The 55,212-nt window shown below is 65.4% G+C and carries 55 protein-coding genes and 1 tRNA gene (1 of these 56 running past the window's edge); 26 read left to right on the top strand and 30 right to left on the bottom strand.

Going from position 1 to position 55,212, the window contains the following annotated elements; genetic code table 11:
• The first annotated feature begins 14 nt into the window (after positions 1 to 14).
• A complete protein-coding gene (locus AAA989_RS12475) occupies positions 15 to 1,301 on the top strand; it encodes a glycosyltransferase family 39 protein (RefSeq protein ID WP_338244038.1) in 1,287 nt (428 codons plus the stop codon).
• Between the two features lie 22 nt (positions 1,302 to 1,323).
• Here the strand turns inward: AAA989_RS12475 and AAA989_RS12470 are convergent, their stop codons facing one another.
• The 4 genes from AAA989_RS12470 to recO form a co-directional block, all read right to left on the bottom strand.
• Positions 1,324 to 1,557: a hypothetical protein gene (locus AAA989_RS12470; RefSeq protein ID WP_338244036.1), complete on the bottom strand. Its 234-nt coding sequence runs from the start codon at positions 1,555 to 1,557 to the stop codon at positions 1,324 to 1,326.
• A 251-nt stretch (positions 1,558 to 1,808) separates the two neighbouring features.
• Positions 1,809 to 2,969, bottom strand: coding sequence for a glycosyltransferase family 2 protein (locus tag AAA989_RS12465; protein WP_338244034.1), 1,161 nt, complete (start codon positions 2,967 to 2,969; stop codon positions 1,809 to 1,811).
• Positions 2,970 to 3,043: 74 nt separating this feature from the next.
• Entirely contained in the window at positions 3,044 to 4,102 is a 1,059-nt protein-coding gene (leuB, locus tag AAA989_RS12460; RefSeq protein WP_338244032.1) for a 3-isopropylmalate dehydrogenase, read from the bottom strand.
• 1 nt (position 4,103) lies between these two features.
• Positions 4,104 to 4,703 (bottom strand): DNA repair protein RecO, encoded by a 600-nt coding sequence (gene recO / locus AAA989_RS12455; RefSeq protein WP_338244030.1) that lies wholly within the window; start codon positions 4,701 to 4,703, stop codon positions 4,104 to 4,106.
• Between the two features lie 109 nt (positions 4,704 to 4,812).
• Between recO and AAA989_RS12450 the strand changes: the two genes are divergently transcribed.
• The gene (locus AAA989_RS12450) at positions 4,813 to 5,232 is read left to right on the top strand and encodes a hypothetical protein (RefSeq protein ID WP_338244028.1); all 420 of its coding nucleotides are present in this window, start codon (positions 4,813 to 4,815) and stop codon (positions 5,230 to 5,232) included.
• 43 nt (positions 5,233 to 5,275) lie between these two features.
• On the opposite strand, the gene AAA989_RS12445 is transcribed toward AAA989_RS12450, so the two are convergent.
• From AAA989_RS12445 to AAA989_RS12435, 3 genes are read right to left on the bottom strand one after another with little or no spacing between them, the layout of a single operon-like run.
• The gene (locus AAA989_RS12445) at positions 5,276 to 5,530 is read right to left on the bottom strand and encodes an accessory factor UbiK family protein (protein ID WP_338244025.1); all 255 of its coding nucleotides are present in this window, start codon (positions 5,528 to 5,530) and stop codon (positions 5,276 to 5,278) included.
• A 48-nt stretch (positions 5,531 to 5,578) separates the two neighbouring features.
• Positions 5,579 to 6,133 (bottom strand): TspO/MBR family protein, encoded by a 555-nt coding sequence (locus AAA989_RS12440; protein ID WP_338244023.1) that lies wholly within the window; start codon positions 6,131 to 6,133, stop codon positions 5,579 to 5,581.
• 49 nt (positions 6,134 to 6,182) lie between these two features.
• Complete coding sequence (locus AAA989_RS12435) at positions 6,183 to 6,947, bottom strand: TlyA family RNA methyltransferase (RefSeq protein WP_338244021.1); 765 nt, start codon at positions 6,945 to 6,947, stop codon at positions 6,183 to 6,185.
• Between the two features lie 51 nt (positions 6,948 to 6,998).
• Here AAA989_RS12435 and AAA989_RS12430 point away from each other — a divergent pair, with 51 nt between their 5' ends.
• The 3 genes from AAA989_RS12430 (at position 6,999) to AAA989_RS12420 (ending at position 9,610) form a co-directional block, all read left to right on the top strand.
• Positions 6,999 to 7,520 (top strand): hypothetical protein, encoded by a 522-nt coding sequence (locus AAA989_RS12430; RefSeq protein ID WP_338244019.1) that lies wholly within the window; start codon positions 6,999 to 7,001, stop codon positions 7,518 to 7,520.
• Positions 7,511 to 8,107, top strand: a complete 597-nt coding sequence (locus tag AAA989_RS12425) for a hypothetical protein (protein WP_338244017.1) — start codon at positions 7,511 to 7,513, stop codon at positions 8,105 to 8,107. Before AAA989_RS12430 ends, AAA989_RS12425 begins: the two co-directional genes overlap by 10 nt.
• 405 nt (positions 8,108 to 8,512) lie before the next feature.
• Positions 8,513 to 9,610: a branched-chain amino acid aminotransferase gene (locus AAA989_RS12420; RefSeq protein ID WP_338244015.1), complete on the top strand. Its 1,098-nt coding sequence runs from the start codon at positions 8,513 to 8,515 to the stop codon at positions 9,608 to 9,610.
• A gap of 17 nt (positions 9,611 to 9,627) precedes the next feature.
• Here the strand turns inward: AAA989_RS12420 and AAA989_RS12415 are convergent, their stop codons facing one another.
• Together AAA989_RS12415 and AAA989_RS12410 are read right to left on the bottom strand one after the other, a co-directional pair.
• Entirely contained in the window at positions 9,628 to 10,635 is a 1,008-nt protein-coding gene (locus AAA989_RS12415) for an NADP-dependent oxidoreductase (protein WP_338244013.1), read from the bottom strand.
• Between the two features lie 95 nt (positions 10,636 to 10,730).
• Positions 10,731 to 12,392: a DUF8614 domain-containing protein gene (locus tag AAA989_RS12410; RefSeq protein WP_338244011.1), complete on the bottom strand. Its 1,662-nt coding sequence runs from the start codon at positions 12,390 to 12,392 to the stop codon at positions 10,731 to 10,733.
• A gap of 103 nt (positions 12,393 to 12,495) precedes the next feature.
• Between AAA989_RS12410 and AAA989_RS12405 the strand changes: the two genes are divergently transcribed.
• On the top strand, positions 12,496 to 12,948 hold the full coding sequence (locus tag AAA989_RS12405) for an MEKHLA domain-containing protein (protein WP_338244009.1): 453 nt from the start codon (positions 12,496 to 12,498) through the stop codon (positions 12,946 to 12,948).
• 104 nt (positions 12,949 to 13,052) lie between these two features.
• Positions 13,053 to 13,562: a hypothetical protein gene (locus tag AAA989_RS12400; RefSeq protein ID WP_338244008.1), complete on the top strand. Its 510-nt coding sequence runs from the start codon at positions 13,053 to 13,055 to the stop codon at positions 13,560 to 13,562.
• Here AAA989_RS12400 and AAA989_RS12395 read toward each other — a convergent pair.
• The 3 genes from AAA989_RS12395 to AAA989_RS12385 form a co-directional block, all read right to left on the bottom strand.
• A complete protein-coding gene (locus AAA989_RS12395) occupies positions 13,559 to 14,014 on the bottom strand; it encodes a carboxypeptidase regulatory-like domain-containing protein (RefSeq protein ID WP_338244006.1) in 456 nt (151 codons plus the stop codon). The genes AAA989_RS12400 and AAA989_RS12395 overlap by 4 nt on opposite strands.
• A gap of 78 nt (positions 14,015 to 14,092) precedes the next feature.
• Positions 14,093 to 15,109: a DNA topoisomerase IB gene (locus tag AAA989_RS12390; protein ID WP_338244005.1), complete on the bottom strand. Its 1,017-nt coding sequence runs from the start codon at positions 15,107 to 15,109 to the stop codon at positions 14,093 to 14,095.
• 59 nt (positions 15,110 to 15,168) lie between these two features.
• Positions 15,169 to 16,548, bottom strand: a complete 1,380-nt coding sequence (locus AAA989_RS12385; RefSeq protein ID WP_338244003.1) for an MFS transporter — start codon at positions 16,546 to 16,548, stop codon at positions 15,169 to 15,171.
• A 132-nt stretch (positions 16,549 to 16,680) separates the two neighbouring features.
• On the opposite strand from AAA989_RS12385, the gene AAA989_RS12380 reads away from it, so the two are divergent.
• The 4 genes from AAA989_RS12380 to AAA989_RS12365 all read left to right on the top strand — a co-directional run bounded on the left by AAA989_RS12380 (position 16,681) and on the right by AAA989_RS12365 (position 19,168).
• Positions 16,681 to 17,571, top strand: a complete 891-nt coding sequence (locus tag AAA989_RS12380) for a CHAD domain-containing protein (RefSeq protein ID WP_338244001.1) — start codon at positions 16,681 to 16,683, stop codon at positions 17,569 to 17,571.
• Positions 17,571 to 18,032 (top strand): CYTH domain-containing protein, encoded by a 462-nt coding sequence (locus tag AAA989_RS12375; RefSeq protein WP_338244000.1) that lies wholly within the window; start codon positions 17,571 to 17,573, stop codon positions 18,030 to 18,032. Before AAA989_RS12380 ends, AAA989_RS12375 begins: the two co-directional genes overlap by 1 nt.
• 84 nt (positions 18,033 to 18,116) lie before the next feature.
• Complete coding sequence (yghU, locus tag AAA989_RS12370; RefSeq protein WP_338243999.1) at positions 18,117 to 18,983, top strand: glutathione-dependent disulfide-bond oxidoreductase; 867 nt, start codon at positions 18,117 to 18,119, stop codon at positions 18,981 to 18,983.
• Between the two features lie 110 nt (positions 18,984 to 19,093).
• Positions 19,094 to 19,168 (top strand) — tRNA-Gln (locus AAA989_RS12365).
• Between the two features lie 47 nt (positions 19,169 to 19,215).
• On the opposite strand, the gene AAA989_RS12360 is transcribed toward AAA989_RS12365, so the two are convergent.
• The 8 genes from AAA989_RS12360 to AAA989_RS12325 form a co-directional block, all read right to left on the bottom strand.
• On the bottom strand, positions 19,216 to 19,710 hold the full coding sequence (locus tag AAA989_RS12360; RefSeq protein ID WP_338243997.1) for a nuclear transport factor 2 family protein: 495 nt from the start codon (positions 19,708 to 19,710) through the stop codon (positions 19,216 to 19,218).
• Between the two features lie 35 nt (positions 19,711 to 19,745).
• Complete coding sequence (locus AAA989_RS12355; RefSeq protein ID WP_338243995.1) at positions 19,746 to 21,887, bottom strand: PQQ-dependent dehydrogenase, methanol/ethanol family; 2,142 nt, start codon at positions 21,885 to 21,887, stop codon at positions 19,746 to 19,748.
• Between the two features lie 22 nt (positions 21,888 to 21,909).
• Positions 21,910 to 22,704 carry a nuclear transport factor 2 family protein gene (locus AAA989_RS12350; RefSeq protein WP_338243993.1) on the bottom strand — a complete coding sequence of 265 codons (795 nt, stop codon included), beginning with the start codon at positions 22,702 to 22,704 and terminating at the stop codon, positions 21,910 to 21,912.
• 3 nt (positions 22,705 to 22,707) lie between these two features.
• A complete protein-coding gene (locus AAA989_RS12345; protein WP_338243991.1) occupies positions 22,708 to 23,496 on the bottom strand; it encodes a nuclear transport factor 2 family protein in 789 nt (262 codons plus the stop codon).
• Positions 23,493 to 24,263, bottom strand: coding sequence for a nuclear transport factor 2 family protein (locus tag AAA989_RS12340; RefSeq protein ID WP_338243989.1), 771 nt, complete (start codon positions 24,261 to 24,263; stop codon positions 23,493 to 23,495). Before AAA989_RS12340 ends, AAA989_RS12345 begins: the two co-directional genes overlap by 4 nt.
• Positions 24,260 to 24,964, bottom strand: coding sequence for a nuclear transport factor 2 family protein (locus AAA989_RS12335; protein WP_338243987.1), 705 nt, complete (start codon positions 24,962 to 24,964; stop codon positions 24,260 to 24,262). The genes AAA989_RS12340 and AAA989_RS12335 overlap by 4 nt, the downstream gene beginning before the upstream one ends.
• Entirely contained in the window at positions 24,961 to 25,947 is a 987-nt protein-coding gene (locus tag AAA989_RS12330; RefSeq protein WP_338243985.1) for an SMP-30/gluconolactonase/LRE family protein, read from the bottom strand. The genes AAA989_RS12335 and AAA989_RS12330 overlap by 4 nt, the downstream gene beginning before the upstream one ends.
• Positions 25,948 to 26,092: 145 nt before the next feature.
• Positions 26,093 to 26,953: a helix-turn-helix domain-containing protein gene (locus AAA989_RS12325; RefSeq protein WP_338243984.1), complete on the bottom strand. Its 861-nt coding sequence runs from the start codon at positions 26,951 to 26,953 to the stop codon at positions 26,093 to 26,095.
• A 210-nt stretch (positions 26,954 to 27,163) separates the two neighbouring features.
• Here AAA989_RS12325 and AAA989_RS12320 point away from each other — a divergent pair, with 210 nt between their 5' ends.
• Complete coding sequence (locus tag AAA989_RS12320; protein ID WP_338243982.1) at positions 27,164 to 29,362, top strand: PQQ-dependent dehydrogenase, methanol/ethanol family; 2,199 nt, start codon at positions 27,164 to 27,166, stop codon at positions 29,360 to 29,362.
• Positions 29,363 to 29,364: 2 nt separating this feature from the next.
• Positions 29,365 to 31,170, top strand: coding sequence for a DUF8021 domain-containing protein (locus tag AAA989_RS12315; RefSeq protein WP_338243980.1), 1,806 nt, complete (start codon positions 29,365 to 29,367; stop codon positions 31,168 to 31,170).
• A 21-nt stretch (positions 31,171 to 31,191) separates the two neighbouring features.
• Here AAA989_RS12315 and AAA989_RS12310 read toward each other — a convergent pair whose 3' ends face one another.
• A complete protein-coding gene (locus AAA989_RS12310) occupies positions 31,192 to 31,776 on the bottom strand; it encodes a nuclear transport factor 2 family protein (protein WP_338243978.1) in 585 nt (194 codons plus the stop codon).
• A gap of 181 nt (positions 31,777 to 31,957) precedes the next feature.
• Here AAA989_RS12310 and AAA989_RS12305 point away from each other — a divergent pair, with 181 nt between their 5' ends.
• Both AAA989_RS12305 and AAA989_RS12300 read left to right on the top strand, forming a co-directional pair.
• Positions 31,958 to 32,926, top strand: a complete 969-nt coding sequence (locus AAA989_RS12305) for a DUF8021 domain-containing protein (protein WP_338243976.1) — start codon at positions 31,958 to 31,960, stop codon at positions 32,924 to 32,926.
• Positions 32,923 to 33,849, top strand: a complete 927-nt coding sequence (locus AAA989_RS12300; protein ID WP_338243974.1) for a DUF8021 domain-containing protein — start codon at positions 32,923 to 32,925, stop codon at positions 33,847 to 33,849. The genes AAA989_RS12305 and AAA989_RS12300 overlap by 4 nt, the downstream gene beginning before the upstream one ends.
• Before the next feature lie 192 nt (positions 33,850 to 34,041).
• Here AAA989_RS12300 and AAA989_RS12295 read toward each other — a convergent pair whose 3' ends face one another.
• Positions 34,042 to 36,576 carry a TonB-dependent receptor gene (locus tag AAA989_RS12295; protein WP_338243972.1) on the bottom strand — a complete coding sequence of 845 codons (2,535 nt, stop codon included), beginning with the start codon at positions 36,574 to 36,576 and terminating at the stop codon, positions 34,042 to 34,044.
• Positions 36,577 to 36,949: 373 nt separating this feature from the next.
• On the opposite strand from AAA989_RS12295, the gene AAA989_RS12290 reads away from it, so the two are divergent.
• A complete protein-coding gene (locus tag AAA989_RS12290; protein ID WP_338243970.1) occupies positions 36,950 to 37,495 on the top strand; it encodes a nuclear transport factor 2 family protein in 546 nt (181 codons plus the stop codon).
• Positions 37,492 to 38,043, top strand: coding sequence for a nuclear transport factor 2 family protein (locus AAA989_RS12285; protein ID WP_338243968.1), 552 nt, complete (start codon positions 37,492 to 37,494; stop codon positions 38,041 to 38,043). Before AAA989_RS12290 ends, AAA989_RS12285 begins: the two co-directional genes overlap by 4 nt.
• Before the next feature lie 37 nt (positions 38,044 to 38,080).
• On the opposite strand, the gene AAA989_RS12280 is transcribed toward AAA989_RS12285, so the two are convergent.
• Positions 38,081 to 39,316 carry a lipopolysaccharide biosynthesis protein gene (locus tag AAA989_RS12280; RefSeq protein ID WP_338243966.1) on the bottom strand — a complete coding sequence of 412 codons (1,236 nt, stop codon included), beginning with the start codon at positions 39,314 to 39,316 and terminating at the stop codon, positions 38,081 to 38,083.
• 88 nt (positions 39,317 to 39,404) lie between these two features.
• Between AAA989_RS12280 and AAA989_RS12275 the strand changes: the two genes are divergently transcribed.
• Positions 39,405 to 39,806 (top strand): VOC family protein, encoded by a 402-nt coding sequence (locus AAA989_RS12275; protein WP_338243964.1) that lies wholly within the window; start codon positions 39,405 to 39,407, stop codon positions 39,804 to 39,806.
• Between the two features lie 3 nt (positions 39,807 to 39,809).
• Here the strand turns inward: AAA989_RS12275 and AAA989_RS12270 are convergent, their stop codons facing one another.
• From AAA989_RS12270 to AAA989_RS12240, 7 genes are all read right to left on the bottom strand, one after another.
• On the bottom strand, positions 39,810 to 41,177 hold the full coding sequence (locus AAA989_RS12270) for an MFS transporter (protein WP_338243962.1): 1,368 nt from the start codon (positions 41,175 to 41,177) through the stop codon (positions 39,810 to 39,812).
• Between the two features lie 44 nt (positions 41,178 to 41,221).
• Positions 41,222 to 41,896, bottom strand: a complete 675-nt coding sequence (locus AAA989_RS12265) for a retropepsin-like aspartic protease family protein (RefSeq protein ID WP_338243960.1) — start codon at positions 41,894 to 41,896, stop codon at positions 41,222 to 41,224.
• A 39-nt stretch (positions 41,897 to 41,935) separates the two neighbouring features.
• Positions 41,936 to 42,898, bottom strand: coding sequence for a DUF5996 family protein (locus AAA989_RS12260; protein WP_338243958.1), 963 nt, complete (start codon positions 42,896 to 42,898; stop codon positions 41,936 to 41,938).
• On the bottom strand, positions 42,895 to 43,881 hold the full coding sequence (gene egtD, locus AAA989_RS12255) for an L-histidine N(alpha)-methyltransferase (protein ID WP_338243956.1): 987 nt from the start codon (positions 43,879 to 43,881) through the stop codon (positions 42,895 to 42,897). The genes AAA989_RS12260 and egtD overlap by 4 nt, the downstream gene beginning before the upstream one ends.
• Positions 43,881 to 45,143, bottom strand: coding sequence for an ergothioneine biosynthesis protein EgtB (gene egtB / locus AAA989_RS12250; protein WP_338243954.1), 1,263 nt, complete (start codon positions 45,141 to 45,143; stop codon positions 43,881 to 43,883). The genes egtD and egtB overlap by 1 nt, the downstream gene beginning before the upstream one ends.
• Positions 45,144 to 45,245: 102 nt before the next feature.
• Positions 45,246 to 46,625, bottom strand: coding sequence for a class II 3-deoxy-7-phosphoheptulonate synthase (locus AAA989_RS12245; RefSeq protein ID WP_338243952.1), 1,380 nt, complete (start codon positions 46,623 to 46,625; stop codon positions 45,246 to 45,248).
• Positions 46,626 to 46,754: 129 nt separating this feature from the next.
• Positions 46,755 to 49,694: a M16 family metallopeptidase gene (locus AAA989_RS12240; protein ID WP_338243950.1), complete on the bottom strand. Its 2,940-nt coding sequence runs from the start codon at positions 49,692 to 49,694 to the stop codon at positions 46,755 to 46,757.
• Between the two features lie 117 nt (positions 49,695 to 49,811).
• Between AAA989_RS12240 and AAA989_RS12235 the strand changes: the two genes are divergently transcribed.
• The 8 genes from AAA989_RS12235 to miaB form a co-directional block, all read left to right on the top strand.
• Complete coding sequence (locus AAA989_RS12235) at positions 49,812 to 50,393, top strand: NifU family protein (RefSeq protein WP_338243948.1); 582 nt, start codon at positions 49,812 to 49,814, stop codon at positions 50,391 to 50,393.
• Positions 50,394 to 50,467: 74 nt separating this feature from the next.
• Complete coding sequence (locus AAA989_RS12230) at positions 50,468 to 51,061, top strand: malonic semialdehyde reductase (protein ID WP_338243947.1); 594 nt, start codon at positions 50,468 to 50,470, stop codon at positions 51,059 to 51,061.
• A 26-nt stretch (positions 51,062 to 51,087) separates the two neighbouring features.
• Positions 51,088 to 51,708 carry a tRNA (adenosine(37)-N6)-threonylcarbamoyltransferase complex dimerization subunit type 1 TsaB gene (gene tsaB, locus AAA989_RS12225; protein ID WP_338243946.1) on the top strand — a complete coding sequence of 207 codons (621 nt, stop codon included), beginning with the start codon at positions 51,088 to 51,090 and terminating at the stop codon, positions 51,706 to 51,708.
• Entirely contained in the window at positions 51,705 to 52,160 is a 456-nt protein-coding gene (locus AAA989_RS12220; RefSeq protein WP_338243945.1) for a GNAT family N-acetyltransferase, read from the top strand. Before tsaB ends, AAA989_RS12220 begins: the two co-directional genes overlap by 4 nt.
• Positions 52,161 to 52,325: 165 nt before the next feature.
• Complete coding sequence (locus tag AAA989_RS12215) at positions 52,326 to 52,766, top strand: Ros/MucR family transcriptional regulator (RefSeq protein WP_338243943.1); 441 nt, start codon at positions 52,326 to 52,328, stop codon at positions 52,764 to 52,766.
• Between the two features lie 97 nt (positions 52,767 to 52,863).
• The gene (locus AAA989_RS12210; RefSeq protein WP_338243942.1) at positions 52,864 to 53,292 is read left to right on the top strand and encodes a Fur family transcriptional regulator; all 429 of its coding nucleotides are present in this window, start codon (positions 52,864 to 52,866) and stop codon (positions 53,290 to 53,292) included.
• Between the two features lie 8 nt (positions 53,293 to 53,300).
• Positions 53,301 to 54,056, top strand: coding sequence for a lysophospholipid acyltransferase family protein (locus AAA989_RS12205; protein ID WP_338243940.1), 756 nt, complete (start codon positions 53,301 to 53,303; stop codon positions 54,054 to 54,056).
• Between the two features lie 74 nt (positions 54,057 to 54,130).
• Positions 54,131 to 55,212 carry the 5' portion of a tRNA (N6-isopentenyl adenosine(37)-C2)-methylthiotransferase MiaB gene (miaB, locus tag AAA989_RS12200; protein WP_338243938.1) on the top strand. 265 nt of this gene lie beyond the right edge of the window, so the window shows 1,082 of its 1,347 coding nt (coding positions 1-1,082); the start codon lies at positions 54,131 to 54,133; its stop codon lies beyond the right edge, outside the window.

Below are 55,212 nucleotides of genomic sequence, written 5' to 3'. Positions count from 1 at the left end.
AAAGCGCCACGGCAATGAACGCAGTGCTAGATCACCCCCGCGATCCCTTCGCCTGGAACTGCGCGATCGCCCTCGCCTTCATGCTCGCCTGCCTGGTGCGGCTATCCATTCCCGGCATCCCCTATTTCGACGAGGTGCACTACCTGCCCGCCGCGCGCGCGGTGCTGGAACTGGACTGGGCGACCAATATCGAACACCCGCCGCTGGCCAAGCAGATCATGGCGCTGGGCCTGGCGCTGTTCGGAGACCGGCCTTTCGGCTGGCGGATCATGAGCGTGGTGTTCGGCACCCTCACCCTGTTCGCCGCCATGCGCGCCATGTGGTTCGCCAGCCAGACCCGCGCCGCCAGCCTGCTGACCGGGCTGTTCGTCGCGACGGGCTTCGTCCTGTTCGTGCATTCGCGCATCGCCATGCTGGACGTGTTCATGGCCGCCTTCCTGATGCTGGCGGCGTGGATGTTCGCCGCGACCCTGCGCGAGAACGAGACCGCGCGCTGGCGGCTGGCCATCGCCGGGGTGGCGCTGGGCTGCGCCATGGCATCGAAGTGGAACGCCATACCGCTGGCGGTGCTGCCGGGCCTCGTCTTCCTGGCCGCGCGCTGGGCTGCCGGGCGGCGGCGGCTGGTCCTTTCCGCGCGCGGGTGGCCGGTGGGCGGAATGACCCTCTGGGAAGCGGGCATCTGGCTGGGGCTGGTGCCGCTGCTGGTCTATGCCGCCACCTTCTGGCCATTCCTGTTCTGGAGCGTTTCCATCGGCAATCCCGACGGGCTGGTGGATATCCACCGGCAGATGCTGGCCATGCAGACGCAGGTGCCCGAACCGCATCCCTACCAGAGCCAATGGTGGGACTGGATCATGAACCGCCGCGCGATCTGGTATCTCTACGAACCCGTCGACGGCGCGCAGCGCGGCGTCATGCTGATCGGCAACCCTGTAACCATGTGGTTCGGGCTGATCGCACTGGGCTGGTGCGGGTGGAGCGCCTGGACCGACCGCAAGGAAGTGCTGCACTGGGATCGCATCGCGCTGGTGGTGTTCTACGTTGCCAGCCTGGGCCTGTGGATCGTGGCGCCCAAGGCGGTGCAGTTCTACTTCCACTATTTCCTCGCCAGCCTGGCGCTGTGCGCGGCGCTGGCGCTGGGGGTGGAGCGGCTGTGGCAGCGCGGCGAGCGGCTGGTGCCGCTGGCGCTCACCCTGGGTGCGCTGGGGTTCTTCCTATACTGGTTCCCGATCCTGTCGGCAGCCCCGCTGGACGACCCGCAGGACTTCCTGAAATGGGCCTGGACGCAAGGGTGGCGCTAGACGCCGGAATCGAGCCCCGGCGTTAACCCTGCCTGCGACGGTCTTCCAGGTCGAAAACCTCGATCGTGCCACCTTCGGAATGATCGATAGTCACCGGTTCCCGATCGTCGAGCCTGTCGAGATCGGCGAAGGCCAGTTCGATGAACTCGCGCTTCTCCAGGATCAGGCGGGCGACACCTTCGGTAAGGCCGCCTTCCTCGCCCACACGGCCAAGCGCTGCAGCGATATCGCCAATCACGGCGCTGGTCGGGCTCATGTGCAGATTGCCCCGATTATCCAGATAAGCTTGGATCGACTTTGCCACTTCCCTGTTCCTCATTGCTGCGATGCAAAATGTATCGCCAGACCAAGAATAGGGCAAGCAGACTCAAGTATTGTAGTTAACAGAAACGTCTGACCCATTACTGGGCACTATCGCACATAACTTATTGTCCAGGTGAAGTAATATACGATCTGTTAACCGTTAGATTCGGTGATCAACCTTCGCCGAATCGCCGCGTCCTCTGGTCAGCGGAAACGGCCCCAGACGAACTTGCTCGACAGGGCATAATTCCACACCGATGCCAGCACGATTCCCGCCAGTGCGGCCACCCACCAGGCGACGCCGTTCGCCTGCAGCAATGTCGCCGCCGCGACGTTGGCGAATGCGCCCACGGCGCAGGTGGCGCAGAACCGCGCCCAGCCCAGGAACAGCTCCCGCGCGCCCACCAGCTTCGTATCGCGATAGGTCAGCAGGTTGTTGAGCCAGAAGTTGAACGTCATCGCCGAAAGCGTGGCAATCGTCTGTCCCAGCGCGAAGCCGCTGCCGAACGCGAGGTAGACGACGGCGAGCACCGCCATGTGCACAAACACGCCCAGCCCCCCGACGGTGCCGAACAGCGCAAAGCGCGTGGGAACGATGCGCCCGAGGTAGCGATCGTAGAGACCGGCAATGAAATCCAGCGCCACGCCGTGGTCTAGCTTGCTCTCGCCGCTCAGGCGCTTTCCGAATTTCAGGGGAAATTCCTTCACCCGCAGCGGCGGGCGGGCGGTGGAGAGGATATCCAGCATGATCTTGAAGCCGATGCCCGAAAGATCGGGCGCCTGCTTGCGCACCTGCTCGGTCCGCAGGAGGAAATAGCCGCTCATGGCGTCGCTCAGGTTCGAGCCGGTCAGCTTGCGGGCCAGCGCGTTGGCAAGGCGGCTGCCCTTCTCCCGCCGTGGACCCGAAAGGCCCTGTGCATCGCCGCCCTCGGCAAAGCGGCTGGCATAGGCGAGGTCGTACTCGCCCGATCGCACCGCCTCCAGCATGGCGTTCAGCAACGAAGGATCGTGCTGGTGGTCGGCATCCATGACGGCGACGAACGGGGCGGCGGTGGCGCACATGCCCTCGATCGCGGCGCTGGCAAGGCCGCGGCGGCCGATCCGCTGGATCACGCGGATGCGCGGATCGGTCCGGGCGATACGGCGGGCCTCCTCTGCCGTGCCGTCGTGCGAATTGTCGTCGACGAACACCGCTTCCCAGCCGGACGGGCCGAGGGCCTCCTCCAGCCGTCGCACCATCGGCGCGATATTGCCCTGCTCGTTCAGCGTGGGCAGGACGACGGCGAGTTCCAGCGGACGCGATTCCTGCGCCCGCGCAAGCGCGGCGGCGGTTTCGATCTGCTGCTGCTGGAATTGCTCGGTCATCCGGTTGGGCCCACTCCCGTTAACGGCTCATCTTAACCACAAGGGAGAAGCGGCAACAGCCCCGCCCCGCGATGCTACAGCCGCGCCAGCACCGCGTCGCCGATTTCCGCGGTTCCCGCCTGGCCGCCGAGGTCCGCGCCCAGCACGCCGTCCTCCAGCGCCCTGCCCACGGCCGCCTCGATCCGCGCGGCATCGTCTTCCCGGCCCAGCGAGTGGCGCAGCAGCATGGCGAGGCTGAGGATCATCGCCATCGGGTTGGCCTTGCCCTGCCCGGCGATGTCGGGGGCGGAGCCGTGGATCGGCTCGTACATGCCGAAGGTGCCGAAGTCGGTCTGCCGTTCGCCCAGCGCGGCGCTGGCCAGCAGGCCGATGGAGCCGACGCACATGCTTGCCTGATCGGACAGGATATCTCCGAACAGGTTGCCGGTGACGATCACGTCGAACTGGCCGGGATCCTTCACCAGCTGCATGGCGGCATTGTCGACGTACATGTGGGACAGCTCGACATCGGGATAGTCGGCGGCGGTCTCCACCACCACGTCGCGCCACAGCTGGCTGGTTTCCAGCACGTTGGCCTTGTCCACGCTGCACAGCCTGCCCTTGCGGCCCTGCGCGGCGCGGAAGGCGACGTGGGCAATGCGGCGCACCTCGTCCTCCGCATAGGACATGAAATCGTAGCCCTGCCGCCGCCCGTCATCCAGCTTGCGCATGGCCTTCTCGCCGAAATAGACATCGCCGTTCAGCTCGCGGACGATCAGCACGTCGATCTTGCGCGCGATCTCCGGGCGCAGGGCGGACATGTTCTCCAGCCCTGCGAACATCGTGGCGGGCCGCAGGTTGGCGAACAGGCCCAGCTGCGAGCGAAGGCCAAGGATCGCCTGCTCGGGCCGCAGGTGACGTTCCAGGTTGTCGCATTCGGGATCGCCCACCGCGCCGAACAGCACGCCGTCCACCGCGCGCGCCATCTGCAGCGTCTCTTCCGGCAGGGGATGGCCGTGGCGGCGATAGGCGGCGCCGCCCACGTCGCCTTCGAACACCACCAGGCCGGGCAGGTTCAGCGCATCCAGCACGCGCCGCGCCTGCTCCATGATCTCGGGGCCGATCCCGTCTCCGGGGAAAAGGGCAATCTTCATGTCAGGCAATCCGTCCCAGCAAGTCTCGCAACCTAGTGCGCGCCGCCATAACGTCTGCGCGCCTGTCGGCAAGCAGGTAGTGGTCCAGCGCCGGACCCAGCGCATCCATCGCTTCCAGCACCTGCGCCAGGTCGCCCTGCGGCCGCGCGCCGGCCCCGCCATAGCCCAGTTCGCGCAGCAGCAACGTTTCGTAGCCCACCAGAGCGCTCGCCCAGCCCCGCGCGCTGGGAGCATGGCAGATGGCGGAAAGCGTGCCTTCCAGCGCCTCGAACAGCGAGGGATAGGGTTGGCGCTCGGGCAAGGCGCTGGCTGTCAGCGCGGTGACCCAGCCGATGGCGGCGGCAGGCAGCGGCTCCGCCAGCCACGGACCGCGGCTTTCGGTGAGTTCGATCTTCGCGAAGGGCAACTGGCTTTCGGACCGCGCCGACAGCTGCAGGTCCACCAGGTTGCCGGGGATGACCACCGGGCGCAGCTGCCGCCCGCGTCCACCCGCAACGTAGCCCGCCACGATGCCGAATTCCTCTGTCAGAAAGCGCGCGACCACGGCGGTTTCCCCGTGCTGTCGAGCGGAGATCAGGATGGCGGGCGCGCGAACATGCATGGCGGGGCCCGGTGTGCTTTGTTGTCGCCGCGCGTGCAACGGGCGATCTTCGCAGGTGCGCGCGATTGTGGTATCTGCAACGCCACATCCGATGGGGAAGGAGATGAGAATGGGAATGCTGCCGAAACTGGCAATCGCAACGGCCGTGGCGACTTTCGGCCTCGCCCAGCCCGCCGTGGCGCAGGACGGAGAGGATCTCTCCAGCCGCCAGGTGTCGCTCTATTCGGAAATGTGGGCGCTGGCTGGCGTGTGCAACCAGTTGGTCGGCTACGATGTGCGGCAGGACGACCTGGCCGATTTCCTCAACGACTCGCTCGCGTCCGCCGTGGACGAGGACCAGATAGCCATCGCGCAAACGAGGGACGAACGCCTCGCGGCGATCCGTGCCGAAGTGGAGCGCCTGGAATCGCTGCCGCGCGGCAGCCGCCGCCAGCGCGAGGTCGACGAGAACGCCGAGAACCTGATGTCGCGCTGCACGCGGCTGGCCAACGACGATACCGCCGGCGAGTTCTTCGTCCGCATCAGTTGAGGCGCGATAACCCCGCGCTCAGGGGTGTGGTTGAGGCGGGGCCCTAGCCCCTGTCGGACAGCTTGGCTTCCAGCGCCGCGATCTTGGCTTCCAGCACGTCCACCTTCTCGCGCGCCAGCGAGGCCATGTCCTTCACCGCGTCGAATTCCTCGCGGCTGACGAAGTCGAGCCCGCCCATCGCCTCCTTCAGTTTCTCGCGCGCGCCGTCGCGGGCTTCGCGGCTCATGCCGGCAAAGGTGCCCGCCGCGCTGTTGGCGAGTTTGACGAAATCGGCGATCATCGGGTTCTTGCTCTGCATGGCTATTACTTGGGACAGACCACGCATGTTCGCAAGGCGATTGTATTCCTAAAGCTCGATCCGCTGCGCAGCGCCCGAATTATGCACTCCGCTGGCGTCCGGGTTCAGTTGCAGGAACTGCCAGTTCAGCACGGCGGCGAACAGCGTCCAGGCGAGATAGGGCAGCAACAGCAGCCCGGCCCACTTGCGAACCTTGAAGAACAGCATGACCGTGACGATCAGCGCCACGTTCAGCGCGATGATGACGTAGAGACCCAGCGCGATCTCGTGCCAGGCGAAGAACACCGGCGACCACGACAGGTTGATGGCAAACTGCACCACGAAAGCCAGAACCGCCCACATTCGCAGCCGGGAGCCCCAGGCGGCACAGACCATCGCCAGCGCGAGGCCCATGAGGAAATACAGCACCGTCCAGACGATGCCGAAGGTGGCGGGCGGGGGAAACAGCGCCGGCTTTTCCAGCATCTGGAACCACGGGCTGTTCGCGCTGCTGCCGCCAAGCTGGCCGGAAAGGAACCCCAGCAGCATTACCGAAGGCACGATCACCAGCGCCCAGCGTATCAGGCTGGCGCGCAACTGCGCGGGAGAGGCAAGGCGGTTCATCGGTAAAGGTGGCTCCGGTGATTCGGTATTTGCGCAGTCTTGTCCGCCCTCAGGTATCACGCAAGGCGGAGACGAGATATTCCACATTGCCCTCGGTGCCCGTGATGGGACTTTCCACGATCCCGTCGATCTGCCAGCCACCCGCTTCCAGCCAGGCGCGCACTTCGTCGCGGACGCGCGCGTGGAGCGCCGGGTCGCGCACGATGCCGCCCTTGCCCACCTCGCCCTTCGCCACTTCGAACTGCGGCTTGATCAGCGCCACCAGCCGGCAGCGCGGCGCGGCCAGCGACAGCGGCACCTCCAGCACCTTGGCAAGGCCGATGAAGCTGGCATCGCACACCACCCAGTCGCAGGGCCGGTCGATGATGTCGGGCGTGAGCGCGCGGGCGTTGGTCTGCTCCAGCACGGTCACGCGATCGTCCTGCCGCAGGGACCACGCCAGCTGGTTGGTGCCCACGTCCACGGCAAAGACGTGCTCCGCCCCGTGATGCAGCAGCACCTGGGTAAATCCGCCGGTGGAAGAGCCGATGTCCATGGCGACCGCGCCCGAAGGATCGAGACCGAAATGGTCGATGGCATGGGCAAGTTTCACCCCGCCGCGCCCCACCCAGGGATGGTCGCGCCCGCGCACCTCTATCGCCCAGTCTTCAGCGACTTGCTGGCCGGACTTGTTGACGCGTGACAGCTTGCCCTGTGGCCCGGCAAAGACCAGCCCCGCCATCACCAGCGCCTGCGCCCGGTTGCGCGATTCCGCTTCGCCGCGCTCTACCAGCAATTGGTCGATCCGTTTGCGTGATGGCTTGCGATCCGTCATCAGCGCAGCGATAGAACCGCCAATGCCCCAGCGTCCAGAAGGAACCGCCTGATGAAGCTACGCCATGTCCTTACCCTTTCGCTGGCCACCGTGCTGGTGGCCGCCTGCAACAACAGCGACGATGCGGACGGGGCCGACGAAGTTGCCGCCGCGCCCGAGCCGGTGCTGACCCAGGCGCCGCAGCCCACGGCCGCGCCCGATGGAACGGCGCTGGTGGCCGGTCGCTGGAACGTCAACGAATCCGCGCAGGGCGGCAGCGCCACTTTCGGCGAAGACGGCGCAGCGCCCGCGCTCTCGATCAACTGCGACACCCTGAGCGGCGCGGTTACGCTCGACATCGCCAGCGCCTCGCAGACTCCCGAGACCTGGCGCCTCGATGCAGGCGGGGAAGCCGCGCGGATCGACATGGCACCGGTGGAAGGCGGGCTCTCCGCCGAGATCGAGCCGGCCCTGGCGATCTTTCACGCCTTCTCCACGCCCGATCAGGTGGCCGTGCTGACCTCGCCCACGGGCGAGCGGATGCAATTCCCGACACATCCGGGCGTTTCGCGCGTATTGGATGCATGCAGTTGACGAAAACCCGTTCTCTCGCAGGAATGACGGCGCTGGCCGGCGCGCTGGCCCTTACCGCCTGTATTCCTCCCTCGCCCGAGCCGACGCCGGCTCCCTCGCCCGCTCCCACTCCGACGCCCACGCCAACGGCGGCGCAGCCCGAGGCCGCACCGCCGCAGGTGGTGACGCCCAGCTTCGACAACTGGATGGACGCCCCGCAGACGCCGGGCGACTGGGTCTACTCGGCCGATCCGGGTGAAACGTTCGCGGTCTTTACCGCTGATCTCACGCCGGGAGGCGTGAAACTGATGATCCGTTGCGATCTGCAGACCCGCCGGGTGGGAATCGGGCGCGCAGGCGGAGCCACGGGACAGGTGGAAATGCTGGTGCGAACCGAAACCCAGGATCGTCGCCTGACAGCGCGTCAGCTGGACGTCTCGACGCCTGTTGTGCCGCTGATCTTTGCCGAAGTCGCCGCCAGCGATCCACTGCTCGATGCAATGGCCTTTTCCAAGGGCCGCTTCGCGGTGGACGTGGCGGGGGAAGACCCGGTGTACGCGCCCGCCTGGCCCGAGATCACGCGGGTGATCGAGGATTGCCGGGGGTAGGAAAAAGGAAGGTCGCGGAGCCTGCCGGAACAGGCGAACTATTCTGACTGTGAAAAAGAATAATACAAGTCTTGCGTTCGGCAACTCGCTGATTCAAACATGCACTCAAGGCCGGCGGTACACGCGGTCTTGGCCCCCGGTGAAACGGCAGGGTCCTTGGCTCAAAGCGCGAAAGGAGGTGATCCGATGTCTCATGGTTCAGCAGGGAGGTCGGTGATGACCCATGCGGAGCATATTCGGTAATTTCCAGTTCGCCGAGTAAGGCTTCGTGGGCGGTCTAACTGACCGCTGACCATGCGAAGGGCAGTTGCGCCAAGGCGTAGCTGCCCTTCTCATTTTGTGAGGCCCTCTTGCCTCTCCAGCGGCTCCCCACTAATCGCCTTCGCGCAAGGAGAGAGCAGCTTTATGGCCGACGCGCCCGCCCTTAATTTCGAGACGATCCCCCACCCCGCCCCGGTGCCCGGTGCCACGCGCGACCAGGCGATTGCCGATCCGGGGTTCGGCACGGTGTTCACGGATCACATGATTTCCATCGACTGGGACGAAGGTGCCGGATGGCACTCGGCGCGGCTGTGCGCCCGCCAGCCGATCGCGCTCGATCCCGCGGCATCGGTGCTCCACTACGCGCAGGAAATTTTCGAAGGGCTGAAGGCCTACAAGCTGAAGGACGGCGAGATGGCGCTGTTCCGCCCGGAGCAGAACGCGCGCCGCTTCAACAATTCGGCCCGCCGCCTGGCCATGCCGGAAATGCCCGAAGAAACCTTCATCAAGGCGGTGGAAACCGTGGTGCAGGCGGACCGCGAGTGGTTCCCCCCGGTAGAGGGCGGCTCGCTCTACATCCGTCCTTTCATGTTCGCCAACGAGCATTTCCTGGGCGTGCGGCCGGCGAAGAAGTACAAGTTCCTCGTCATCCTCAGCCCCGCCGGAAACTACTTCAAGTCCGGCGCGCCCGCCGTCTCGATCTGGGTGTCGAGCGACTATTCGCGCGCCGCGCCCGGCGGCACCGGCGATGCCAAGTGCGGCGGCAACTACGCCGCCAGCCTGGTGCCGCAGGCCGAGGCCATCGCCAAGGGGCACGACCAGGTGGTTTTCCTCGACGCGGTGGAGCGCAAGTGGATCGAGGAACTGGGCGGCATGAACCTGTTCTTCGTGTTCGACGACGGCACCATGATCACGCCGCCGCTGGGCGGCACGATCCTGCCCGGCATCACCCGTGACAGCCTGCTGACGCTGGCGCGCGAGGAAGGGCTGGAAGTGCGCGAGGAACGCTATTCGCTCGACCAGTGGCGCGACGATGCCAATTCCGGCCGCCTGGTGGAGACGATGGCCTGCGGTACAGCCGCGGTCGTCACGCCGGTGGGGAAGGTCGCCAGCCGCGACGGCGAATTCACCATCGGATCGGGTGGCCCCGGCCAGTTGACCACGAAGCTGCGCGAGAAGCTGGTGGGCATCCAGCGCGGCACGGTGGAGGATCGCCACGGCTGGGTGCGCCGCATCGGCTGATCCCGCGCCGCGCCGGGTCAGTCGTCCATCGTGACGACGATCTTGCCCTTCGCGTGCCCCTTCTCCAGCTCCGCCATCGCCTCGCCGATCTGCGCGAAGGGGTAGCGGCTGTCGATCTGCGGAGTCAGTTTGCCGAGCTGGGTCATCTGCGCCAGGTAGGCCAGCTCGCTGCCGCTGGGGTGCATGAGCAGGAAGCGGTAGTCGACGCCCGCCTTCTTCGCCTGCGCGCGAATTTTCACGCTGGCCACCCACAGCATTGCCGCGAGGCCGTAGCGACCGTCGAGATCGCGCGTGGCCATCCGGGGTTCCGGGGTCCCGGCGATCGAGACGACGCGGCCGCCCTTCTTGACGATCCCGAAGGTGCGCGAAAGGGTGTCGCCGCCGATCAGGTCGAAGGCTCCGTCCACCGGCTCGATCACGTCCTCGAACTTCTGGTTCTCGTAATCGATCACCTCGTCCGCGCCCATTCGCTCGACAAGCTCGCGGCCGCGTTCGGAGGCCGTCGTCACGACATGCGCCCCTAGCGCCTTGGCAATCTGGATGGCGAAAGTGCCCACTCCGCCGGCGCCGCCGGTGATCAGCACGCGGTAGCCCGAGCCAACGCCAAGTTCGTCGCGCAAGGCCTGCAGGGCGGTAAGCCCCGCCAGCGGGATGGCCGCGGCCTCGGCGAATTCCAGCTTGTCCGGGATGGAGGTGAGGTATTCCTCCTCCACCACGGCGTATTCGGCAAAGGCGCCGAGCTTTTCCTTGCCGACGCGGGCAAACACGCGGGAGCCGACGGCAAAACGCGTCGCCGCCTTGCCGCGCGCCTCCACCACGCCCGCGAGTTCGTTTCCCATGGTCGTGGGCAGCTTCAGCCGCAGGATCGGTTTCAGCGCGCCCTGGCGGATCTTGTAGTCGACCGGGTTGAGACCCGCCGCCTTCATGCGCACCAGCACCTGGCCGGGGCCGGGTTGCGGCCGCTCGACCTCGCGCATTTCCGTCTTCTCGGCATCGCCGTATCCGGTGAGGGTGTAGGCTTTCATGGGGAATGCTCCGCTGGATGTGATCCGGTGGTGGGCGGAAATGTCCGCCCATCACGAAACCAACTGCTGCGAAACAGCCTACGTTCCCAAACGGGTCAGACGCTGTCCGGATAGATCGGACGGATGTCCACGGGGATATCGCCCATACCGGCAATCGCGGCCTCGGCATGCTCGTCGAGGTGCGCGTACCGCTCGAAGAAGTCGATGGTGCCCTGATAGTCGCCGGTTGCCTGCAACATCAGTTCGGTGCGCAGCAGTTCGGTGATGCCACTCACCAGCTTGTCCTCGTCGATCACGTAGTGGCCCGCCTCCTCGTCGAAGGCGTAGGCTCCGTATTCAAGCAGGTAGCCGTACTGCGCCGCCGCGCCCTTGCCGTGCGCTTCCTCGATGCCGAAACGCATGGAACGGAACAGGCCCGCGACATAGGTCGCCAGCAGTTCGCTGCGTTCCTCGGCCGGCAGCTCGCCCCGCTCCATCATGTAGAGCAGGTTGTAGATGCCCATGACGTCGGCCTTGCTCTCCTCGAGCGCCGAATACTGCTCGCGCAGCTGTTCGTTCACAGTGGTCTGCGCGCCGCCGACCGTGATCGTGCCCGGACCCAGCGAGTGGCTGAGTTCGTGGAATAGCGTGAACAGCTGCATGTAGCGGCGGCTGACCAGCGCGGCCTGTTCCTCGGCCAGCACCACATCGGCGATGGGATCGAGGATGCGATCGAACTTCGCGCCCAGCACGTTCGAGAGGATCACCTTCTTCGCGCCCTTGGCTTCGCGCACGCGCTCGTCGTTGGGCAGGTTGAAGGCGATGGTCTGCACGCCCGGCACGTTGTCGCCGCCGCCGTGAACCTGGTCCGCGACGGCAATGGGGCTTTCGAAGCCGCGCGCGAAGTTGTGATATTGCGGGTCGATGGGAAGGTTGCCCTCCATGTCGCGCAGGTAGCCGACATAGCGATCCAGCGCGGCGCTTTCCTCCGGGTTCTTCAGCGTGACGAAGCTCTCGAACGCCGTCTTCGTGCCATAGAGGCGGTCAGTGTAGACCTCGTAGGGGCCGATGGCGATCTCGATGGGCGTGTCCCGAAGGTCCATCCAGGCCATTTCGCTTTCGAAATAGTCATCGGATTCAAAGCTGTCGGCGCGCAGGTTGAGGAAGCGCTTGAGGCTTTCGTTGGTGGTGATCTCAGCCGCCTCGCGCAGCAGCGCGGCTGCGGGTTCGAGGAACTCGGCATATTCCTCGCTGTAGGGCACGGCGATGAAGCCATCGCCCTCGCGCTTCACGACCGTGTAGGGGCTCATCAGCGCCTCGCGCTGGTCGGGATTGGCCTCCAGGTAGGCGTCGAACTCCTCGCGCGTCAGGTCTGCCGGGTAGAAGCCCGCGCCTTCCGGCATCGGCTCGGTGCCGTAGAAGGGGTGCAGTTCGTCCACCGCGTCCCACGGGCCGAAGTTGCGATCGAACATGTCGAGCACTTCCGCATCGCCGCTCGCCGCGATCTCTTCGCGCAGGGCGGGCAGGTTGCCGCCGCGCTGGCGCAGGTAAATCTCGTCCATGTAGCCGCTGGCTTCGATCAGCAGGTTCACGACCTGCCGCTCCTCGGCGGTGAGATAGGACGTGTCGGGAGACATGGTGACATCGGCAAGGCTCGCGCGGCTGGCCGCCATGTCGTAGCCGCCGACTTCGCCCGTCTGCTCCGTGGCAGGGGTGCAGGCCGCCAGCAGGGCCAGCGGCGCGGTTGCGAGAGAAAGGGCGATAAGTGCGCGGCGCATCGGGTGAGTCCTTCGAACTGGTTACAGGAGCAAGCACCTAGCCCAGCGTCACGAGAGAGTCACGCGGCTGGCGAAGCCTTCCCCGGCGCGCTATCGCCGCGGCATGACGACAGGCCGGCAGCACGTGGAAACGAGCGCGGGAAAGCGGCTGCAAATGCTGATGGCAAGCTATCGCAGCCTGACCGGGGAATCCTTGGCCGCCGACGCCGGGGCGCTCTGGGTCGCACCATTCGCGGTGCTGGCACACGATACCTCTTCGCCGCCGGTCTTCATCTACGCCAACGCCCGGGCGCTGGCGCTGTTCGGACGGAACGCTGAGGAGATGATCGCCCTGCCCTCCCACCTGTCCGCAGAGCCGGATGCGCGTGAGGACCGCGCCGCCATGTTCGCAAGGCTGGAGGCGCAAGATATCGTGACCGGCTATTCCGGCGTGCGCATCGCGGCGAACGGCTCACGCTTCCGCATCGTGGACGCGGCGATCTGGAACGTCCGCGACGAGTCTGGCAGGCTGCTGGGCCAGGCGGCGCGGATCGACCGGGTGGAGGACAAAGAATGAGCTTTCTAACAGGGCTTGTGCTAGCACAGGCAGCCAGTGCGACCCCTCTCTATGAACCTGTCTCTTCCGACGAGGCCAGAAGGCGTCTAGGCGACTGCGGAATCGTGGAGTTCGAACTCGTTCACGAAGAAGAGATACAAACGGATGTCGTGACTATCGGGGACGAGGATCTGTCCGAAGTTCAACTCGCCTGCCTCGCATATGCCTTCGACATAACAGGCTATTTCCTCGCCCTGCCTGAAAACCGGCGTGCCTCGTATTTCGAGATCGAGCAGGCCATTTCAAGACCGCGTCACAGAAGGGCGGGACTTGCCTGGTTCGCCGAACAGGGCATGGGGGAGCAAATCGCAGATATCGACTTCGACTCGCTTGACGACGCCGAGGCCGCCAATGCGATCGAAGGACTTTGCGGTCCACTGGCCGAAGGCGCATTCACCAGCGATTACGGCCCGCTCACGTTATCTCCGGACTGGATGAGCACGCAGTCCAACTTCGACAAGGCATGGATGGCAGCGTTTACGTGCGTCCTGAACGGCCTCCGAGTCAGCGGCCGCGAGTTCGGATTCATAGGCAACGAAAAAGAAGCGCCGGACCAACAGTCCGCTCTTCCCTAGCCCGCGAAGTCGGGGAGCGCCCTCGGCTCGAGCCGCTCGGCCTGCGCGGTCATTTCGCGGGCTTCTTCCCAGGCCTGCGCCATCAGCACGTCGGCCAGCATGGCTTCGACCGGGTTGATGCCACTGCGCGCATGATCCAGCGCCACGCGCGAATAGAGGAAGACGTTGCGCGTTGCCTCGCCAGTCTCGGGAACCTGGGCGCTGACATGCTGGCGCGCATCGTCGGCCAGTTCCACGGCGATCCGGTGCTCGCCCGCGTCCAGCCCCGTGAAGCTGTAGCGTCCGTTCTCGTCGGTGGTGACGGAAAGGCCGAGTTCGGGAATGGTCACCGCCACACCGGCCACCGGCTGGGCGGCGGAATCGCGCACGGTGCCGGAGAGGTCGCCGGCAAGGGCAAGCGAGGGGGAGGAAAGCAGGGCCAGCGCGGCGGCGAGGAAAACGGTGCGGGTCATTCCCCGCCCCAACACGACTAATATGACGGCTTCGAGACTCCGTGTGACGGTTCGAGGAAAAAGTGCCGCCAGCCGTGCCTAGGCCGCTGCCAGCAGTTCCCCCGCGCCCGGCGACTGCTCCAGCAGGTCGAGCAGGCCGCGTTCCCAGCGATTGAGATACTGCGTGCGGCGCGGCAGTCGCATGCCTTCACGCCATTCCTCCTGCCGATCGACCAGATCGATCACGGCGGGGTGGACATAGCTCTTGCGGGTGACGGCGGGCGTATTGCCGAGATGATCGGCCACTCGTTCCAGAACCGCCTTGATGGTCAGTTTCTCGCGCGCCTCTGCCAGCAGCCGGAACGCCATGACGCTGGCGTGCCAGGTACGGAAATTCTTGGCCGTGAAAGGCTCGCCCATCGTTTCTGCAAGGTAGGCGTTCACGTCGGCGGAATTGACGTCGTGCGCCTCGTCGTCCTCGTCCAGCCAGCGGAACAGGTGCTGGCCGGGCAGGTCCTGCATGCGCTTCACGCAGCGCGCCAGCGAACCGTCGGACAGTTCCACCTCGCGCAGCTTGCCGCCCTTGCCCTTGAAGCGCAGGCGCAGCGTGCGGCCCGTCACTTCGGCATGGCGGCGGCGCAGGGTCGTGGCCCCGAAACTGCGGTTTTCCTTGGCGTAGCCGGCATTGCCCACGCGGATCGCGCCAAGGTCCAGCAGCCGGATCACGCTGGCGACGGCGCGCTCCTTGTGCACGCGGGGCGCGCGCATGTCCTCCGCCACGCGCTTGCGCACCAGCGGCAGCAGCTTGCCGAATGCGCGGCAGCCGTCGAACTTCTCGCTCTCGCGCCAGCTGCGAAATTCGGGGTGGTAGCGATATTGCTTGCGGCCGCGCGCATCGTAGCCGGTGGCCAGGATATGTCCGTTCGAGGCCGGGCAGAACCAGGCATCGACATAGGCGGGCGGCAGGGCGATGGCATTCAGCCGCTTTCTTTCCGCCGGGTCGCGGATCAGCACGCCATCGGGATCGTAGTAGGCCCAGCCCTTCCCCGCTCCCTTGCGCGTTATGCCGGGCAGGCTGTCGTCGACATAGATCAGTTTCGAAGGGCGTGTGGCCATGGCCCGCGGATAACGGGCTGATATGGCAGGCGGTTCCTCGCCTCGGTCGAATCCACTTGCTAGCTGATACTGGGCCTCGGTCCCGGCGCCTCCGGCACCTGCTCCACGATTTCCGGGGGCACCTTGGAGCGGCGCGGAAACTTCACCAGCAGCATCACCAGCAGGCCTACGCCGTGCAGCGCGAATACGACCATGAACAGCACCGGAAGCCCGCCAAGCCTGTCGGAAAGACTGAACACATACGCCCCGATGGATATGCCGAAATTGGAGCATGCCATGTAAAGCGTGAACTGCGTTGCCGCGACGCGCTTGTCGCAAAGCCGCATCGAGATCGGCAGGGCGGCCACGGTGATGAGAATGTCGAGCGCATACCAACCGTAGACGAAGAGGATGAACGTGTTGGCGTCGCCCCACAGGGGCTGTGCCGCCAGCATGGACGCGCTGAATGCCATGTAGAGCCCAAAAAAGGCTATTGTGGTGCGCTTGGCCCCGAACCTGTCGCCCAGCCAGCCGCCCAGCGTCAGCCCGATGATACCCGCCACCAACTGGGCCGTGCCGGCCGTGGCGGTGATCTGCGCCTCGTTCCAGCCGACTTCGTTCGCGCCCATCATCGGCGTGATGGCGCCGAAGATGCCGTAGTGAAAGCCGCGCACCAGCAGCACCGGCAGCCACAACAGGCTGGCCGGCAGCAGGACCGAACGGAACGTGTTCTTCAGGATCGGCCACCAGGCGCCCAGGTGAATCTCGCGGTTGCGCACGTGCGCCTCCCCGGGGCTCCACGGCAGGCGGCGTTCGCCGGACCGTTCGCGCAACACCAGCACGTAGACCGTGATCAGCCCGATGAAGGCCGCCGCCAGCAGATAGGCCGCCGAAGGGCCGTAGATGGCAATGGCGAGGCCGGTGATGCCCGTTGCGGCGGCAATGCCGATGTACTGCCCCCCGAACATCATGCCGCTGGCACGGGCGCGCTCGTCCTCTTCCATGATGTCCACCGCGAGGCCATCAACCGCCACGTCCTGGAACGTGGTCGCCATGTTGACGACGAAACCTGCCAGGCCAAGCAGCAGCACGTCTTCCACGCCGGGCTGCACCATGGCGCAAACCACCAGCAAGGCGATCATCACCGTTTGCGCCCCGACGATCCAGGCACGCCTGCGGCCCATGGCCAGGAAAGTGTAGCGATCCATGATGAAGCCGTTCACCAGCTTCAGCGTCCACGGCAGCGCCGTAAGGGCGAGGACGGAGCCGACATCGGCGGCGCTTGCCCCGTTGGCGGCCATCCAGGCCGGTATGGCGGTCCAGAACAGGCCGATCGGCACGCCCTGCGCCACATAAAGGATGAACAGCGTGAACAGCCGCAGGCGGCTGGACTCGGCCAGTATGAGTTTGCCGTCAGGCCAAGTACTCGCGATAGGACGCCCCCCGGTTGCGCGACCCACTGCGCGACCCGTTGCACGACCCTGCGAAGGTTATGCCTCCGTTTGCTCCCGCGTGCAAATCCGACGCGGAACATGCGTGCCGCCCCGCCCGTTCCTAGGATGCGCAACCGCAGTTTCAGCAAGGGAAATGCCATGGCCTTCTGCATCAGGCCCGACGACGGCTCGGTCGCCGCCGCGATCCGCCGGGTGACCGACGAACAGATCGGCAAGGCGCTGCATTCCATCGACATCGACCCCTACGAGGAGGCGGTCCACGAAGTGCGCAAGCGGTGCAAGAAGGTCCGCGGCCTGGTGCGCTTCGTGCGGCCGGCCTTCGACGGGTACAAGCAGGCAAACGCCCATTTCCGCGACACCGCGCGGGTCGTGGATGCCTATCGCGATGCGAAGGTGATGCAGGATACCTACGATGCGCTGATGGATGCATACGGCGACGAGGTGGACCGCCAGGCGCTAGCCGGCATCCGCGCGCGCTTCACCCGCGAACGCACCGACCTGCTGAACGACGGCAGCGTGCAGGACCGGCTGGAGGAGTGCCGCAAGCGATTGAACGAGGGGCTGGAGCAGTCGCGCGACTGGACGCTGGAGGAAAGCGGCTTCGATGCCTTTCGCGGCGGCATGGCCAAGACCTACAAGCGGGCGCGCAAGGCGAGCAGGAAGGCGATGGACGGCGGCAGTGCCGAAGAGCATCACGAAATGCGCAAGCGGGTGAAGTATCACTGGATGCACGCCCGGATGTTGCGCCCCGTGTGGCCGAAGCATTTCAAGGCCCGCGCCGGACTGGCGAAAACCCTTTCCGACGTGCTCGGCGATCACCACGACCTGAGCGTTTTCCTCGGCCGCCTGCCGGACGACGAGGCACAGGATACCAGGGTGATGGATGCCCTCGCCCGCAAGCGCGCGACCGTGCTGTCGCAGCAGGCAGAGCCGATGGCCGAGAAGTTGCTGGCGGAAAAGCCGGAGGACTTGCTGGACCAGTTCGAGCGTCTCTGGGCTCCCTGGGCCACGCGCCACGGGCTGGACTGATGGGGCGCGAGATCGAGCGTAAGTTCCTGGTGACCGGCGATGGCTGGAGAAAAGCCGCCGTCTCATCGCACCACATCGCGCAAGCCTATATCGCCAGCGGCAACGGCAACGAGATCCGCATACGCATCGTCGACGGGGATCGCGCACGGCTGACCATCAAGTCCGCCGAGGCAGAGCAGGACCGCGACGAGTACGAATACGACGTGCCGCTGGAGGAAGCGAAGCGGCTGTACCTGCTGGCCGAACGCGGCGCGGTGCTGAAGCGGCGCCATGTCGTACCCGCGGGCGGCGGGCTGGAATGGGAGATCGACGTGTTCGAAGGCGCGAACGAAGGGTTGATCGTGGCGGAGATCGAGCTGGACGAAGCGTCGCAGGACTTTGCCCGCCCCGATTGGCTAGGCGAGGAGGTGACCGGACAGCGGGAATACTACAACGCCGAACTGGCGAAAGCCCAGCTTTAGGCAGGCCGCAGCAAGCCTTGCTTGTGCCCCGAAGCCCGGCCAACCATCTACGGCAGCCACGATCCAACCGCAGGAGCCTGTTTCATGTCCGAGATCTACACGCCCCCCGAAGTCTGGAAGCCGACCGAGAGCGGCGGCCAGTTCTCGGGCATCAATCGCCCCACCGCGGGCGCGCGCGAGCAGAAGGACCTGCCGGTGGGCGATCACCCCTTCCAGCTCTATTCGCTGGGCACGCCCAACGGGGTGAAGGTGACGATCATGTTCGAGGAGCTGCTCGAGGCAGGCTACTCTGACGCGGAATACGATGCGTGGATGATCAAGATCTTCGAAGGCGAGCAGTTCTGGTCGGGTTTCGTCGATCTCAACCCCAATTCCAAGATTCCCGCCTTGCTCGACAAGTCGGGGAAGGAGCCCTTCCGCGTTTTCGAAAGCGGCGCGATCCTGCAGCACCTGGCGGAAAAGTTCGACTACCTGCTGCCCAAGGCCAATCCGGCGCGCGCGGAAGTGCTCAGCTGGCTCAACTGGCAGATGGGCACGGCCCCCTTCATCGGCGGCGGGTTCGGCCACTTTTACGAATACGCGCCGGAAAAGTACGAGTACCCCATCAACCGCTACGCGATGGAAACCAAGCGCATCTTCGACGTGGCGAACAACCGGCTGGGCGAAACGGAATTCCTGGGCGGCGGCGAACTGACCATCGCCGATATCGCCGTCTATCCATGGCTGGGGAACCTGTATCACGGCGCCTACAGCGGATCGGACAGGTTCCTGTCGCTGCACGAGTACGAGAACGTGGGCCGATGGGTTAAGCAGATCGACGCCCGCCCCGCCGCCATCCGCGGGCGGCTGGTAAACACCAAGGCCATGCCCGAACGCCACTCCGCCGCCGATTTCGATGCGGTGGAGGATCGCAGCCTGTTCGAGCCGATCCGAAAGCGGGCGGACGTATAGGATAATCGGCGGCGCGCGGGACAGGGGCGAGGCCGCGGAGGCGGCCTCGCAGACATCAGGCTCTTTGGCTTGCGCCGCGCTGCGGCACCGCTATATGAGCGCCCTCCTGCTGGGGTGTAGCCAAGTGGTAAGGCATCGGTTTTTGGTACCGACATTCGCAGGTTCGATCCCTGCCACCCCAGCCATTCTGCCGATCTGAAACGAAGCCCGGCCTGTTGGTCGGTCCGAAGCTCTACGGCATCAGGCCCTCGACACGGCGGCGCCTGAATTTCCATCCTTCGTCGGTGCGGACCAGATCGTCGACATAGCGCGCCATCAGGGCGATTTCCGGCAGCCCGTCATCGCCCGGCACCACGTAGAATGACATGCTGGTGGCGCTTGCCACATCGCCATCGAGATCGATGTCGGTGTTGAAAAACACGTGGAAATTGGGCTCGGCGAACCCCAGAAGATTGGTCTCGAACGTCGACCGCATTCCTTCGGCAATCGCATCCGGTCCGACCGACATGGAGGGACCGCCGCCATACTCGCCGTCCTCGGTAAAGAGGTTACCGAAGGCGTCGAAGTCGCGCTCGTCGATCGTTCTGCCGTAATCGCGAAGCAGCTCTTCTATCGCGGCCCGGTCGCGCAGTTCCTGCAACTCGTGCGGTACGGCGTGATCCTGCGCCATGGATGGCACGGACATGGATGCGGCCAGCACCGCTGCAAGAATTCCCGACCCTCTCATCCCCGTCTCCCTTTTTCGGCTCTGTTGCCGCCGACCTAGTGCGGACCACCGGATGGTGGGGGCGAGGCGTCGGAGCCACCGCCGCCCACGCCATCCTCGCCCCAGTCCTCGTTAGCGCGCGCGATCAGGTAGGCGTGGATGTCCTCGACTTCCTGTTCGGTCAGGATGTCGGCGAAGCTCGCCATGCCTTTCTCGAGGAATATCCCGCCAAGCACGATGTCCTTGAACTGCGCATGGGTCTCTGCATCCATGTGCCGAAGGTCGGCGACACCGCCCACCGCGTTCCGGCCATGACAGGTGGCGCAGGTCTGGGCGTAGAGTTGGGCACCCCGACCGACCTCGACCTCCGTCGCGGTGAGGCGCGGCGGTGACGGGATGGGTTCCTGCGCCGCGAGGGGCGGCAGTTCGACATCGCCGCCCAGCTTGAAGACGACGAGCCGCGCGGGCGCACGCGCCCTGTCGATCCCCATCGAACGCTCGATGCCGGCGGCACCGCCGCCCCAACCCGCATTCACGGCGATGTACTGCTCGCCGTCCAGTTCGTAGGTGATCGGCCCCGCGACAGGCGAGCTCTGTATCGGGAAGGACCACAGTTCCCGCCCGGTGCGCGCGTCGAAGGCGGCGAAGGTCTGGTGCGTGGTCCCCTCGAAGACGAGATCCGAGGCCGTGATCATCACCCCGCCATTGCCGTGGCGCGGCAGTTCGTTGCGCCAGGCGATCCGCTGGCGCACCGGGTCGTAGGCCACCAGCCAGGCCTTCTCGTCGGCATTGGCCTGCTCCATCAGTTGCTGGCGCTTCTCCATAGCCTCGCCCGTGTATCCGCCCCAACCTGCGTTCGAGCGGAACGGCGTGGGTTCGAAATCGGGATCGAGCGCGTAGACCATCCCCGACTGGTAGGCGGGGAAGTAGGCCAGCCCGGTGCGCGGGCTGTAGCCCATCGGAAACCAGTTATGCGCCCCGCCCGGCCCCGGATAGACCAGCACCGGATCGGTTCCGTAGTGCGCTTCGGGATTGATGATGGGTCGGCCCGTCGCCGGATCGATGCCGCTCGCCCAGTTGACCTTCACGTAGGTTTCGGCGCTGATCACCTCGCCCGTGGCGCGGTCGAGCACGTAGAAGAACCCGTTCTTGGGCGCCTGCATGATGACCTGGCGCATCTCGCCATCGATCTCGAGATCGGCGCTGACGATGGAACTGGTGCAGGTGTAGTCCCAGTCCTCCTCCGGCACCATCTGGTAGTGCCAGGCATAGCTGCCGTCCGACCCGTTGAGGGCTACGATGGAGCAGATGAACAGGTTGTCGCCCTCGCCGTTGCTGCGATGCTGCCAGGCGAGCGGAGAGCCGTTTCCGGTGCCTACGTAGACCAGGTCGAGCTCGGGATCGTAGGCAATCGAGTCCCAGGCATTCGCGCCGCCGCCAAGATCGGTCCACATCCCCTCGTCCGACCACGTCTCGCGGATCATCGGCATGACGGGATCGGAGGCCGCGCCGTCCGGTTCGCCCGTGGGGTTCGGCGTGAGGTAGAACTTCCACAGCTCCGCACCGGTATCCACGTCCAGCGCGATGGCGAACCCGCGTACGCCAAGATCGCCGCCCGACTGGCTGACCACCACCTTGCCGTCGAACACGCGGGGCGCCCCGGTGATCGTGTAGGGCATCTCGTGCTCGAACGTCTGCGTGGACCAGATCGTATCGCCGGTGGCGCGGTCAAGCGCCATCACTCGCCCGTCCAGGGTGGCGATGATGACCTTGTCCTCCCACAGGGCCAGCCCGCGCGAAACCGGTTCGCAGCAAGCGTATCGGCCCATTTCGCGCGGCACCTCGGGATCGAAGGTCCACAGCCTTTCGCCGGTCCGCGCGTCGTATGCGATGGTGATGTTCCAGGCGAGGATGTTGTAGAGGACGCCGTCCGCGTAGAGCGGCGTCGCCTCGATGCCGCGATAGGTGTCGTAATCGTCGTACCAGGCGATGCCGAGTTGATCGACATTGCCGGCGTTGACCTGCGTCAGCGGGCTGTAGCGCTGCGCGGCATAGGTGCGTCCGTCGCTCAGCCAGACATCGGCGTCATCGCTGTGGCTGGAAAGCCAGTCGCCGTCGCTTTCAACCACTGCGGTTGCGCAGGCAGCAAGGGCGAGCAGGCCAAGCAGCGCCGCCACCAGCCGGGTGGGTGATTTCATGTTGGTTTTCGGGAGCAAGCGGTCAGTCCTCCGGGGGCTGGGCAATCGGCTGATCCCCGTGAACGGTGCGGCCGGTCTGCAGCGCGGCCTCCTGCTCGGGCGTGCCGGGCGGGCGGAAATAGGCTCCGACCTCGCCCTGGTCCGGCCGAAAAACGGCGCCCGTCACGGGGTTGGGATAGTGATAGGGGATGATGTAGTATGCGGGATAGGTCAGGTAGACGACCGAAGGCGGCAGGTCCGGCGGCGGACCGAACTTGTCGGGCCAGGTGTTGTTGAGCGCGAATTCGCCCCACCCATCCCAGTTCGTGTACATCGTGAAAGGCCCCGTCAGGCGCGCGATCTTCCACACGCCGTCTTCCTTGACGAATTCGTTCTCGTAGAGCGGCAGGCCCCAGCTTTCATTCGCCATCACGTAGGCGCGGCTGCGTATCCATCCGCGCGTGCCATCCTCCGAGATGTCGACGATGGGCTGGAACTGCATGTGGTTGATGAGCACGCCCGGCACGATACCGTCCTGCCGGAAGGACAGCTGCATGTAATCGAGCACGCGGTCCTGACCGACGTAGATGCCCTTCCCGCCGATCTCCAGCGTCGCGTCCTCGGCAAACAGTTCGGACAGCGGGGTCCACTGCGCCTTGTCGACGAAGTAGCCGTAGGCATTCTGAAGCCGCTCGATATCGTTCATGCCCTCCAGCCGCTCGATGCGCTCTTCCAGCCGGTCGAGCCGCTCGCTCGCCGTCTGGGCAGCGGCTGCGGTCGAGACAGCAAGGGCGGCGGCACCCAGCCCGGTGTTGAGAAGGCGAGTGGTGGGGCGCACGGCTCAGTCCCTCGGCGGCTCGGCGATTGGCTGGGTTCCGTTCACCGTCCGGCCCACGCGCATGGATTCCTCCTGCGCGGCGGTTCCAGGCGGGCGGTGATAGGCCCCGACTTCGCCGGTATCGGGCAGGAAGGCCTCGCCCGTCACCGGATTGGGGTAGTGGTAGGGGATGATGTAGTAGCCGGGGTAGGTCAGATAGACGACCGAGGGCGGCAGGTCCGGCGGCGGATCGAACTTGTCCGGCCAGGTATTGTTGAGCGCATATTCGCCCCAGCCGTCCCAGTTCGTATACATGGTGAAAGGTCCGGTCAGGCGACTGATCCGCCATTTGCCGTCCTCGCCCTTCTCGTATTCGTTCTCGTAGAGAGGCAGGCCCCAGCCGACGCTCATCACGTAGGCGCGGGCGCGCATCCAGCCGGTCTGCCCGTCCTCGGATATGTCGGGAATGGGCTGGAACTGCATGTGATTGGCCAGCAGCCCTTCCCGCGCGCCGTCCGGACCGAAGGCGGTCTGCATGTATTCCAGCACGCGGTCGCGCCCGATGAAGATGCCCTTCCCGCCTATTTCCAGCGTGGCATCCTCCGTGAACAGGTCGGCAAGCGGCGTCCACTGGCTCTTGTCCACGAAATAGCCGTAGGCGCGCTGAACCCGTTCGATCTCGTTGAGGTCTTCCAGCCGCGTGATGCGCTGATCGAGCGCGTCGAGCCTTTCTTCGGCGGACTGGGCCATGGCCGGTGCGGCACCGGCAGCAAGCGCCAGGGCGGATACGGCGAGAAGCGCGGCGCGCATCATTCGCCCCCCTCGACATGGCCGGTGAAGGGAATTTCCTCGCGCCCCGTCACGTCATCGCCCGCCATCGGCAGATCGGTCAGCGGCTCTCCCGTAACCGGGTGGTCGAAGCTGAACGGCGGGATGTAGGCGCCGGGAAAGGCGCGATAGACCTCGGTCGGCTGTTCGTCTGGCGGATAGAGGGCGTTGACGCCGCGCATCGGGACGGAGCCTTGCGGCCAGGGCCGGTCGTAGTCGGTCTTTGCGGTCAGGTAGAAGTGCAGCTTGTCGAACTTCCAGACCCCGTCTTCCTTGACGTAGTCGTTCTCGTAGATGCCGACGGCCCATTGTCCGTTGGCGTTGGGCTCCGCCAGCATGATCGGTCCCTGCCAGCGGCCCGTGGCCGTGCGCCCGTCCTCCGCAACGTAGATGATGTTCTGCAACATCATGTGATTGTTGAGATAACCCGGGGCCAGCCCCTGCGGGCCGAGCATGTGCATCGCCCGCTCGATCCGATCCGGCCCGACGTAGACACCGGTCTGCTCGTATTCGAACTCGCCCTCGTCGGCGAACAGCGAGGCGGCCTCGTCCCACAGTCCCTTGTCGAAATAGTAGCCGAAGGTGGCCGTGAGGTTCTCGATCTCCGCCTGGTCCTCCAGCCGTTCGACCCGCTCGCGGTATTCGGCAACGCGCTCTTCGAGCGACTGCGCCGCGGCAGGAAGAGACATGGCGAAGGGGCACAGCATGGCGGCGACGACGAGGCCGTGCCGCGTGATCGTGGGCATGCTCATTGCATGTCTCCTTCGACTGCACGGCCGGTGACCGGGTTGGGTGCCTGGAAGGCGGGGATCTGCACGGCCGGGAACGGCTGGTAGTCCACGGTGGACCCGCGATCGGGCGGGAAATCTATCGAAGTCTGGCTAGGTGCCAGCCCCTCGCCGGGTTCGAGCCGCGCCCACCCTTCCTCGAACGGGGCGACGAAATTGACGAAGAGGTGCAGCGACTGGATTTTCCACACGCCGTCTTCCTTGACGTAGGTGTTCTCGTACACCCCGTCGCGCCACTCGGCGTGTTCCTTGTGCTGGCCGAGCATGCCCTGATCGCGCCAGCGGGCCGTCGCGCTCTCGGCGTCCTGAGCCACCGAAATGGCCGGTTGCAGGGTGATCCACTCGTTCAGCTGGCCGTAGACAAGTCCTTCCTGGCCGCCATGCAGGCGCCGGAGATACTCCTCGATCCGGTCCGGCCCGACATAGACCCCGTCGAGACCGATCTCGATCGTGCCATTGTCGGCAAACAGGTCCGCCGCCTCGCCCCACAGGCCGCGGTCGACATAGAAGCCGAAGGCCCGCTGCAGCTTCTTCACCGCGCGGCCCCCTTCCAGCCGTTCGACACGCTCGGTCAGTTCCGCGATCTCGCGGTCGAGCGCGCTCTGCGCGAAGGCTGGCTGCGGCAGCAACGCCAGAAGCGGTGCGAGCAAGACAAGTCTTTTCATAGTCCCTCCGGTAAGGTGAAGGCGCGCACGTAGAAGTCGCCCGGGTCCTGGCCCCGGAGTTGAGGGTCGATCAGGTATCCGATCTTCCCTTCGGTGGCGTAGCCGATTGATCCCACGCGGGTTACGCCGGGCGAGGAATCGAGGTCGGTCGCAACGGGAGTGACCGTCGCGCGGTCGCCCTCCACCGTGATCAGCGCCACGCGCCCGCCCGAGCCTTCGGCCTGCAGGAAGCGGTTGCCGCCTACGGGCCGCAGTCCGTCGGGCCCGCTGACCGGTTGCGACAGGGCGAGGTCGGTCAACCCCGCATAGCCTCCGCCGCCCCCCCGGTTCACGCGCTGTACGCGGTTGGAGCGGACGTTGTTGATGTACATCGTGCCGTCGCCCGCAAAGGCGATGCCGTCCACGCCGACCAGATCGTCGCCGCTGGCGAAGAGCTGTAGCGCGCTGTCGCCCGGCGCGAGGCTGAAGATCCTTCCGCCTGCCGTTTCGGTGGCGAACACCGTCCCGTCGGGCGCGACGGCAATGTCGTTGCACGCCGCCGGACCTGCCGGCAACGGATAGCGCGCGTCCAGCCGACCGGTCGAAAGCGTGAAGGCGACCAGGCTCGAACCGCCGGTCGGTCCGCCTTCGGCAAAGGAGTTGGGGTTGGAACAGGTCCACAGCCGGTCGTGCCGCTCGTCCACCAGCACGCCGAACAGCGATATCAGGCCGTTCGCCTCGTCCGGCTCGATCCACGGCAGTGCCACACCGCTTCCGGGCCGCGCGCGATAGATGGTGCCGCTCATGCTGCCGACATAGATGTTGCCGGCAGAATCCGAGGTCACGCTTTCGGGATAGACGCCCGTTCCGGCAATGCGGATGTCCTGCGGTTCATCAGCCCGGCTGCCTGCGGGCGCCGTGGCACAGGCGCTTGCCAGCAGGGCCAGTAAGGCCATTGCCCCGTGGGCCACGCCGATCGGGATTCCAGTTGCGGACTTGCGCAAGGTGCTCCTCTCCATTTGCAGCCGACTGTCGCGGCTTTCCGGCAGGATAGGGCAGACGGCCCGGCGAGCAAACATTAAGGCTGGTCCGATCTGGAATCGCGAATTGACCCAATCGGTGCGCTTTCAGACCCCTAGCGAAACGCCTTCAGTCGGCGCGCCATTGCCGGGGCGTCTGGGAAAAGCGGCGCTTGAAAGCCCGCGTGAAATGGGCGGCATCCTCGAACCCGTTGGCAAAGGCGATCTGCGCGATCGACTGGTTGGAACGGGACGGATCGCGAAGATCCACCGCTGCCTGCTCGAGCCGCCGGCTCCACAGGTGGCTGGCAATCGAATGACCGAAGGACTGAAGCATCAGCTGGTCAAGCCGCCGCCGACTGATCCGCTGGTCCATGGCCACCGCCTCTGCGGTGAGCCCGGCGACCGAGAGGTTGAGTTCTATGAAATCGAGTGCCCGTCGCACACGCCAGTCGGGCGCGGCGTCCTGCCTGATGAACGGTTCTGCAAGGCCCAGCATCTGGATGATGGCATTGGTCATGGCATTGCGCTGGGTGCCGTTGAGCGTTCCGGCCACCGCGCTGAAGCGCAGCATTGTCTCTGCCAGCATCTGCGTGCCCGGATCGTCGCAGGAGAACGTGGTGACGAACAGCTTTTCCAGCGGCGGATAGCGGCTGAGGGCGGCGGCGCGCGGTATCCGCAGGAAATGGATCTTGCTGCGCCCCTCGCCGATCAGGCGAAAGCTGCGGGCCTCGTCGATCACGCAGGCGTCGCCCTTGCCCAGCATCGCCGATCTTCCCGCCTGTCGCACGAGGATCGCGCCCTTGGACTGGACCATCAGCGATATGTGCGAATTCCTCGCCTTGGAATCCTGAACGGTGTGAGTGACGTCGGCGGGAGCGGAATCGATCTCGAAGAAATCGCCCGACCCCATGCTCACCCGGCTGATCGTGCCCGTCGGGGGACTGCCCCCGGGCATCCGGATCGAGAGACTTGGAAAGGAATCGCGCACGGCGCTCTTCCATTTATGCGCACGTTTGTCGCATTCGACCTGGTCGAGATCGACAAGCGGTAGGAACGGACTCGTTGCGCCTTGTTCCAATTCCGACAATCCTCTCCTCCAAGTCGGTCAACGCCGACTTTGTTATTTCAAGGATATGTGTTTGTCATAGGATTGGCAAGCTTGCGCCTCGTGCCGCGGGCTTGGGAGGAGAGAGATTCGATGGCCACTGGCAATTCCGCGCGCAGCCCGCTGTTTTCGCGCATCAAGTCCGACAGTCCGCGAAACAGACCGCTTCTCGCGATGGCAGCGGCGGCGCTCCTTTCAAGCTGCACGACCGCGTCGATGTCCACAGGCGACGGCGCGACGCAGGCGGCCGCCGTCACGTCGGAGGCGATGCGCAATCTGAATTCGCCGGGCAATGCCGGCGACTGGATGTCGTACGGGCGCGGCTGGGCGGAACAGCGCTTCAGCCCGCTGGAGCAGATCGACGAGGGCAACGTCGCGCGCCTGGGCCTTGCCTGGTACGACGATCTCGACACCCTTCGGGGGGTGCAGGCGACCCCGCTGGTCATCGACGGGGTGCTGTACAACGCGTCTGTCTTCAACGTCGTCACCGCCTACGATGCCGCGACTGGCGAAAAGCTGTGGACCTACGATCCGGAGGTCGATCCGCAATGGGCGCGTCTCGCCTGCTGCGGCCCCAGCACGCGCGGCATCTCCGCCTGGGAAGGCAAGATATTCATCGGCGCGCTCGACGGGCGGCTGATCGCCATCGGCGCGAAGACCGGCGAGGAAGTCTGGACCACCAAGACCTTCGAGAACACCGAACCCTATTCGATCACCGGGCCCACGCGGGTTTTCGACGGGAAGGTCGTGATCGGACAGGGCGGCGCCGATTACGGCGTGCGCGGCTTCGTTTCGGCCTACGATGCGGACACCGGCGAGAAGCTGTGGAAGTTCTACATCGTCCCCGGCAACCCGGCGGACGGCCCCGATGGCGAAGCGTCGGACGAGGCGATGGAAATCGCCCTGCCCACCTGGAACGGGGAATGGTGGAAATATGGCGGCGGCGGCACCGCGTGGGACTCCATCGTCTACGATCCCGAACTCAATCTCGTCTACATCGGGACGGGCAACGGCTCTCCCCACGTCGACACCATCCGCTCGCCGGGGGGCGGCGACAACCTTTTCCTGTGCTCCATCGTCGCGGTGGATGCCGATAGCGGCGAATATCGCTGGCACTACCAGATGGTGCCCGCCGAGAGCTGGGACTTCACCTGCACCCAGCCGATGATGCTGGCCGACCTCGAGATCGAGGGGCGCGAGCGGCAGGTCATCATGCAGGCCCCCAAGAACGGCTTCTTCTACGTGCTCGACCGCCGCACCGGCGAATTCATCTCCGCCGAAAGCTACGTGCCCAACACCTGGGCCTCGCATATCGACCCGGAGACGGGACGCCCGGTGGAAACCGACCGCGCCCGCCTGACCCACGAGCCGCAGCTGATGAACCCCAACGCGCTGGGCTCTCATTCGTGGCACCCGATGGCCTACAACCCGAACACCGGGCTCGTCTATTTTCCCGCGCACGAGCACTGGATGGTGATGGCGAAGATCCAGGAAGAGGACTTCGAATACGTCAACTGGCGCAACAACTCGGGCTTCGATTACGTCAGCAATCCCGAACGGCGCCGCGAACTGCAACGGATCGCGGATTCGCGCGAGGCGGGCTTCCTGCTCGCGTGGGATCCCGTGCGGCAGCAGGAGGCTTTCCGGGTCGAGCACATCGCGCCCGGCTCCGGCGGCGTGCTGGCGACAGCGGGCAACCTGCTGTTCCAGGGCACGCCTAAAAAGGAATTCGTCGCCTACCGCGCAACCGACGGGGCCAGGCTTTGGTCGATGCCCACGCAGAACGTGCCGATCGCAGGCCCCGTCACCTACATGGTCGACGGCGTGCAATATATCGCGGTGAACGTCGGATGGGGCGGCCAGCCCTCATCGACCCTTGCCGGAATTCCCGGCTGGAGCAGCAACATGGCGACAGCGCGGCTGATGGTCTTCCGGCTGGACGGACAGACCGAACTGCCGCCGATGCCGCCGCCAACGGACCTGCCGCGACCCCCGCGCCTCACCGCCGGAGAGGACGTGGTGCGCCAGGGTGCGGCCCTGTTTGCCGACACCTGCTCCAGCTGCCACGGCGACGACGCGCGCGGCGGCCTGAAGGACCTGCGCTGGATGTCGGCGGACACGCATGATGCGTTTCTCGACATCGTCCTGCGGGGCACGCGAACCGACAAGGGCATGGCGTCCTTCGCGGACATCCTGTCGGAGCAGGAAGCGCGCGCGATCCACCAGTACCTGATCGCCAGGGCAAACGAAGACTGGGCCGACATGGCCGTTCAACGCGGATCGGAGAATTGACCATGCGTATCCTGCCACTCCTGCTCGCCGGGGCCTCGGCCATAGCCGGTGCCAGCATCCCCGCCGCCGCGCAGGCTCCCGGCGAGGACAGCGCCGTCTACGAACTGGAATGCGACCGTGATTGCCTGATCGGCAAGCTCAACGAGTATGTCGATGCCCTGCGCGTGCGGACGCCATCCCTGCTGCCTCTCGCCGACGACTACCTGTTCACCGAGAACAACGTCTCCATCGAGGTGGGCGAAGGCCTGTGGGGCACGATCGACCGGCTGGACGAAACGGGCCTCGAAGTGGCCGACACCCAGACGCAGAACGCCGCCTGGTTCGGCGGCATGACGGAGAACGGCGCGCCCGGCATCTTCGCGGTGCGCATCCATGTGGACGAGGGCATGATCGACGAGATCGAGACCGTCGTCCTGCGCGAGCCGACCCTGCCGGCACCCTTCGGCGAAACCATGAACATGCGGCACGATCCCGATTTCAACGAAATCCTGCCGCCCGAAGAGCGCCGTCCCCGCCCGCGCCTGCGCGCCATCGCCGACAGCTATTTCGACACGGTCGAGCTCAACGACGGACAGGTGTTCGCCCCCTTCGACGAGGATTGCGGACGGCTGGAAAACGGCATCAGCACCACCACCCGGGCGCAGGACGACGGCTCCGAATTCACGATGGTGGACGGCTGCGAGGCGCAGTTCGAGCTGGGCATATTCCGCATCAACAAGCGCATTCGCGAGCGGCTTTACCCGATCATCGACGTGGAGCGCGGCGTAGTCGTCTCCACCGCCTTCTTCGATCACGCGAACGAGTTCGACCGCTATCTGCTGACCGACGGGCGCGAGATGCGCACCGCGCTGAAGTGGCCGAACTCGATCACCCTGCTCGAGGCATTCCGCATCAGGGACGCGAAGATCAGCCGGATCGAGGCGGTCTTCACCTACGTGCCCTATTTCATGCACAACCCCTTCGCCGGCCCCGCCGCCGCGCCGCCCATACCGCGATCCTCGCCCGAGGAATGCGATGCGGAGTGCCTTGCCGGACTGACCGGACAGGTGATGAACGCCTATGCCGAGCGCGGTGAATGGCGGAACCTGCCGTGGGCCGAGGAAGTCGGCTACGAGGAAAACAGCGTCGGAATGCAGGTGAACGAGGGCATCTGGGGTTCGACCACCGGGATCGATGCCGACCCGCTGGTGATCGCCGACGAGCAACTCGGCCGCGCGCTTTGGCTCGGCAGGATCGAGGAACACGGTCAGCCCGCGTGGGCCGGCGTCACGGTATCGGCCGACGCCGACCGGATCGGACGCATCGAGGCCGTCATCCGGCGCGAGGAATACGGCGCGCCCTACGCAGCGCCCGAAACCGCCCCCAGCTTTGCCGCCCTCCCCGCTGGCGAACGCACCGACAGGGCGGCCATGCTGCAGGCCGTCGACCGGTTCTACGCCGCGCTGAACGCGCAGGACGGCACGGCGCCCGGCGGCCTTGCCGCCACCTGCGCCTGGGTTCTGAATGGCCAGTCGGTGGGGCCATGCGCCGCACCCTTCACCTCCATGCGTCTGCAACCGCTGGAGGAAGTTCGCGACCGCGAGGTGATCGCCGTGGACGAGGAACGCGGGCTTGTCGCCATGTCGACCTACGAGGACTTCCCGGCAACGCAGCAGGAATTTACCGATGCTTCGGGCGCAACCTTTTCTGACGCGCAGACCTTTCCGCGCACCTTGCAGGTCGTGGAACTGTTCCGCTTCAGGAACGGCGAGATTGAGCGGGTCGAGGCGATTACCTCGGAACTGCCCTATGGCATGCAGCCGCGCTAGAGCGCGCGGTCGGTCCGGACCCTAGGTTTCGGGTTCGGCGGCTTCGCTTTCCTGCGCCTGCGGCACACCTGCCGGTGGCTGCTCGGGCGGCGGCGCATCGCCGTCGCGATAGGGAATGACGCCGTGCGACTTGCGGGTGCGAATCTTCCACTCGCCATTCTCGCGCACGAGCTCGTCGACGTAGCGGCCCGCCAGAGCCACGACAGGCCGGTTTTCGTCGGAGGCGGTGAAGAACAGGTAACGCGAGCGCGCCGTTGCCTCGTCCCCGTTCACGTCGACCACCATCGTCGTGTTGAGGTGGAAGTTCTCCTTATTGACGTAGTCGTCGGGATAGGAGCCCATGTTCTCCTCCAGCATGGCCTCGATGGCTTCCGGCCCGGTGTACGTGCCGAACCCGCCGCTCCAGACCCCATCGCTGGCGAACAGCGAGGCATAGGAGGCGTAGTCGCGGGCATCGAGAAACTCGCCGTACTCCACCAGCACCTCGCGAATTTCCTTCTCGTCCTGCAGTTCCTGCACTTGCTGCGCGAGGTCGTCCGGGGCGGACTGCGCGGCGCATGCCGAAACCGTCAGGCCGATGACGGCAAGGGACAGGACATGGCGCATGGTTTCTCTCCGTTCTCGTTCTTCCGCGCTCGCTCTTTCCCGGCGCGGTCGCCATGAGACTGCGCCAACCGGTGTGCCGCCGCCAGCCCGATTCCAACTGGGCACAGAAACCGCTACCTTTAGGGCAATGACTTGGCCGCCGCGCGCTGCCAGCTTGGTCATGCACAATGGGAGAGAACTGATGCTGCGTGGCGTAACCGCCGCCCTGGGCCTGGCGCTTGCCGTACCTGCTGCGGCGCAATCGTACGGGGAGGAGACCGCACTGCCGCGCGACGACTGCGACAGGGCATGCCTCGAATCCGCCGTCACGTCCTATGTCACGGCGCTGGCCGCGCAGAACCCTTCCCAGGCTCCCTTTGCCGAGGACGTGAAATTCACCGAGAACAGCGTGGAAATGCCCATCGGCCACGGACTGTGGGCGACGGTGAGCGCCGCCGATCCGGCGGTCGGCATGATGCCCGCCGATCCGCTCACCGGAAACGTCGCCTGGTTCGGCCATGCCTACGAGCACGATCATCTGGTGTTTCTCGCCATCCGCCTGCACGTCAACCGCGACCGCGAGATCGACGAGGTGGAAACGGTGGTGACGCGGCGCGTCGGCATGCCGCTGATCTTCGGATCGGGCGAGGAGCCGCACAGCCCCGTCTGGCAGGAAATCATGCCGGTCGACGAAAGGCCGCCGCGCTCGCGATTGCGGGCTCTTGCGGACTCCTATTTCAACACCGTCGAATACAATGACGGAACCGTTTTCGCCCCGTTCCACGAGGAGTGCTCGCGGCTGGAAAACGGTATCAGCACCACCAGCGCGGTAGAGGGGTCGAACAGTTCTGCGTCCGTGGCCGAAGGCTGCGAGGAGCAGTTCCGCCTCGGTATCTACCGCATCAACAAGCAGCTGCGCGAACGCCGCTATCCGCTGATCGACGAGGAACGCGGGATCATCGTGGGCATGAACTTCTTCGACCACGCGAACTATTTCGACGAATACGAACTCACCGACGGGCGTACCATGGAAACGCTTCTCAAATGGCCCAACTCGCTGACGATCATGGAAGCCTTCAAGATCGTCGACGGGAAGATCCACACCATCGAGGCCGTGTTCGATTACGTGCCCTACGGGATGCATTCGCCGTGGGCGGAGGGAGACGAATGATGCGCCTGGCTTCCACCCTCGCCCTCGCGGCCGCGCTCGCGACCAGCCCTGCCGCCGCGCAGAGCTGCGATGAGGCGTGCCTGCTCGATCTCGCGGACGAGACCCTCGCCGCCATCGGCGATCAGGAATATCGCCGCCTGCCCTGGGCCGACCCGGTGCTGTTCACCGAGAACAATGTCTCGCTGATGATCGGCGATTCCTGGTGGGGATCGGCGGGCGAGAATACCGGGGAGGAGGGCCAGAAGGCCTTCGCCCTCGCCGATCCCGAGAACGGGCAGGTCGTGTGGTTCGGCACCATCTGGGACCATGACGAGCCGTCCTTCGGAGCCGTCCGCCTGAAGGCACCCCAGGGCCGGATCGAGGAAATCGAGGTGATCGCCGCCCGCTCGCCGTGGCCGATGGTGTTCGGCGAGCCGACCGAATTCGCCCTTTCGCCAGAGATGATGCAGCCTGTTGGGTCCGCCGAACGTCGATCGCGCGAGCGGCTGGTCGATCTCGCCAATTCCTATCTCGCCACCAAGCAGCGCAACAACGGCGCCCTGCTGGCCGAGTTCGCGCCGGACTGCGCGATGATCGAGAACGGCGTGCAGATCACCTCTGCCGAGCTGGATGTCGATCCGGATGACGAGGATTGCGCATCGGTTTTCGAGGCCGGTCTGTTTGCGCCCGTCAACCGGATCAGGGACCGGCGCTTCCCCGTCGTCGACACCGAGCGAGGCCTGGTCCTGGCGATCAGCGTGCAGGACATTCCGGCAGCCGAAACCACCTTCCGCACCGCAGGCGGGCATACCGCGACGCTGGAGAGGCCCTTCCCCATGAGCCGGCTGGTGGCCGAACTCGTGGAGATCGAGGGCGACGTCGTGGTCCAGTCCGAAGGGGTGGCAACCTTCCTGCCCTATTACATGCCGACGCCATGGCCCTGATCCCGCCGCCAAAAGCTGAAGGAACGGGCTGACAAGACTTACACCATCCCGATTTTTTCCGTGCCTCCTCCCCTTGGTGCAAAGGCCGGAAAAGGAAGAACCCGCAGACCTCGCGAAAGGCCTGCGGGTTCTTTTTTGTGCGACCCGGCGGGCCGGGGCGGGCGTTACCGTCCCCCCCGGCGCGCGCCCTGATCAGAAGTTGCGCCTTACGGTCACGGCGTATTCGCGCGGCCGACCCGGCTGGCCGGTGACGTAGAAGGCGTTGAAGAACTTGTTGATGTAGTAGAACTCGTCGGTGACGTTGGTCATCTCGAGCGCCACGCTCCAGTCTTCGTCTTCCGTGCGGTAGGTGACGCGGGCATTCAACAGCGTCCGGCTGTCGACGATCGCCTCGGGCGTGCAGGCGAAATCGCCGCAATAGCCCGGCGTGTAATTCAGGTCCGCGCGCGGCGTGAGCGAGCCCGCACCGCCAAGGTCGATCCTGTACTGGGCGCCGATGCTCCACTTCCATTCGCCGATGCCGGGGCGGCTGGAACCGACCTGGATCGAGGTGGTGGGGAAGTTGACCGACGTGAACTCGAAATCGGTGAGGCTGAGCGCCGCATCGATGTTGAGGTCGTCGACCGGCTCGAGAAAGGCTTCCAGCTCGAAGCCCTTCACTTCCGCGTCGCCCACGTTGAGGTACTGGCCGCAAAGTCCGGGGATGCCGCCGCCATCGGGCGGAAGCTGCTGACCGTCCTCGCCCACGCAGGTCTGCGGGATGCCCTGGTAGCCGATGTATTCCATGTAGAACGCGGCACCGTTCAGGCGCACGCGATTCATGAACAGGTCGGTCTTGAAGCCGACCTCGTAGTTGCGCAGCTTTTCCGGGCCGAACGGCCGCACCTGCCGGAAGTCGTAGGGACGCGGCGCGATACCGCCACCCTTGTGACCCGTCGCGAACTGCGCATAGGTCATGATTTCCGGCGACCACTCGTAGGTGATGACTGCACGATAGTCGGCAATCGTCTTCGCGTAGGTATCGGTCAGGCCGCTGAGCGGGTTGTTGGGATTGCTGAGCGGCAGGTATTCGCCTTCGCCATCCGGGTTGAAGCGACCGAAGGTATAGTCCTTCGTCTCGTCGGTGATGCGAACGCCGCCTTCCAGCGTCAGCCCCTCGACCAGTTCGAAGGCCACGTTGCCGAACGCGGCCCAGACCGTGAGATCGGCGGTATCGTCGTTGAGGAAGGAGAAGCACGGCGTCGACGCGGCGCAGAAGCCGGAGAACGGCGTGTGGATCCGGTCGAGATAGCGAGTGCTGGCGTCGTAGTAGATGCCGCCCACCGTGAAGTTGAGCCGGTCCTCGAGGAACACGCCGCTCAGGCGCACTTCCTGGCTGAACTGCTCGTGCTCGAACAGGCCCTGGCTCTGGATGTAGACGACCGGCGAGTTGTCGTTGTCGTTCCCGCTCTCGCTGTCGTACTGGCGATAGCCGGTGATGGACTTGATCGCGAGGTTGTCGCTCAGTTCATAATCGACCGTCCCCGAAAAGCCCCAGGCTTCGAGCTTCTGCTGCGGATCGACGATGAACGGCCCCAGCGGATCGCCTGCCGGCGCGGTGGACGGCGGGCCCACGGGAGCGCCTGCCGCCTCGTACATCACCCCCGGATCGTAGAAGTTGGCGTAGGTGGCATAGGGATCGTTCAGCTTCGCGTCCGAAGGCCGGTACTGGCCATAGGTCACGAAACGGTGATCGTATTCAACGCCCTGGTACGGCAAGGGCAGTCCCTGCCGACCGGTGTATTCGGCACTGGCGATCAGGGTGGAAGCCTGAATGTTCGACCGGTCGTTGGTATAGTCGCCGATCAGGTTGATCTCGAGCGGGCCGCCGCCAGGGGCGATGCGCAGCGCGCCGCGAATGGCGTAGACGTCCTGGTTGCCGAGTTCGCCCGTCACGCAGTCGCCGTCGGTGGCGAGCCGCGGAAGGAGGCCCGCCTGCACGTCGGGATCGTCAGGATTGACGCAGGCGTAATCATAACGCGTCACATGGCCGTCACGGTTGCGATAGACGCCGGTAAGACGAGCAAAGACGGCATCGTCCACCACGGTAAAGTCGGCGCTGCCCTTGAAATCGATGCGACCCAGGTTGCCCAGCGAGGCCTCGACATACCCGCCATCGCCTTCCGGCAGACGGGAATACAGCTTGATGGCACCACCCTGCGAGTTCATGCCCGCCAGCGTGCCCTGCGGCCCGCGCAGAACCTCGATACGGTCGAGGTCGACGAGGTCGAAGGCCGATGCCGTCACAGTGCCGAAGTAGATGTCGTCGATGTAGATGCCCACGCCCGGTTCGACCGACGGGCTGAAATCCGACTGGCCGACGCCGCGAATGAAGGCGCGCATCGAGTTGCCCGAGCCGGACGGGTTCTGCTGCAGCAGCAGGTTCGGCGTCTGCTGCGATACCTCGGTCAGGTTGGTCTGGCTGCGCGCTTCCAGCAGGTCGCCGCTGATTGCGCTGATAGACAGTGGAATGTCCTGCACGTTCTGCTCGCGCAGCTGCGCGGTCACGATGATGACGTTGCCGGGCCCCTGATCGTCGTCGGGCGTGACCGCGGCATCGTTGTTGTTGACGTTGGCGTCCTGCGCGAGCGCCGGAGCATGGACGATTCCGGCCAGCCCCAGAGCCGTCGCGCTCAGCAGGCCCTTGCGAAGATTGCGCCCGGAGGCGATCTTTGAATGGTCTCTCATATTTCCTCTCCCCATCCGGAATATCCCGGCTTATTTTTCTCTGGCGAGGGCGGCGCGATCGTTCCGGCTGCTGCCGGCGATGGACGCCCGTTGCCGTCCTTGCGCAAGATTTCCGCGGCAATTGCCCGCGACGGACCCGCAACAAGGGGTAAATCCTATTTAGAGTTTGTCCTGCTGGCAGGCCTTGCCCCTATTGGCCCCCTGAGTTGCCAAAACTGGAAAGTCGGCCCGAGAAGCTGGCCCCGAACGGCGAAATAAACGACAAGTAGCCACGAAATTCGTCCACTTTCGGCAAGCCGCCAGCGCTTTCGAGGGCGGTATTTGCGGTTTTCCATCCTGGACAGGACGGAGGAAACGACGGGAGAGTGTTGAAATGATCAGAGCGATCGTGGTCGCCGCGCTGCTGGCGACCGGACCCGCCGTCGCCAGCGCGCAGGAGGGCAGGACTGCGCTGGAACAGCGAATGCAACGCGTCGAGGACGAACTGGCGATCCGGCGCGTCATCGTCGAATACGCCGCCTTCCTCGATCGGCGCGACTACGACGCCTACAGCGAACTGTTCACGCCCGACGGAGAATGGACGAAGCCAGATGGCCAGGGTCGCCGGGGCCGGGCCGAGATACGCGACATGGTGGCAGGCGTCATGGGTCCGGCGAACAGCCCCAATGCCGAGAACTATCACCTCGTCAGCAACCCGCGCATCGACCTGGATGGCGACCGCGCGACTTCCACCTCGCGATACATCTTCATCATGCGCGGTCCGCAAGGGCAGCCCACACCCGCGCTGACGGGCCTCTACCACGACGAGTTCGTGCGGCACGAAGGCGAATGGAAGATCGCGCGGCGCGTGGCGGAAGACATCATGCCCACGGCGGAGGAATGGCAAGCGGCGGTGGCCGGGCAGGAGGCGGACCAGTGATCCGCCTGTTGACGGCCATCTCGGCCCTGTTGCTCCTCACCGCGGTTCCCGCGCAGGCCGACGACGCGCAGCTGTCGCTTGAGCAGCGTATCCAGCGGGCAGAGGACGAGCTCGCCATCCGGCGGCTGCTGGTCGACTATTCCTGGGCGCAGGACGCGCGCGACTTTCCCGCGTTCGCATCCCTGTTCGCCGAGGAAGGCGAATGGGTGAACGGCGACCTGGTCTACCGCGGTCCCGATGCGATCCTGGAAATGCTGGTGGGCATCTATGGCGCGCCCGACCCCGGTTACGTAAACCGGGAGAGCCTGCACATCACCAGCAACATGGAGGTGGAGGTAAACGGCGACCGGGCAACAGCACACTCGCGCCACCTGCTGATCATGCGCGGCCCCGATGGCGAACCGACGCCTGCGCTCGCAGGCCGATACGAAGACGAACTCATTCGCGAGGACGGCCGCTGGAAATTCCTGCGGCGTGTCGACTACCCGGTCATGCCCACTCCGGCGGAATGGCGCACCCAGATGCGGGCAATGCGCGAAGCGGACTGACAGTTCGCATCGCCTTGCCACTGCAACAAGCTGCCCCCTAAGTTTTCAGGGCTTTCTCGCGTGTTGTTATCACGAAACCGATAACGCTTACCGTGCTGGCTGCCAGCACCACCAGCGCCGCGCCCGTCGCGCCGCGCCATTCGATCAGCCAGGGCAAGGCGACCAGTCCGGCCAGCGTCGGCACCGCGCGCAGGACGAAATTGGTGATGGCTCGTCCCCCCGCCACCAGCAGCGCTTCCAGACTGGCCCCTGCCAGTTCGAGCGCGGCCGCGGCGGCCAGGATTATCATGGGCCAGTAGGCCGCCAGGTAATCCTCGCCCGCAATGGCAAGGATCAGCCAGTCGCCTGCCAGCGCCGCCAGTACCACGGCGGCCAGCCCGGTGACGATGGCGATGCGCGTGATGCTCGACGCGACCCGGCGGGCGTGCTCGGGGTTTCGCACCAGTTCCGGATAGGTGGCCCGCAGCAGGGCCTGCGCCAGTTTCAGCAGGCCCTCACCCAGCTGCGCGGCCACGCGATAGATGCCCGCCAGGGCCGCACCGCCGAATGCGCCCACCAGCAGCACCAGCAACTGGCGGCTGGCGATGGTCAGCATCCCTGTCAGGCTGGTGCCGATCACGAACGGCCACGCTCCCTCGTGCAGGCGCGGAAGGCGCAGCAGGCCGAAACGGCGCCAATGGATCGCTTCCGTGCGCGCGGCCAGGTGCCAGTACATGGCCGCGGTCGCCAGTTCGGCGATTCCCCAGATCAGCAGGAAAGCAGGGATGGAGGGGGCGAGCGCGGCCACTAGCGCGGCTCCGGCGGCACGGATGACGCTGGTGGTGGAATCGGCGGCGGCGGCGCGGGCGTACCTGTCGTGCAGGCGCAGCAGGCCGGTGGGCGTGGATCGGATCGAGAGCAGCGATACCGCGGTGAACAGGAAAGTGGGCAGCCGCAATTCAGGCGCGATGGGCAGCCAGTCTCCGGCAAAGGCAAGGATCACCGCCGCGGCGACCAGTCCGGCGACGATCGTCACCGCATCCAGCGCGAGGGCAAAGCCTGTCGCGTCCTTCCGCCCTTCCTCGTCCTGTCCCCAGCGGATCACCGCCTGCCAGGTCTGGAAGCTGGTAAATCCCACCACCAGCTGGGCGAAGGTGAAGGCGATCACGAACTGGCCGAACGCATCCAGCCCCAGCGAACGGGTGGCAAGCGCGAGGTAGACGAGGGACAGCACCGCGTTGATGCCGCGCGCGCCCATCAGCCATCCCGTGTTCGTCAATGCGCGGCGGATCATGGCATCGCCCTGCCCCAGCCGAAGAGGAATTGCAAAAGCGAAGGTAGGAGCTAAGCGTGCCAGCCCCGCCTCTGGAGGAGCCTGCCGCGTGCCCGACCCCTACATCCACCTCTCCTTTCTGAAGCTCAACGTGCCGCAGATGGCGCCGGCGCTGGAGTTCTGGCGATCCGCAATGGGTTTCGAGATTCAGGACACCTTCGACGAGCCGGACTTCCTGGAGCACATCCTGGCGATCCCGGACCAGGGCGAAGACGGGCCGAGGATGATGCTGGTGGAGTTCAAGGACGGGCGCGACGTGTCGATCGGAGAAGGACACGGACCGGTGGGATTCATAACCCACGATGTCGAGACCGCTCTGGAGCAGGCCGTGGCCGCGGGAGCGAAGGTGACCATGCCCGTCACCGAAGTCGCACCGAGGCTGAGAATCGCGAAATTCGTCAGCCCGCAGGGTCACGAGGCCGAGCTGGTCCACAGGGTGCCCGACGAATAGGAATCAGGCTGTCGCCCCCTGCCGCCCGCCGATCACGCCGCCGTTCACCACGCCAAGGGCAAACACCAGCGCCGCGATCACCAGCGCGGGAATTGCGGTCAGGCCCAGGATCATCTCCAGCGGCAAGGTCGCCGCCAGCGCCAGTCCGCCCAGCGCGGGGAACAGGATGCCGCCAAGCCGTCCGAAGCCGCCCGCCCAGCCGATGCCGGACGACCGCATTTCGGGCGGGTAGCTGAGCGTCGCCAGGTTGTTGATGCCGGTCTGCCCGCCGACCTGGCAGAAGTTCCACACCACCAGCGCCGTGACGAAGGCCACGGCCAGCTGCGGCGGGATGAAGCCGATGGAAAGAATGGCGGCGGCATCGACGATGAAATAGCCGGTGATCAGCCAGTAGGGATTCACCCTGTCCATCAGCCAGCCCATCACCAGCGTGCCGGACGCTCCGCCGAAGTAACCGATGATCATGTACAGCGCGAAGGTTTCCAGCGACAGGTTCTGGTACTCGTACATGAAGGTGGCCAACCAGTTAGCCAGTAGGGCGATGTTGCCCAGGCTGAAGAAGCAGAGCGCGAACAGCAGGATCGTCTGCATCCGGTAGCGCGGGCCGAACATGGCAAGCGGGCCGTACTTCGACACCTCGGCCTGGTCGCCCATGTAGAACACCGTGCCCAATGGCACCTGCGCCTGCGGATCGAGCCTGCGGATGGCCTCCCCGATGCGCGGATCCGTGCCGTTGCGGTTGACGCGGAAGGCCAGGCTTTCGGGAATGAACAGCAACAGCAGCAGCGCCAGCAGCGGAACGATGCCGCCGACGATGAAGAACCCTTCCCATCCCAGTTCGTCGAAGAACTGGTTCACCATGATGCCGCTGCCCAGGTTGCCGCCGGAAAAGCACACCAGTGCGATCGACATGAACAGCGCGCGGCGCCGCTTGGGCGTGCTTTCGGCAAGCAGCGCCAGGCCGATGGGCAGCATGGCGGAGAAGAAGATGCCTGCCATACCGCGAAGCCAGGCCAGCATCTGGAACCCGGTGGACCAGGCGGCCCACAGGGTGAGCGAACCGAATACCAGCAGGCACAGACCCAGCACCGGCTTGCGCCCGATCCGGTCGGCCAGCGGCGGCATGATGAAGGCGCCGATGGCCATGCCGATCTGCTGGTAGTTCACCACCGGCTGCATGTCTTCGGAGACGCCGCCCAGCCCTTCCGCGATGGCAGGCAGGATCTTGCCGAGAAAATACATGTCGAACCCGTCGAGGAACAGCACGATGGATACGATCACCAGAGTGGCGATCTCGCGCTTTCCGACCGGCTTCTCATCGATGAATTGCGCCACGTCGAAACGCGTGGGTTCGCCCGTATCACCCGCCATTGTCTCTCCCTTGATCCAGAGAGTGACCTAGACCGGCAGGATCGTCAATCGGCTGGTGGCAGAGGCGGTTGCGGGTTGTTGGGCACCAGTATCAGCTCGCCCTGCTCTATCCGTACGCTGGCCAGTCGCGAAAGCAGGTTCATGCCGATCACGTTGGTCTTGCCCAGCCCCGGCGCGATCACGGCATCCAGCCCGCTGGCATAGACGTTGCCGAAACGCAGGCTCTCGATGCTGGTCATGTAGGCTGCGACCGTGCCGTTGGCGGTCTGCAGGCGGATCGGCAGGCCGCCGTCGCGCGCCTCCAGTCCGGTAAGCTCGGCCGTTTCCTCGCTGACGGCGGTCAGCGTGGCGCCGGTATCGACGAGAAACGGCACGCGCTGGCCGTTGACCTCGGCCTCCAGCCAGTAGTGGCCGTCGCGCGACAGCGGGACACGCGTTTCGCCGCCCTCCACCACCTGTTCGGGCAAGCCGATCTCGGGCACGGCCATGGAGAATCGCGGGTCAAGCCGCGAGAGTTGCAGCACCACCAGCACCAGCACGCCCATGAGGACAAAGGTGCTGCCGAAGCGCAGCAGACGGCCCAGTGGTGGAACGCGCTTTACCAGCACGGAACCCAGCACGCCCGCCGCCATCGCGCCCACCGCCGCCATCAGCAGGCCCGATTGCGGTATCTCGCGAATGGTCAGGGCAAGCTGCTCGAAGATGGCGGCAAAATCCATGTGGAGGGATATAGGATTGCCGGCGATCAATTGCGACAGTCAGTCGTGAGGCACGTCGATCTGCTGGGCCGGGACGCCATAGCTTACCGCGTCCACTTCCAGGCCATCGGGCCAGTCGAGCAGGCGCGCGGCGGCATCGAAACCCGACTGCAGGAATTCCATCACTGCGCCATCGGGATCGTCGGCCCCTGCCACTGCCGCATAGGGCAGGACGAATTCGCCGAGATCTCCATGCCAATAGGCGGCGGCGGGCAGGATTGGTTCCTTTGCCAGTCCTTCGGGAGAGGGATAGGCGTATGTGTAGAACGCGGCTTCGTCGACGCCGTTGCCACCGGGCCAGAAGCCCGCGCTGATCACCTCATGGCTGTAGGCATCGCGGGTGACGGCATCGGGCAGCGCGGGGAAGCCGCCAGGGTGCGGCGGCGCGCGGCGTCCGGAAAACCGCGTGACGGCGAGGTCGAAGCTGCCCCAGAACAGATGGCTGGGCGAAGTCTTGCCCAGATAGAGCGACCTGAATCGCGCGAATGCCCTGTCCGCGCAGACGAATGCGCGGTGCAGGCGAAGGGCGACATCGTCGTTCCAGTCGCGCGCTTTCGTGTCGAGGTGGAAGGGCACGGGGTCCGGCACCTCGTTCGGCCCGCCGTGCAGCGGGGCCGGAAGGCGAGCCTCGGCCAGCAGAGCCCCGAGATCGCGGCGGACCTCGGCGACAGACTTGCCCGCAATCCCGGTGATGTAATGACCTCCGTCGCTGCATCGGATCACGATAGCGGCATCGCGGACATCCAGTTCGACTGTGAAGGTACGACCGTCTTTCGCCGGCATGGGCCGCGTCCGGTAGCCGTGCGGCTCGATGCGCAGGGCCACGTGCCAGCCATGCGCGATCCAGGGCAGCAGGCGAGTGGGCAGCTTGCCGATCAGTTGCAGTATCGCGTGGCAGGTCTCGTAGGTCGAGCGCTCGGCCGCGTAATCCAGCCGGGGCCAGGTGCCCGGGTCCTGCGTCACGGCGCCGCTCGCGGAATGGTCGCTTCGGCGAGAATGACGGAGAAGCGCCCCTTTTCGTCCGTCCAGCGCGCAATCGGCGTCCAGTGTCCGGCCAGCAGCAGGGTGTTGGAGCTGCGCGCGTCGAACTTGTGGCTGTTCTCGGTGTGGATCGTCTCGCCCCGGCGCATCGTGAATTCCTCGCCCGCCACGCTGAAGGAGACGTCGGCATCGGCGACCAGGTGCATCTCGATGCGCGCGAAAGTGTCGTTCCAGCGCGCCTCGTGATGGAACTGCTCGATGGGAAAGGTACCGTCCAGCTCGCGATTGATGCGGTGCAGAAGGTTGATGTTGAAGGCCGCCGTCACCCCTTCCGCATCGTCGTATGCGGCTTCCAGCACCTTCTGATCCTTGATCAGGTCCATGCCGATCAGCAGCATGGCATTGTCGCCCAGCGTCTCGCGCATGGATCGCAGCAGGTCCACTGCCGTGCGCGGCACCATGTTGCCGATGGTGGAGCCGGGAAAGAAGCCCAGCTTGGGCATGTCCGCGACTTCCGGGGGCAGCTCGACACGGCGGTTGAAGTCGGCCTCCACCGGATAGACCGGCAGGCCGGGAAACTTGGCCGAAAGCTCGGCCGCGGCCGCGCGCAGGAAATCGCCCGCGATATCCAGCGGCACGTAGGCGCCCGGTTCGATGGCCCGCAGCAACAGCGGCGTCTTTACCGAGGAGCCGGAGCCGAATTCCACGACCGCGCGGCCCGGCCCCACTGCCCTTGCGAATTCATCGCCCCGGTTCTCAAGGATTTCCGTCTCCGCCCTGGTGGGATAATATTCCTCGACCCGGGTAATATCCTCGAACAGCTGCGATCCGGCATCGTCGTAAAGCCAGCGCGCGGGAAGCGCCTTCTGACCCTGGCGCAGCCCCGCCAGCACGTCAGCGCGAAAGGCGCGGTTGACGCCGTCCTCGTCCAGGTCGACCAGCTTGATACCCTGGTTTTCGGCCATCAGATGTCCTTTGCCAGCCTCAGGCCGGTGAACTGCCACCGCTGCTGAGGATAGAAGAAATTGCGGTAGCTGGGGCGCGAATGACCGCGAACGGTGGCACAACTGGCCCCTTTCAGCACCCACTGCCCTGACATGAACTTGCCGTTGTATTCGCCTACCGCCCCTTCGGCCGGCTTGAAACGCGGATAGGGCAGATAGGCGGAACGGGTGAACTGCCATACGTCACCGAACAGCTCGCCGGTTCCCACGGGCGCAGGCGCTGCTGCCTCGTCAAGCTGGTTGCCGGCGCCGGCATCGAACCGGTGATCGCTGTCCGGCTCGTTCTGCCCGCGCGCCACGGCTTCCCATTCGAATTCGGTCGGCAGGCGCGCGCCAGCCCAGCTGGCGAAGGCATCGGCCTCGTAATACGAGATGTGCGCCACCGGCGCATCGGGGTCGCGGTCCTGCCAGCCGGAATGGGTGAAGTGCTGGCCGTCGCGCCAGTAGAGCGGCGCGGTGATATTGCAGCGATCGATCCAGGCCCATGCGTCCGACAGCCAAAGCCGATGATCGCTGTAGCCGCCGTCGGCGATGAACTCGTCCCACTCGCCGTTGGTCACCAGCCGCCGCGAAAGGGCGAAGGGTTCCAGCAGCGTGCGATGCACCGGCCCCTCGTTATCGAAGGCGAATCCATCCGACTGGTGACCGATGCGGGCGATGCCGCCGGGATGCGAAATCCAGCCGTCGTCCTGCCTGGCCTCGCGCCGGGGTGCGCCGGGCCACATGGCCGGGCCCAGCGGGTTCTTCGACAGGGCATGCTTGATGTCGGTCAGCAGCAGTTCGATGTGCTGCTGTTCGTGGGCGACGCCAAGCTCGATCAGGTCGGTGTGCCGTTCGTCGCCTAGCAGGGGCTCCATCGCCGCGTTCACGTGCGCGCGCCATTCGAGAACCTCGGCAAGGGTCGGGCGCGTCACCAGGCCGCGCTGGCTGCGCAGCATGCGCGCGCCCTCGGCCTCGTAATAGGAATTGAACAGGAACGGCCATTCCTCGTCGAAGAGCTTGTAACCGGGCAGCCGGTCACGCAGCAGGAATGTTTCCCAGAACCACGTCGTGTGCGCCGCATGCCACTTGGCGGGCGAGGCATCTTCCATCGACTGGATCGTGGCATCGGCCTCGCTCAGCGGTTCGAGCAGGCTTTCCGTCAGGTGGCGGGTGGCAGAGAATCGATCTGCCAGCGAAGGCGTGGACCGGTCGCCATGGTGGCGGGTATTGGCTTGGGGCAATGCCCTCTCCCGTCGTCGGTTGTCCTCGTCCTACGCATGAATGACCGATCGGGTTTCCGATTGAAACCCCGACTTTCGACCCACCTGTCCTCTAGCCAAGGATTATTCGGCGGCTTCGCGCGCCTCGCCAAGCTCCAGGTTCAGCATTTCTGCGAGCAGGAACGACAGTTCCAGCGCCTGCGCCGCATTGAGGCGCGGATCGCAGTGCGTGTGGTAACGGTCGGCCAGACCGGCATCGGTGATGGCGACGGACCCGCCGGTGCACTCGGTCACGTCCTGCCCCGTCATCTCGACATGGATGCCGCCCGCGTGGGTGCCTTCGGCCCGGTGAACCGCGAAGAAGCCGCGCACTTCGGACAGGATGCGATCGAACGGGCGGGTCTTGTATCCGCTGTCGGACTTGATGACGTTGCCGTGCATCGGGTCGCAGCTCCACACCACCGGCTGGCCTTCGCGCGCGACCGCGCGCACCAGCGGCGGCAGGCCTTCTTCCACCTTGCCCGCGCCGAAACGGCTGATCAGCGTGATCCTGCCTGGCTCGCGCGCGGGATTGAGAACGTCCAGCATCTCCAGCAGCGCGTCGGGCTCCAGCGAAGGGCCGCATTTCACGCCGATCGGGTTCTTCACCCCGCGCAGGAATTCGACATGCGCGCTGTCGATGAAGCGGGTGCGGTCGCCGATCCACAGGAAGTGGGCGGAGGTGTCGTACCAGTCGCCGGTCAGCGAATCCTGACGGGTCATGGCCTGCTCGTAAGGCAGCAGAAGCGCCTCGTGGCTGGTGTAGAAGCTGGTCGCCTTCAGATGCGGGTCGTTCTCGATGTCGACGCCGCAGGCCTCCATGAAGTCCAGCGATTCGCCGATGCGGTCGGCGATCTGCTGGAATTCCCTGGTCCAGGCGCTGCGATCCATGAATTCCAGCGTCCACTGGTGAACCTGACGCAGGTTGGCATAGCCGCCGCCGGCAAAGGCGCGAAGCAGGTTCAGCGTTGCCGCGGACTGCGAATAGGCGCGCACCATGCGCTGCGGATCGTTGGTGCGTGATTCCGGGCTGAACTCGATGCCGTTCACGTTGTCGCCGAAGTAGCTCGGCAGCGTCACGTCGCCCTTTGTCTCGGTATCGGAACTGCGCGGCTTGGCGAACTGGCCGGCCATGCGACCGACCTTCACCACAGGCATCTTGCTGGCGAAGGTCAGCACCGCCGCCATCTGCAGGATCACGCGGAAGGTATCGCGGATATTGTTCGGGCCGAATTCGGCAAAGCTTTCCGCGCAGTCGCCGCCCTGCACCAGGAAGGCTTGACCGGCGGCAACCTGCGCCAGGTGGTTCTTCAGCTCGCGCGCTTCACCCGCGAACACCAGCGGCGGAAAGCCGGACAGCGTTCCTACTGCATCGGCCAGGGCCTCTGCATCTTCGTATCGGGGCAGGTGCTTCGCGGTGAAGCGGTCCTGCTTCCAGCTTTCGGGTGTCCAGTCGTGTGCCAAGTCAAATCTCGTTCAAGCGCGCCCGATCCCCGCCGGGCCAGTCAACTCATATTGTCGGGGAAGTACATTTCATACTCCCCCACCCGGCGCGGCGCAAAGGTTACTTGAGAAACGGTCGTGCGCGGGGCGCTAGCGTCCCGCTGTCGTGTTGAGCGCAGCCCCGCCCTCGCCTTCCGGCAGAACGGAAATGCGCAGACCCGGTCGCGAGACGAGATAGCGCTGCGCCAGCGCCTGCAGTTCCTCGGGCGTGGCGTTGGCATAGTCGCTGTAGAGCGATTGCAGGTAGATCGCCCGGTTGCGGTCCTGTGCCGAACCCTCGAGCTGGTTGAGCCAGAAGGTGTGGCCGGTGCTGGCGCGTTCGATGCGCTGGCGCACCGGCTCCACCACGCGGGCCAGTTCGTCCGTCGTCGGGCCGTTCTGGGCCAGATCCTCGACGATCATGTTCGCCTCTTCGAAGAAGGCGGGCACCAGCGAGGGATCGAGTTGCACGAGCGCGAAGATCAGCCCGCCCGTGTCGGTATCCAGCGGCCAGCTGGACGTGACGAACGGCGCATAGGCGGCGCCCGCCCGCTCGCGCAGACCGTCCATCAGGCGGATGGAGAAAATCTGCGCCAGCAGGTCCAGCTTGCGGCTCTGCACCAGGCCCTCCGATCCGCCGGCCGTGGGCCATGCGATGACGGCAGCGGCCTGATCGGAATCGCCCTCGTGGGTCAGGCGAACCGGTCCGCTACCGATCTCGGGGAACGGCAGGTCGCGGTCGGCGACTTCGGGGGTCAGCGGCATGCGCGGATCGATCGCGCCGAAGGTGCGCGACAGCGCCTCTATCGTCTCCTCGCGGTCGATATCGCCGAAAACGGCCACTTCCACAGGGCCCTGCGCCAGCAGGCGCGACCATGTGCGGCGGAACCCTTCCGCCGTGGCCTGCTCCATCTCCTCGGGTCCGGGCGTGGCGAACCGGGGATCGCGGTCGCGCAGCAGGTAATCGAGATCGCGGTTGAGTACGCCGTTGGGGTCGCGGCTGTAGGAATCGTAGGCGAGCAGCGCGCTGGCCTTGGCACGTTCGAACGGCGCGGGGTCCCAGCCGGGGTTCTGCAGCTTGGCGGCAAACAGATAGAGCTGCGCGGCAAGGTCTTCCTGGCGCGTAAGCCCCTCGAACACGAAGGCGCCGTCGTCGATGCTGAAATCGAAGCCCAGCTTGCTGCCCGCGGCCGCGCGGTCGATGTCGTTCTGATCTAGCGGACCGACGCCCGAATTCACCAAAGCCATGGGGGCGAGATGGGCATAGGCCGCCTCGTCATCCTCGAACCCGCGCCAGCCGGCGCCGAAGCGAACCCGCACGGTAACCCGGCCCGGTTCGTTGTCACCGCTGTACAGCAGTGCGCGAACGCCGTTGTCGAATACCAGTCGCTCGATATCGAGGACTCCCAGCGGCTCGCGCACGCTGGGCAGGGTCGGCTCGCCAATGGGCGGCAGGTCGGCGAAGTCGATGGCCTCGGCATCGTCGCGGGCGGAGGCGCTGGCGACGGCGGGTCGCTCCAGCGCGGCGCGCAATTGCGCCACGTCGGCATCGCCCGGTTCCGGCGTCAGCATCAATGCACGCACCACTTCGCCGTCGAACAGTTCCTGCGTCGCTTCCAGCACCTGTTCGGGCGTGAAGCGCTCGCTTATGGAGCGGAACACCTCGAGAAAAGTCTCGGGGCTGGCCACGGCCTCGCGAATGTCTACCGCCTGCACGATCTGGTCCGCCAGCTGCGATCCGGCCTGGATGCGCGACTGTTCAACCATGTCGACGAAGGCGACGTCGAACAGCGACACGGCCTGGTCGATCTCCGCCTGGCTGGGCGGTGCGGCCACGGCATCGGCGATCACGCCGCGCACGTCGGCCAGCGCCGCTTCCCAGTTGTCGCCCAGCGGCGTGACATTGACGAGGGTGCCGTCGACGGACCGGCTGACCTTGTCGCGCCCCACCGAGGCGACGAGATAGCTGCCGCCGGCGCGGGCGCGGGTTTCGAGGCGTCGATTGACGATGGCCGCAGCCACCTGCTTCAGCAGGTTGCGCCGGTTGTATTCGAGATTGTCGACCACCTGCACCCATTCGCGCATCACGGCGTAGGTGAGTGCGCGGGTCTGGCCGGGTTCGACGATCACGTTCACCTCGCCCACCGGGTTGTCCTGATCGGCCCCCCGCGGGGCGACGGGATCACCGAAATCGGGTGCCGGCACCGGCTCTCCGGGCACCTGCCAATCGGCGAAGTGCTTTTCCACCATCGCGGCGAGCACTTGCTCGTCGGCATCGCCTACCAGCACCACGACGGCGTTCTCGGGGCGATACCAACGCTGGTGAAACGCCTGCACCGCCTCTGCCGTGGCGCCTTCCAGCGTTTCCACGGTGCCGATCGGGCTGCGCTCCGCCAGGCGCTGGCCGGCGAACAGCGTGGCGGTCGTCGCCTCCTGCACGCGGCGTGCCGGCCCTGCCCGCTCGCGCCGTTCCGAAAGCACGATGGGCACGTCGGTCGCCACGTTCTCGGCAGAGAGCGTGGGCTGTGTCACCATGCCGGTGAACAGGCGGATGCTTTCGTCCATGCTGGCGCGCGTGGCCCCCGGCAGGTCAAGCTTGTAGACCGTCTGCGTCGGGCTGGTGGTGGCATTGGTATCGTTGCCCAGGGCAGCGCCAAGGCGCTGGAAGTGCGGGATCGCCTCGCCCGGCCCGAAATAGACCGATTCGCGGAAGATCATGTGCTCCAGCAGGTGGGCAAAGCCGCGCTCCTGGTCACGCTCGTGGAGCGAGCCTGCATCGATGGCGACGCGCAGGCTCATCTGGCAGGGCGGAACGCCGTTCTGCCGCACCGCATAGCGCAGGCCGTTGGGCAGTTCGCCGAACAGCCACTGTTCGTCGATGGGAATGTCGGTCCCGCGATAGATCCATGGGTCGTCCGGCTGCGCATACTCGGGCGCATCGGCCTGGGTAGCGGGAATGGTGCAGGTCAGCGGCGACTGCGCCAGTGCCGGGACCGGAACGAGAAGGACGAGCGGAAGGAGAGCGCGAGCGGTGCGCGAAAGGAATGTCATGGTGCCCCATTAGGCCAGCGAGCGATGAAGCAAGGGTGAATAGGGGCGAAGAAAGCCTTGCGCCACCCGCGTCTGCCAGCCTTGCCCCGGCCATCCGGCGACCCTACATCGCATGACATGTTCATCGAAACCGAAACCACGCCCAATCCTTCCACGCTGAAGTTCCTGCCGGGACGCACGGTGATGCCGCAGGGCACCCGCGACTTCGCTTCTCCGGAAGAGGCCGAGGCAAGCCCCCTGGCACAGGCCCTGTTCGATACCGGCGAGGTGACCGGCGTGTTCTTCGGCACTGATTTCGTATCGGTAACCGCCGCCCCCGGCGTTGCCTGGGGTGACCTGAAGCCGCAGGTCGTGGCCGTGCTGCTGGACCATTTCGTGTCGGAAGCCCCGCTGTTCACCGGCGGTGATGCGAGCGGCTTCTCCGTGCCGCCCGAGGAGGACGAGAGCGACCTTGGCGACGACGAGGGCACAGAGGACATCGTGGCCCAGATCAAGGAACTGATCGAAACCCGCGTGCGCCCCGCCGTGGCGAACGATGGCGGCGATATCCGCTATCGCGGCTTCCGTTCCGGCGTGGTCTATCTGCAGATGCAGGGCGCGTGCTCCGGCTGCCCCAGTTCCACCGCCACGCTGAAGCACGGTATCGAGGGGCTGCTGAAGCACTACGTGCCCGAAGTCAGCGAAGTGCGCGCCGCCTGATACAGGCAAACCAGAACCAATCGGGCCTGCCTGCGTTGGCAGGGTGAACCCCCAATTCTGGAGACACTCCCCGCATGACCGATACCCTGTCCGATGCCGATCTCGACCTGATCTTTCGCGAAGCGCGCAGCTTCAACGGCTGGCACGACCGCGAAGTGACCGACGAGCAGATCCACGCCATCTACGAACTTGCGAAGATGGGGCCGACGTCCGCCAACCAGCAGCCCGGCCGTTTCGTGTGGTGCAAGTCGAAGGAATCGAAAGAGCGGCTGGCGAACTGTGCCAGCGAGGGCAACCAGAAGAAAATCCTGACGGCCCCGGTCTGCGTCATCATCGGTTACGATCTCGATTTCCACGAGCAGCTGCCCTGGCTGTTTCCCCACACCGACGCCAAGAGCTGGTTCGAGGGTGACGAGGACAAGCGCCGCGAAAGCGCATTCCGCAACTCCGTGCTGCAGGGCGCCTACCTGATGCTGGCTGCCCGTTCGCTGGGCCTCGATTGCGGCCCCATGTCGGGTTTCGATCAGGACGCGACCACGAAGGAATTCTTCGCCGACCAGCCGCGCTATCGCGCCGACTGGCTTTGCTCGATCGGCTACGGCGATCGCAGCACGATCTTCGACCGCAGCCCGCGCCCCGATTTCGACCGTTTCAACAGATTGATCTGACCGCCCAACCGCCCTAACCGGACGGCGTGAGGGTACTGGCAATAGATTGCGCGACCGAGGCCTGTTCGGCGGCGCTGTTCGACGACGCACGGCTGGTGGACGGGCGCTGCGAGATCATCGGGCGCGGCCATGCCGAACGACTCGTGCCGATGATCGCCGAATTGCCTGACAAGGGACGCGCCGATCGCATCGTCGTTTCGCTTGGACCCGGCAGCTTTACCGGCGTGCGCATCGGCCTTGCCGCCGCGCGGGCGCTGAGGCTGGCCTGGGGGGCCGAAGTTCTGGGCTATCCCACGCTTCATCTCGTCCGCGCCCGCGCGTGCGAGGCTGGACCGCGTGCGGTGACGGTGTGCATGAACGGCGGCCACGGCGAATATTTCGTCCAGAACTTCTCCGCTGACGAAGGGGCGGAGGACGAAGTTCGGTCCCTTACGCCGGAACAGGCCGTGCAGGCCGCGCGTCACCGGGTGATCGCCGGCAATCGCGCGACCGAACTCGCGGCCCTGCTCGGCGACGAGCGCGAGGCGCTGGACCTGCTGCCCGACGCACGGCACGCCAACCTGCTGCAGGACCGGCAGCTTGGTGCGAATCTCACGCCCATCTACGGTCGCGGACCGGATGCGAAATTGCCGGAAGCGCGCAAGTGACCGATGCCCTCGATGCCATCATGGCGGTCATGGATGCCGCGTTCGACCATCGCTACGGCGAGGCGTGGACGCGGCGGCAGGTCGCCGACTCGCTGACCCTGCGCAATGTCTACTTCACCCTGATCGACCCCGACGGGACGCGCGATGTCGATCCCGACCGCGCGACCGGTTTCGCCCTCACCCGGCAAGTGCTGGATGAAGAGGAAATCCTGCTGATCGCCGTCATACCCGCCGTACGCGGAACTGGCGTGGGCCGAGAACTGCTGAACGAAGTAATAGAGCGGGCAAAGGATCGCTCGGTTAACCGTATTTTTCTCGAGATGCGGGACGGCAACCCGGCCGAACACCTCTATCGTCGATTCGGTTTTGAAAAAATCGGTCGCCGAGCGGGTTATTACAGGGGCGCTATTGGCGGAGCGATTGACGCGATTACTTTCGCGAAAGAAATTTAGTTAATTCGCCAAAAACGGAGAAATAATTGTGCGCGCCATTATCGTCTGAAAATTTATTGCGCAATTCACCGAATGAAGTCTTGTGATCGCACGTGAATTGCGTAAATCCCGCCGTTCCACGCTCACAAGAGCGGGTAAAAAGCAGGTCGCAATTCAGAGGAACGAATGGACAATACACAAAACGGCGTCGACGAGATGCTGATCACCCTTACCGCAGACATCGTGACTGCCCACGTTGCCAACAACAGTGTCGAGGGCGACACGCTGCCCTCGCTGATCGAGAATGTCTATGGCGCGCTGGCCGGTCTCGGCGCGGAGCAGAGCGAAGAGAATCGTCCGGAGCCCGCCGTATCGGTGCGCGCCTCCGTGAAGAACGATCATCTGGTCTGCCTGGAAGACGGCAAGAAGATGAAGATGCTCAAGCGTCACCTGATGACCGACCACGGCATGACGCCCGAGGAGTATCGCGAACGCTGGAACCTGCCGGCGGATTACCCGATGGTCGCCCCCGACTATGCCGAGAAGCGTCGTGAACTGGCGAAGAAGATCGGCCTTGGCCGCAAGCCTGGCCAGAAGCGCGGTCGCAAGAAGGCCACGGCCGATTAAGCCAGCCTCCCCGCAAGCGGTCTGACGGCCATGCTTGAGTGAAACGCCCCGTGCTACTATGGCAACGGGGCGTTTTCATTCATTTGCGGGACTTGCCTTGCACCAACAGATCGATCTCGAAGCCCTATGTGCAGAGCGTGGCCTGCGCATTACCGAGCAGCGGCGCGTGATCGCCAAGGTCCTGTCGGAAAGCACCGACCACCCGGACGTGGAAAAGGTTCACGAACGCGCCAGCGCGGTCGATCCCAAGATTTCCATCGCCACGGTCTACCGCACCGTGCGCCTGTTCGAGGAAGCGGGCATTCTCGATCGCCACGATTTCGGCGATGGCCGTGCGCGCTACGAAGCCGCGCCGGAGGCCCATCACGACCACCTGATCGACGTGGAAAGCGGCAAGGTCGTTGAATTCGTCGACCCCGAGCTCGAGGCCCTGCAGAAGCAGATTGCCGAGAAACTGGGTTATCGCCTGGTCGATCACCGGATGGAACTCTACGGCGTTCGCATAGACCGCGAAGAAAAGAGCTGAGGCTCGCATTGGAGCAGGCGGCGGCTCCCGAACAAAGGCGCATCCATCCGGCCGCCTACCTGCTGATATGTTTCCGCCTCGCGCTGATGCTGATGCTGCTGCTGGTTTGCGTCCCCCTGCACTATCTGTGGCGACTGCTGGGCCTGGACCGGATGTGGCCGCGCGTATTCCTGTCCGGCATCGGAGCCATTGCAGGCCTTTCCCTCCGGCGGCACGGAAAGCGGGTGCCTGGTGCCCTGCTGCTGTCCAACCATGTCAGCTGGCTCGACATTCCCGCCCTGTCGCACGCGGCCAACTCCGCCTTCATCGCGCACGACGGCCTGGCGCAGTTCGGTTTTCTCAAGTGGCTGTGCGACATGAACGAGACCGTGTTCGTCGCCCGCCACAAGCGCTCCGATATCGGCAACCAGACCGAAGCGATAAAGGAAGCGCTGAACCACGGCGGCACGCTGACCCTGTTTCCCGAAGGCACCACTAGCGACGGGACCGGCATCATCGCGTTCAAGTCCAGCCTGCTGGGCGCGCTGGAGCCTCTTCCCGAGGGGGTCGTGGTCCAGCCCGTCGCGCTGGTCTATCAAGACGTTCCGGAAATCAGCTGGGTGGGAGAGGAGCCTGGCCTCGACAACTTCCGGCGCATCCTTGGCCGGGTCCGCCCGGTCCGGCTCGACGTGCATTTCCTGCCGCCTGTCGCGGGCGACGACCTCGCCAGCCGCAAGACGATCACTTCAGCCGCGCACGACGCGATCGGCGCGGCGATCGGATAGTCTCCGCCACGCATCCAGCCCCACCTCGCTGACAATTGAACCCGCCCGCCCTTTCCCGTAAGAGCGCGCGCATCATGAAACCGACCGACACCCCCCGGACCTACAGGGTCAAGAGCTTCGGCTGCCAGATGAACGTCTACGACGGCGAGCGCATGGCCGAGTTGCTGGAGGCCAAGGGCATCACGCCGGCGCCCGATGGCGAGGCGGCGGACCTCGTGGTGCTCAACACCTGCCACATCCGCGAAAAGGCGACCGAGAAGGTCTATTCCGACATCGGGCGACTGGTGAAATCCGGTGCGGAAACTGGCAAGGAGCCGATGATCGCGGTGGCGGGATGCGTGGCCCAGGCCGAGGGCGAGGAGATCATGAAGCGCGCACCGGCAGTGGGCATGGTGGTCGGCCCTCAGGCCTATCATCGCCTGCCCGACATGCTGGACCGTGCGGTAAGGGGCGAGCGCTCCACCGATACCGACATGCCGGAAGATGCGAAGTTCGCGGCCCTGCCCAGGCGCCGCCGGGTCGCGCCCACGGCGTTCCTGACGGTGCAGGAAGGCTGCGACAAGTTCTGCACCTATTGCGTGGTGCCTTACACCCGCGGCGCGGAAATCTCGCGCCCCTTTGCAGACCTGGTGGACGAAGCCGCCCGGCTGGTGGACGCCGGTGCGCGCGAGATCACCCTGCTGGGCCAGAACGTCAACGCGTGGAGCGGCGAAGATGATCGCGGCCATGCCGTCGGCCTCGACGGGCTCGTGCGGGAACTGGCGAAGCTGCCGAACCTGCATCGCATCCGCTACACCACCAGCCATCCGGCAGACATGACCGAGGGGCTGATCGCCGCGCACGGCGAAGTCGACAAGCTGATGCCCTACCTCCACCTGCCGGTGCAGAGCGGATCGGACAGGGTGCTGAAGGCCATGAACCGCAGCCACACGGCGGAAAGCTACCTCAAGCTGCTCGACCGTTTCCGCGAGGCGCGCCCCGACATTGCCCTGTCGGGCGACTTCATCGTCGGCTTCCCCGGCGAGACGGATGCCGAATTCGAGGAAACGCTGCAGCTGGTGGATGCCGTGGGCTACGCCCAGGCTTTCAGCTTCAAGTATTCGCCGCGTCCCGGCACGCCTGCCGCCGCGATGGATGGCCAGGTCGCGAAAGAGGT

Source organism: Aurantiacibacter hainanensis (assembly GCF_036321025.1).
Classification (GTDB): Bacteria; Pseudomonadota; Alphaproteobacteria; order Sphingomonadales; family Sphingomonadaceae; genus Alteraurantiacibacter; species Alteraurantiacibacter hainanensis.
The sequence above is the reverse complement of the archived record's forward strand: the minus strand, read 5'-3'. Positions and strand labels throughout refer to the sequence as shown.

Bases quoted from the DNA above. Each gene is read 5' to 3' on its own strand.
- AAA989_RS12475 (WP_338244038.1), top strand. From the start codon at position 15: ATGAACGCAGTGCTAGATCACCCCCGCGATCCCTTCGCCTGGAACTGC.
- AAA989_RS12470 (WP_338244036.1), bottom strand. From the start codon at position 1,557: ATGAGCCCGACCAGCGCCGTGATTGGCGATATCGCTGCAGCGCTTGGC.
- AAA989_RS12465 (WP_338244034.1), bottom strand. From the start codon at position 2,969: ATGACCGAGCAATTCCAGCAGCAGCAGATCGAAACCGCCGCCGCGCTT.
- leuB (WP_338244032.1), bottom strand. From the start codon at position 4,102: ATGAAGATTGCCCTTTTCCCCGGAGACGGGATCGGCCCCGAGATCATG.
- recO (WP_338244030.1), bottom strand. From the start codon at position 4,703: ATGCATGTTCGCGCGCCCGCCATCCTGATCTCCGCTCGACAGCACGGG.
- AAA989_RS12450 (WP_338244028.1), top strand. From the start codon at position 4,813: ATGGGAATGCTGCCGAAACTGGCAATCGCAACGGCCGTGGCGACTTTC.
- AAA989_RS12445 (WP_338244025.1), bottom strand. From the start codon at position 5,530: ATGCAGAGCAAGAACCCGATGATCGCCGATTTCGTCAAACTCGCCAAC.
- AAA989_RS12440 (WP_338244023.1), bottom strand. From the start codon at position 6,133: ATGAACCGCCTTGCCTCTCCCGCGCAGTTGCGCGCCAGCCTGATACGC.
- AAA989_RS12435 (WP_338244021.1), bottom strand. From the start codon at position 6,947: ATGACGGATCGCAAGCCATCACGCAAACGGATCGACCAATTGCTGGTA.
- AAA989_RS12430 (WP_338244019.1), top strand. From the start codon at position 6,999: ATGAAGCTACGCCATGTCCTTACCCTTTCGCTGGCCACCGTGCTGGTG.
- AAA989_RS12425 (WP_338244017.1), top strand. From the start codon at position 7,511: ATGCAGTTGACGAAAACCCGTTCTCTCGCAGGAATGACGGCGCTGGCC.
- AAA989_RS12420 (WP_338244015.1), top strand. From the start codon at position 8,513: ATGGCCGACGCGCCCGCCCTTAATTTCGAGACGATCCCCCACCCCGCC.
- AAA989_RS12415 (WP_338244013.1), bottom strand. From the start codon at position 10,635: ATGAAAGCCTACACCCTCACCGGATACGGCGATGCCGAGAAGACGGAA.
- AAA989_RS12410 (WP_338244011.1), bottom strand. From the start codon at position 12,392: ATGCGCCGCGCACTTATCGCCCTTTCTCTCGCAACCGCGCCGCTGGCC.
- AAA989_RS12405 (WP_338244009.1), top strand. From the start codon at position 12,496: ATGACGACAGGCCGGCAGCACGTGGAAACGAGCGCGGGAAAGCGGCTG.
- AAA989_RS12395 (WP_338244006.1), bottom strand. From the start codon at position 14,014: ATGACCCGCACCGTTTTCCTCGCCGCCGCGCTGGCCCTGCTTTCCTCC.
- AAA989_RS12390 (WP_338244005.1), bottom strand. From the start codon at position 15,109: ATGGCCACACGCCCTTCGAAACTGATCTATGTCGACGACAGCCTGCCC.
- AAA989_RS12380 (WP_338244001.1), top strand. From the start codon at position 16,681: ATGGCCTTCTGCATCAGGCCCGACGACGGCTCGGTCGCCGCCGCGATC.
- AAA989_RS12375 (WP_338244000.1), top strand. From the start codon at position 17,571: ATGGGGCGCGAGATCGAGCGTAAGTTCCTGGTGACCGGCGATGGCTGG.
- yghU (WP_338243999.1), top strand. From the start codon at position 18,117: ATGTCCGAGATCTACACGCCCCCCGAAGTCTGGAAGCCGACCGAGAGC.
- AAA989_RS12360 (WP_338243997.1), bottom strand. From the start codon at position 19,710: ATGAGAGGGTCGGGAATTCTTGCAGCGGTGCTGGCCGCATCCATGTCC.
- AAA989_RS12355 (WP_338243995.1), bottom strand. From the start codon at position 21,887: ATGAAATCACCCACCCGGCTGGTGGCGGCGCTGCTTGGCCTGCTCGCC.
- AAA989_RS12345 (WP_338243991.1), bottom strand. From the start codon at position 23,496: ATGATGCGCGCCGCGCTTCTCGCCGTATCCGCCCTGGCGCTTGCTGCC.
- AAA989_RS12340 (WP_338243989.1), bottom strand. From the start codon at position 24,263: ATGAGCATGCCCACGATCACGCGGCACGGCCTCGTCGTCGCCGCCATG.
- AAA989_RS12335 (WP_338243987.1), bottom strand. From the start codon at position 24,964: ATGAAAAGACTTGTCTTGCTCGCACCGCTTCTGGCGTTGCTGCCGCAG.
- AAA989_RS12320 (WP_338243982.1), top strand. From the start codon at position 27,164: ATGGCCACTGGCAATTCCGCGCGCAGCCCGCTGTTTTCGCGCATCAAG.
- AAA989_RS12315 (WP_338243980.1), top strand. From the start codon at position 29,365: ATGCGTATCCTGCCACTCCTGCTCGCCGGGGCCTCGGCCATAGCCGGT.
- AAA989_RS12310 (WP_338243978.1), bottom strand. From the start codon at position 31,776: ATGCGCCATGTCCTGTCCCTTGCCGTCATCGGCCTGACGGTTTCGGCA.
- AAA989_RS12305 (WP_338243976.1), top strand. From the start codon at position 31,958: ATGCTGCGTGGCGTAACCGCCGCCCTGGGCCTGGCGCTTGCCGTACCT.
- AAA989_RS12300 (WP_338243974.1), top strand. From the start codon at position 32,923: ATGATGCGCCTGGCTTCCACCCTCGCCCTCGCGGCCGCGCTCGCGACC.
- AAA989_RS12295 (WP_338243972.1), bottom strand. From the start codon at position 36,576: ATGAGAGACCATTCAAAGATCGCCTCCGGGCGCAATCTTCGCAAGGGC.
- AAA989_RS12290 (WP_338243970.1), top strand. From the start codon at position 36,950: ATGATCAGAGCGATCGTGGTCGCCGCGCTGCTGGCGACCGGACCCGCC.
- AAA989_RS12280 (WP_338243966.1), bottom strand. From the start codon at position 39,316: ATGATCCGCCGCGCATTGACGAACACGGGATGGCTGATGGGCGCGCGC.
- AAA989_RS12270 (WP_338243962.1), bottom strand. From the start codon at position 41,177: ATGGCGGGTGATACGGGCGAACCCACGCGTTTCGACGTGGCGCAATTC.
- AAA989_RS12265 (WP_338243960.1), bottom strand. From the start codon at position 41,896: ATGGATTTTGCCGCCATCTTCGAGCAGCTTGCCCTGACCATTCGCGAG.
- egtD (WP_338243956.1), bottom strand. From the start codon at position 43,881: ATGGCCGAAAACCAGGGTATCAAGCTGGTCGACCTGGACGAGGACGGC.
- AAA989_RS12240 (WP_338243950.1), bottom strand. From the start codon at position 49,694: ATGACATTCCTTTCGCGCACCGCTCGCGCTCTCCTTCCGCTCGTCCTT.
- AAA989_RS12235 (WP_338243948.1), top strand. From the start codon at position 49,812: ATGTTCATCGAAACCGAAACCACGCCCAATCCTTCCACGCTGAAGTTC.
- AAA989_RS12230 (WP_338243947.1), top strand. From the start codon at position 50,468: ATGACCGATACCCTGTCCGATGCCGATCTCGACCTGATCTTTCGCGAA.
- AAA989_RS12215 (WP_338243943.1), top strand. From the start codon at position 52,326: ATGGACAATACACAAAACGGCGTCGACGAGATGCTGATCACCCTTACC.